60 protein-coding genes and 2 tRNA genes (2 of these 62 running past the window's edge) are annotated in these 54563 nt (G+C 67.1%); 31 read left to right on the forward strand and 31 right to left on the reverse strand.

The genetic code is table 11. The annotated features are described in order from the left end of the window. From EV668_RS01355 to EV668_RS01380, 6 genes are all read left to right on the forward strand, one after another. A protein-coding gene (locus EV668_RS01355) for a metal ABC transporter substrate-binding protein (RefSeq protein WP_133768064.1) crosses the window boundary here: on the forward strand, nucleotides 1–214 show its 3' portion. It extends 704 nt beyond the left edge of the window; the window shows 214 of its 918 coding nt (coding positions 705–918); its start codon lies off the left edge, out of view; its stop codon occupies nucleotides 212–214. Beyond that, nucleotides 210–1046: a metal ABC transporter ATP-binding protein gene (locus EV668_RS01360; RefSeq protein WP_133769924.1), complete on the forward strand. Its 837-nt coding sequence runs from the start codon at nucleotides 210–212 to the stop codon at nucleotides 1044–1046. Before EV668_RS01355 ends, EV668_RS01360 begins: the two co-directional genes overlap by 5 nt. Before the next feature lie 3 nt (nucleotides 1047–1049). Further along, a complete protein-coding gene (locus tag EV668_RS01365; protein WP_133768065.1) occupies nucleotides 1050–1931 on the forward strand; it encodes a metal ABC transporter permease in 882 nt (293 codons plus the stop codon). Between the two features lie 2 nt (nucleotides 1932–1933). Beyond that, nucleotides 1934–2779: a metal ABC transporter permease gene (locus EV668_RS01370; RefSeq protein ID WP_133768066.1), complete on the forward strand. Its 846-nt coding sequence runs from the start codon at nucleotides 1934–1936 to the stop codon at nucleotides 2777–2779. 10 nt (nucleotides 2780–2789) lie between these two features. After that, a complete protein-coding gene (locus EV668_RS01375; protein ID WP_133768067.1) occupies nucleotides 2790–4166 on the forward strand; it encodes a CoA transferase in 1377 nt (458 codons plus the stop codon). An 88-nt stretch (nucleotides 4167–4254) separates the two neighbouring features. Next, nucleotides 4255–5289 (forward strand): esterase-like activity of phytase family protein, encoded by a 1035-nt coding sequence (locus EV668_RS01380; protein ID WP_133768068.1) that lies wholly within the window; start codon nucleotides 4255–4257, stop codon nucleotides 5287–5289. Nucleotides 5290–5300: 11 nt separating this feature from the next. Here the strand turns inward: EV668_RS01380 and lpdA are convergent, their stop codons facing one another. The 8 genes from lpdA to EV668_RS01420 form a co-directional block, all read right to left on the reverse strand. Then, nucleotides 5301–6716, reverse strand: coding sequence for a dihydrolipoyl dehydrogenase (lpdA, locus tag EV668_RS01385; protein ID WP_133768069.1), 1416 nt, complete (start codon nucleotides 6714–6716; stop codon nucleotides 5301–5303). Next, entirely contained in the window at nucleotides 6716–8017 is a 1302-nt protein-coding gene (locus tag EV668_RS01390) for a dihydrolipoamide acetyltransferase family protein (protein WP_133768070.1), read from the reverse strand. Before EV668_RS01390 ends, lpdA begins: the two co-directional genes overlap by 1 nt. A gap of 1 nt (nucleotide 8018) precedes the next feature. After that, on the reverse strand, nucleotides 8019–9032 hold the full coding sequence (locus EV668_RS01395) for an alpha-ketoacid dehydrogenase subunit beta (protein WP_133768071.1): 1014 nt from the start codon (nucleotides 9030–9032) through the stop codon (nucleotides 8019–8021). A 17-nt stretch (nucleotides 9033–9049) separates the two neighbouring features. Beyond that, complete coding sequence (locus tag EV668_RS01400) at nucleotides 9050–10279, reverse strand: thiamine pyrophosphate-dependent enzyme (protein WP_133768072.1); 1230 nt, start codon at nucleotides 10277–10279, stop codon at nucleotides 9050–9052. Nucleotides 10280–10301: 22 nt separating this feature from the next. Further along, entirely contained in the window at nucleotides 10302–10547 is a 246-nt protein-coding gene (locus tag EV668_RS01405; RefSeq protein ID WP_133768073.1) for a hypothetical protein, read from the reverse strand. A 151-nt stretch (nucleotides 10548–10698) separates the two neighbouring features. Beyond that, nucleotides 10699–11184 carry an Lrp/AsnC family transcriptional regulator gene (locus EV668_RS01410; protein WP_133768074.1) on the reverse strand — a complete coding sequence of 162 codons (486 nt, stop codon included), beginning with the start codon at nucleotides 11182–11184 and terminating at the stop codon, nucleotides 10699–10701. A gap of 156 nt (nucleotides 11185–11340) precedes the next feature. Continuing rightward, entirely contained in the window at nucleotides 11341–12342 is a 1002-nt protein-coding gene (locus EV668_RS01415) for a LysR substrate-binding domain-containing protein (RefSeq protein ID WP_133768075.1), read from the reverse strand. 157 nt (nucleotides 12343–12499) lie between these two features. Then, a complete protein-coding gene (locus EV668_RS01420; protein ID WP_166652307.1) occupies nucleotides 12500–13768 on the reverse strand; it encodes a 2-hydroxycarboxylate transporter family protein in 1269 nt (422 codons plus the stop codon). Nucleotides 13769–14076: 308 nt separating this feature from the next. Between EV668_RS01420 and EV668_RS01425 the strand changes: the two genes are divergently transcribed. The 5 genes from EV668_RS01425 (at nucleotide 14077) to EV668_RS01445 (ending at nucleotide 18353) form a co-directional block, all read left to right on the forward strand. After that, the gene (locus EV668_RS01425) at nucleotides 14077–16158 is read left to right on the forward strand and encodes a DUF4387 family protein (RefSeq protein WP_133768077.1); all 2082 of its coding nucleotides are present in this window, start codon (nucleotides 14077–14079) and stop codon (nucleotides 16156–16158) included. A 196-nt stretch (nucleotides 16159–16354) separates the two neighbouring features. After that, nucleotides 16355–16858 carry a hypothetical protein gene (locus EV668_RS01430; protein ID WP_133768078.1) on the forward strand — a complete coding sequence of 168 codons (504 nt, stop codon included), beginning with the start codon at nucleotides 16355–16357 and terminating at the stop codon, nucleotides 16856–16858. 43 nt (nucleotides 16859–16901) lie between these two features. Beyond that, entirely contained in the window at nucleotides 16902–17243 is a 342-nt protein-coding gene (locus EV668_RS01435) for a GCG_CRPN prefix-to-repeats domain-containing protein (protein WP_245512760.1), read from the forward strand. Nucleotides 17244–17422: 179 nt separating this feature from the next. Next, the gene (locus EV668_RS25170; RefSeq protein WP_245512762.1) at nucleotides 17423–17821 is read left to right on the forward strand and encodes a hypothetical protein; all 399 of its coding nucleotides are present in this window, start codon (nucleotides 17423–17425) and stop codon (nucleotides 17819–17821) included. Nucleotides 17822–17882: 61 nt separating this feature from the next. Further along, on the forward strand, nucleotides 17883–18353 hold the full coding sequence (locus EV668_RS01445) for a DUF992 domain-containing protein (protein WP_133768079.1): 471 nt from the start codon (nucleotides 17883–17885) through the stop codon (nucleotides 18351–18353). Between the two features lie 140 nt (nucleotides 18354–18493). Here the strand turns inward: EV668_RS01445 and EV668_RS01450 are convergent, their stop codons facing one another. The 8 genes from EV668_RS01450 to EV668_RS01485 form a co-directional block, all read right to left on the reverse strand. Then, nucleotides 18494–19411, reverse strand: coding sequence for a TIGR01459 family HAD-type hydrolase (locus EV668_RS01450; protein WP_133768080.1), 918 nt, complete (start codon nucleotides 19409–19411; stop codon nucleotides 18494–18496). 34 nt (nucleotides 19412–19445) lie between these two features. Then, nucleotides 19446–20276 (reverse strand): phosphodiesterase, encoded by an 831-nt coding sequence (locus EV668_RS01455; RefSeq protein ID WP_133768081.1) that lies wholly within the window; start codon nucleotides 20274–20276, stop codon nucleotides 19446–19448. Between the two features lies 1 nt (nucleotide 20277). Further along, nucleotides 20278–21345, reverse strand: coding sequence for an ABC transporter ATP-binding protein (locus tag EV668_RS01460; protein ID WP_133768082.1), 1068 nt, complete (start codon nucleotides 21343–21345; stop codon nucleotides 20278–20280). Then, on the reverse strand, nucleotides 21342–22136 hold the full coding sequence (locus tag EV668_RS01465; RefSeq protein ID WP_133768083.1) for an ABC transporter permease: 795 nt from the start codon (nucleotides 22134–22136) through the stop codon (nucleotides 21342–21344). Before EV668_RS01465 ends, EV668_RS01460 begins: the two co-directional genes overlap by 4 nt. A 1-nt stretch (nucleotide 22137) precedes the next feature. Further along, nucleotides 22138–22950 (reverse strand): ABC transporter permease subunit, encoded by an 813-nt coding sequence (locus tag EV668_RS01470; RefSeq protein WP_133768084.1) that lies wholly within the window; start codon nucleotides 22948–22950, stop codon nucleotides 22138–22140. A 64-nt stretch (nucleotides 22951–23014) separates the two neighbouring features. Continuing rightward, nucleotides 23015–24034, reverse strand: a complete 1020-nt coding sequence (locus tag EV668_RS01475) for an extracellular solute-binding protein (protein ID WP_133768085.1) — start codon at nucleotides 24032–24034, stop codon at nucleotides 23015–23017. Then, nucleotides 24031–25068, reverse strand: a complete 1038-nt coding sequence (locus EV668_RS01480; protein WP_133768086.1) for a substrate-binding domain-containing protein — start codon at nucleotides 25066–25068, stop codon at nucleotides 24031–24033. The genes EV668_RS01475 and EV668_RS01480 overlap by 4 nt, the downstream gene beginning before the upstream one ends. 854 nt (nucleotides 25069–25922) lie before the next feature. Then, complete coding sequence (locus EV668_RS01485) at nucleotides 25923–28259, reverse strand: sulfatase-like hydrolase/transferase (protein WP_133769927.1); 2337 nt, start codon at nucleotides 28257–28259, stop codon at nucleotides 25923–25925. A gap of 422 nt (nucleotides 28260–28681) precedes the next feature. Between EV668_RS01485 and EV668_RS01490 the strand changes: the two genes are divergently transcribed. The 12 genes from EV668_RS01490 to EV668_RS01545 all read left to right on the forward strand — a co-directional run bounded on the left by EV668_RS01490 (nucleotide 28682) and on the right by EV668_RS01545 (nucleotide 35815). Then, the gene (locus EV668_RS01490) at nucleotides 28682–29416 is read left to right on the forward strand and encodes a tyrosine-type recombinase/integrase (protein WP_133768087.1); all 735 of its coding nucleotides are present in this window, start codon (nucleotides 28682–28684) and stop codon (nucleotides 29414–29416) included. Then, on the forward strand, nucleotides 29409–30302 hold the full coding sequence (locus EV668_RS01495) for a hypothetical protein (RefSeq protein WP_133768088.1): 894 nt from the start codon (nucleotides 29409–29411) through the stop codon (nucleotides 30300–30302). Before EV668_RS01490 ends, EV668_RS01495 begins: the two co-directional genes overlap by 8 nt. A 52-nt stretch (nucleotides 30303–30354) precedes the next feature. Next, a complete protein-coding gene (locus EV668_RS01500) occupies nucleotides 30355–30600 on the forward strand; it encodes a hypothetical protein (RefSeq protein ID WP_133768089.1) in 246 nt (81 codons plus the stop codon). A 137-nt stretch (nucleotides 30601–30737) separates the two neighbouring features. Next, nucleotides 30738–30920 carry a hypothetical protein gene (locus tag EV668_RS01505; protein ID WP_133768090.1) on the forward strand — a complete coding sequence of 61 codons (183 nt, stop codon included), beginning with the start codon at nucleotides 30738–30740 and terminating at the stop codon, nucleotides 30918–30920. 2 nt (nucleotides 30921–30922) lie between these two features. Further along, on the forward strand, nucleotides 30923–31498 hold the full coding sequence (locus EV668_RS01510; protein ID WP_133768091.1) for a hypothetical protein: 576 nt from the start codon (nucleotides 30923–30925) through the stop codon (nucleotides 31496–31498). Then, the gene (locus EV668_RS01515; RefSeq protein ID WP_133768092.1) at nucleotides 31495–33015 is read left to right on the forward strand and encodes a YfjI family protein; all 1521 of its coding nucleotides are present in this window, start codon (nucleotides 31495–31497) and stop codon (nucleotides 33013–33015) included. The genes EV668_RS01510 and EV668_RS01515 overlap by 4 nt, the downstream gene beginning before the upstream one ends. Before the next feature lie 168 nt (nucleotides 33016–33183). Then, entirely contained in the window at nucleotides 33184–33453 is a 270-nt protein-coding gene (locus tag EV668_RS01520) for a hypothetical protein (protein WP_133768093.1), read from the forward strand. Further along, complete coding sequence (locus EV668_RS01525; protein WP_133768094.1) at nucleotides 33446–33880, forward strand: DUF5681 domain-containing protein; 435 nt, start codon at nucleotides 33446–33448, stop codon at nucleotides 33878–33880. Before EV668_RS01520 ends, EV668_RS01525 begins: the two co-directional genes overlap by 8 nt. Before the next feature lie 8 nt (nucleotides 33881–33888). Then, entirely contained in the window at nucleotides 33889–34098 is a 210-nt protein-coding gene (locus tag EV668_RS01530) for a hypothetical protein (RefSeq protein ID WP_133768095.1), read from the forward strand. Further along, complete coding sequence (locus EV668_RS01535; RefSeq protein WP_133768096.1) at nucleotides 34095–34298, forward strand: hypothetical protein; 204 nt, start codon at nucleotides 34095–34097, stop codon at nucleotides 34296–34298. The genes EV668_RS01530 and EV668_RS01535 overlap by 4 nt, the downstream gene beginning before the upstream one ends. Nucleotides 34299–34473: 175 nt before the next feature. Further along, complete coding sequence (locus EV668_RS01540; RefSeq protein ID WP_133768097.1) at nucleotides 34474–35091, forward strand: cysteine hydrolase family protein; 618 nt, start codon at nucleotides 34474–34476, stop codon at nucleotides 35089–35091. A gap of 229 nt (nucleotides 35092–35320) precedes the next feature. Further along, a complete protein-coding gene (locus EV668_RS01545) occupies nucleotides 35321–35815 on the forward strand; it encodes a YciE/YciF ferroxidase family protein (RefSeq protein WP_133769928.1) in 495 nt (164 codons plus the stop codon). Nucleotides 35816–35859: 44 nt separating this feature from the next. On the opposite strand, the gene EV668_RS01550 is transcribed toward EV668_RS01545, so the two are convergent. Then, nucleotides 35860–37035: a zinc-dependent alcohol dehydrogenase gene (locus EV668_RS01550; RefSeq protein WP_133768098.1), complete on the reverse strand. Its 1176-nt coding sequence runs from the start codon at nucleotides 37033–37035 to the stop codon at nucleotides 35860–35862. An 816-nt stretch (nucleotides 37036–37851) separates the two neighbouring features. Here EV668_RS01550 and nhaA point away from each other — a divergent pair. Next, a complete protein-coding gene (gene nhaA, locus EV668_RS01555; RefSeq protein ID WP_133768099.1) occupies nucleotides 37852–39072 on the forward strand; it encodes a Na+/H+ antiporter NhaA in 1221 nt (406 codons plus the stop codon). A 192-nt stretch (nucleotides 39073–39264) separates the two neighbouring features. On the opposite strand, the gene EV668_RS01560 is transcribed toward nhaA, so the two are convergent. From EV668_RS01560 to EV668_RS01575, 4 genes are read right to left on the reverse strand one after another with little or no spacing between them, the layout of a single operon-like run. After that, nucleotides 39265–40446 (reverse strand): MFS transporter, encoded by a 1182-nt coding sequence (locus EV668_RS01560; RefSeq protein ID WP_133768100.1) that lies wholly within the window; start codon nucleotides 40444–40446, stop codon nucleotides 39265–39267. Then, the gene (gene arsB / locus EV668_RS01565; RefSeq protein ID WP_133768101.1) at nucleotides 40436–41497 is read right to left on the reverse strand and encodes an ACR3 family arsenite efflux transporter; all 1062 of its coding nucleotides are present in this window, start codon (nucleotides 41495–41497) and stop codon (nucleotides 40436–40438) included. Before arsB ends, EV668_RS01560 begins: the two co-directional genes overlap by 11 nt. Before the next feature lie 6 nt (nucleotides 41498–41503). Further along, nucleotides 41504–42328, reverse strand: coding sequence for an arsenate reductase (glutaredoxin) (gene arsC / locus EV668_RS01570; RefSeq protein WP_133768102.1), 825 nt, complete (start codon nucleotides 42326–42328; stop codon nucleotides 41504–41506). Next, a complete protein-coding gene (locus EV668_RS01575; protein WP_133768103.1) occupies nucleotides 42328–42684 on the reverse strand; it encodes an ArsR/SmtB family transcription factor in 357 nt (118 codons plus the stop codon). Before EV668_RS01575 ends, arsC begins: the two co-directional genes overlap by 1 nt. Nucleotides 42685–42724: 40 nt before the next feature. On the opposite strand from EV668_RS01575, the gene EV668_RS01580 reads away from it, so the two are divergent. From EV668_RS01580 to EV668_RS01590, 3 genes are all read left to right on the forward strand, one after another. Then, entirely contained in the window at nucleotides 42725–43258 is a 534-nt protein-coding gene (locus EV668_RS01580) for a DUF6428 family protein (RefSeq protein ID WP_245512766.1), read from the forward strand. A 96-nt stretch (nucleotides 43259–43354) separates the two neighbouring features. Beyond that, complete coding sequence (locus EV668_RS01585; protein WP_133768104.1) at nucleotides 43355–44095, forward strand: DUF3800 domain-containing protein; 741 nt, start codon at nucleotides 43355–43357, stop codon at nucleotides 44093–44095. 206 nt (nucleotides 44096–44301) lie between these two features. Beyond that, entirely contained in the window at nucleotides 44302–45102 is an 801-nt protein-coding gene (locus EV668_RS01590) for a sulfite exporter TauE/SafE family protein (protein WP_133768105.1), read from the forward strand. 4 nt (nucleotides 45103–45106) lie between these two features. Here the strand turns inward: EV668_RS01590 and EV668_RS01595 are convergent, their stop codons facing one another. Then, nucleotides 45107–45289, reverse strand: coding sequence for a site-specific integrase (locus EV668_RS01595; RefSeq protein WP_245512768.1), 183 nt, complete (start codon nucleotides 45287–45289; stop codon nucleotides 45107–45109). Between the two features lie 107 nt (nucleotides 45290–45396). After that, nucleotides 45397–45473: transfer RNA gene (locus EV668_RS01600), tRNA-Arg, on the reverse strand. A gap of 213 nt (nucleotides 45474–45686) precedes the next feature. On the opposite strand from EV668_RS01600, the gene EV668_RS01605 reads away from it, so the two are divergent. After that, complete coding sequence (locus EV668_RS01605; RefSeq protein WP_133768107.1) at nucleotides 45687–46751, forward strand: lysine-2,3-aminomutase-like protein; 1065 nt, start codon at nucleotides 45687–45689, stop codon at nucleotides 46749–46751. After that, the gene (locus EV668_RS01610) at nucleotides 46748–47680 is read left to right on the forward strand and encodes a lipid A biosynthesis lauroyl acyltransferase (protein ID WP_133768108.1); all 933 of its coding nucleotides are present in this window, start codon (nucleotides 46748–46750) and stop codon (nucleotides 47678–47680) included. The genes EV668_RS01605 and EV668_RS01610 overlap by 4 nt, the downstream gene beginning before the upstream one ends. Nucleotides 47681–47698: 18 nt before the next feature. Here the strand turns inward: EV668_RS01610 and EV668_RS01615 are convergent, their stop codons facing one another. The 5 genes from EV668_RS01615 to EV668_RS01635 form a co-directional block, all read right to left on the reverse strand. After that, complete coding sequence (locus tag EV668_RS01615) at nucleotides 47699–48301, reverse strand: TPM domain-containing protein (RefSeq protein ID WP_133768109.1); 603 nt, start codon at nucleotides 48299–48301, stop codon at nucleotides 47699–47701. Beyond that, entirely contained in the window at nucleotides 48301–49128 is an 828-nt protein-coding gene (locus EV668_RS01620; RefSeq protein ID WP_133768110.1) for a TPM domain-containing protein, read from the reverse strand. Before EV668_RS01620 ends, EV668_RS01615 begins: the two co-directional genes overlap by 1 nt. Before the next feature lie 25 nt (nucleotides 49129–49153). Then, nucleotides 49154–49765, reverse strand: coding sequence for a LemA family protein (locus EV668_RS01625; RefSeq protein WP_425359606.1), 612 nt, complete (start codon nucleotides 49763–49765; stop codon nucleotides 49154–49156). A 13-nt stretch (nucleotides 49766–49778) separates the two neighbouring features. After that, nucleotides 49779–51557 (reverse strand): gamma-glutamyltransferase, encoded by a 1779-nt coding sequence (ggt, locus tag EV668_RS01630; RefSeq protein ID WP_133768112.1) that lies wholly within the window; start codon nucleotides 51555–51557, stop codon nucleotides 49779–49781. A gap of 71 nt (nucleotides 51558–51628) precedes the next feature. Then, a complete protein-coding gene (locus EV668_RS01635) occupies nucleotides 51629–51865 on the reverse strand; it encodes a hypothetical protein (protein WP_133768113.1) in 237 nt (78 codons plus the stop codon). A 98-nt stretch (nucleotides 51866–51963) separates the two neighbouring features. On the opposite strand from EV668_RS01635, the gene EV668_RS01640 reads away from it, so the two are divergent. Both EV668_RS01640 and EV668_RS01645 read left to right on the forward strand, forming a co-directional pair. Further along, nucleotides 51964–52605 (forward strand): LysE family translocator, encoded by a 642-nt coding sequence (locus EV668_RS01640; RefSeq protein WP_133768114.1) that lies wholly within the window; start codon nucleotides 51964–51966, stop codon nucleotides 52603–52605. A gap of 97 nt (nucleotides 52606–52702) precedes the next feature. Then, nucleotides 52703–52779 (forward strand) — tRNA-Met (locus EV668_RS01645). Nucleotides 52780–53120: 341 nt separating this feature from the next. On the opposite strand, the gene EV668_RS01650 is transcribed toward EV668_RS01645, so the two are convergent. From EV668_RS01650 to EV668_RS01660, 3 genes are all read right to left on the reverse strand, one after another. After that, entirely contained in the window at nucleotides 53121–53333 is a 213-nt protein-coding gene (locus EV668_RS01650; RefSeq protein WP_133768115.1) for a DUF3126 family protein, read from the reverse strand. Between the two features lie 90 nt (nucleotides 53334–53423). After that, a complete protein-coding gene (gene cysE, locus EV668_RS01655) occupies nucleotides 53424–54245 on the reverse strand; it encodes a serine O-acetyltransferase (protein ID WP_425359607.1) in 822 nt (273 codons plus the stop codon). Between the two features lie 268 nt (nucleotides 54246–54513). Continuing rightward, a protein-coding gene (locus tag EV668_RS01660; RefSeq protein WP_133769930.1) for an alpha/beta fold hydrolase crosses the window boundary here: on the reverse strand, nucleotides 54514–54563 show its end. 736 nt of this gene lie beyond the right edge of the window; 50 of the gene's 786 nt are visible here — the last part of the coding sequence; its start codon lies off the right edge, out of view; its stop codon occupies nucleotides 54514–54516.

The following is a 54563-nucleotide window of genomic DNA, read 5'->3' on the forward strand; positions in this document are numbered from 1 at the left end:
TGCGGTTCGCAAGGCGAAGGTGCCGGCCGTGTTCTGCGAATCGACGGTCAGCGACAAGGCGATGCGTCAGGTGGCGCGCGAGACCAAGGCCAAGTTCGGCGGCGTGCTCTATGTCGACTCGCTCACCGTGGAAAGCGGGCCGGCGCCGACCTATCTGAAGCTGCTCCAGGCCAATGCCGACACCATCGTGAAGGGCTTCCAGCTTGGCAATTGATGCTGCGGCGCGTCTCGGCCCGGCCCCCTCGATCGAGGTCCACGACCTCTCCGTCGCCTATCCGGACGGCCATGTCGCGCTGTCCGAGGTGACGCTGCGGCTGGATGCGGGCCGCATCTGCGGCCTCGTCGGGCCGAACGGCTCGGGCAAGTCGACCCTGTTCAAGGCCATCATGGGCTTCGTGCGGCCGGTTCGCGGCGAGGTCCGGATCGGCGGGCAGGATGTGCGCGCGGCGCAGAAGGCGAACGCCGTCGCCTATGTGCCCCAATCCGAGGAGGTGGACTGGACCTTCCCGGTCTCGGTCCGCGACGTCGTGATGATGGGCCGGCAAGGACGGATGGGCTTTCTGCGCCGTCCCTCGCCGGCGGACCGGGCCGTCGTCGGGCAGAGCCTCGACCGGGTCGGGATGGCGGCCTTCGGCGAGCGCCAGATCGGAGAGCTCTCGGGCGGCCAGAGAAAGCGCGTCTTCCTCGCGCGCGCGCTCGCCCAGGAGGCGGGCATCATCCTCCTCGACGAGCCCTTCACCGGCGTCGACCAGACGACGGAGGAGGAGATCATCGGCCTCCTGCGGGGGCTGCGCGAGGCGGGGCACCTGCTCCTCGTCTCGACCCACGACCTCGCCGCGGTGCCGGATTTCTGTGACGATGTCGTGCTGCTGAGCGGGACGGTGATCGCGGCCGGCCCGACGGCGGACGCCTTCACGCCCGCGAATCTCGCGCGTGCCTTCGGCCGCCCGCCGCCCGGCCTCGCCTCGCTCGCCGCGCCGAAGGACGTCCCCGGCACGCTGCGCGAGGTCCCGCGATCGGCGCGTCTCGCCGAAACGGCCTGCTGACGCATGTTCGAGGCCGCGCTCGATCCGTTCGCCTACGAGTACATGCGCAACGCCATGCTCGGCGCAGGCACCGTCGGTGCGCTCTGTGCGCTCCTGTCCTGCTTCGTCGTCCTGAAGGGCTGGTCGCTGCTCGGCGACGCGCTGTCGCATGCCGTCGTGCCGGGCGTCGCGGTGGCCGCGATCTTCGGCCTTCCGCTCGTCGCCGGAGCGGCCGTCGCCGCCGTGCTCGCGGTCGCGGGCATCGCCTTCGTCGAGAGGGGCACGAGCCTCAAGAACGATGCCGTGCTCGGGGTCGTCTTCACCACCTTCTTCGCCGCCGGCCTGCTTCTCGTGTCGCTGTATCCGACGCATCTGCGGATCACGACCATCATGTTCGGCAACCTGCTCGGCATCGCCGATTCCGATCTCTGGCAGGTCTATGGCGTCGGCCTCCTCTGCCTCGTCGTCATCGGCACGATGTGGCGCGACCTTCTCGCCTACGCCTTCGATCCGCTCCATGCCCGCTCGATCGGGCTGAACACCCGCGTCCTGCACGCGCTGCTGCTGGGGCTCCTCTCGCTCGCCTGCGTGACCGCGCTCCAGACGGTCGGCGCGCTGCTCGTCGTGGCGATGCTGATCGCGCCCGGCGCGACGGCCTATCTGCTGACGGATCGGTTCGGCTGCATGCTGGTGATCGCGCCGCTGATCGGCGGGGTCGGAGCGGTCGCCGGCGCCTATGCCAGCTTCTTCCTGGACGGCGCGGTCGGCGGCTGCATCGTGCTGCTCCAGACGGCCACCTTCCTCCTCGCCTGGCTGTTCGCGCCGAAGCACGGCCTCCTGAACCGTCTCGGCTTCCGCCGGCCGGCGGGGGCAGGGAAAAGGGCAGCGGCGAGGGCCGGAGCCTGACCATGGGGCCTCTCGAACTCCTGATCGAACCCCTTCGCCACGGCTTCATGGTCCAGGCGATGCTGGTCGGCGCCTTCGTCTGTGCGGTCTGCGCGGCGCTCTCCTGTTTCGTGGTGCTGAAGGGCTGGTCGCTCGTCGGCGACGCTCTGGCCCATGCCGTCCTGCCGGGGATCGTCCTCGCCGCGCTGGCGGGGCTGCCGATGGCGCTCGGCGCCATCGCGAGCGGCATCCTCTGCGTCCAGGCGGCCGGATTCGTGTCCGCCACTTCGCGCGTCAAGCCGGATGCCGTGCTCGGCATCCTGTTCACGGGTTTCCTCGCGCTCGGGATCGTCCTCGTGACGGCCTTTCCGGGCGATGTCGACTTCACGCATATCCTGTTCGGCAACCTGCTCGGGATCACGACCGCCGATCTCGTCCAGACCCTGGTCCTCGGCACGCTGGCGCTCGGGGTCGTGCTCGTCATGCGGCGCGACTTCGTGCTGTTCTGCTTCGATCCGGTCCAGGCGCGGGTGAACGGGCTCTCGCCGCGCTGGCTGGAGCAACTCCTGCTCCTTCTCGTCGCCGCGACGGCGGTGGCCTCGCTCCAGGCGGTGGGCCTCGCGCTCGTTCTCGCGATGCTGATCACGCCCGGCTGCGTCGGCCTCCTTCTCGCGCGGCGGTTCGACGCCGTGCTCGCGGTCGCGATGGGCTCGGCCGTGCTCTCGGCGGTGGTCGGGACCCTCGCGAGCTTCCATCTCGATGGCGCCACGGGCCCGTGCATCGTGCTCGCCCAGGCCATCCAGTTCGTCGCGGCCTTCCTCTTCGCGCCGCGCCGGGGGATACTGAGGCGGAAGACGGTCGCGGCATGAACGGAGCGCCATGAGCGAACCACCGGCGGCGAGGCTGGCCCTCGCATCGATCTGGGCGGCGCTCGGCGGCCCGGCCGGGCATGCGGAGCGGGTGTCCTTCCGGGGCGATGGTGCTCTTCCCTCGTGGTTCGCAGTGAGCGACCTCGCTGCCGCATCGACCGCCTCCGCCGGCCTCGCCGCCGCCGAGCTGCTATCCGTCCACGACGGACGGCCGCGTCGTGTGGAGGTGGATCGTCGCCTCTCATCGCTGTGGTTCGGGCGCGCCATCGAGCCGCGCGGCTGGGAGATGGCGGCGCCCTGGGACGCCATCGCCGGCGATTACGAAGCGGCCGACGGCTGGATCAAGCTGCATACCAACGCGCCGCATCATCGGGCGGCCGCGCTCGCGGTTTTGGGCGCACCGGGCGAGAAGGAGGCCGTCGCGGGGGCCGTGCGGCGCTGGTCCGCGGACGATCTCGAAACCGCGATCGTCGCGCGCGGCGGTGCGGCGGGGCGCATGCGCGCCGAGGCCGACTGGGCTCGCCATCCCCAGGGCGCGGCAGTCGCGGCGGAGCCCCTGGTCCATCACGGCGAGGGCGAGCCTGGTTCGGCCTTCGGCTGGCAGCCCGCCGCCGACAGGCCGCTTCGCGGCCTTCGCGTTCTCGACATGACGCGGGTCCTCGCAGGGCCCGTCGCGACGCGCTTCCTCGCGGGCCTCGGCGCGGAGGTGCTGCGGATCGATCCGCCGGATTGGGACGAGCCGGGGGTCGTTCCGGACGTCTGTCTCGGCAAGAGATGCGCGCGTCTCGACCTGCGCGATCCGGAGGCCCGGCGCCTCTGGGAAGGCCTGCTGGCCGGCGCGGACATCCTCGTTCACGGCTACCGCCCCGGCGCGCTCGACGGATTCGGGCTGGGAGAGGAGCGCAGGCGCGCGCTGCGCCCCGGCCTGATCGAGGTCTCGCTCGACGCCTATGGCTGGACCGGCCCGTGGCGTGGGCGTCGCGGTTTCGACAGCCTCGTCCAGATGAGCTGCGGGATCGCCGACACGGGCATGCGCCGGGCGGGGGCGGACCGTCCCGTGCCGCTCCCGGTCCAGGCGCTCGACCACGCGACCGGCTACATCATGGCGGCGGCGGCCATCCGCGGCGTGACCCGGCGCCTCGCGACTGGGGCCGGGTCCTCGACCCGTGCCTCGCTCGCCCGGACGGCCACCCTCCTGGCCTCCCTGACCGCCGCGCCGCAGGAGCCGCTGGCGCCGCCCGGACCGCCCGACTTCAGCGAGGCGATCGAGGACACGTCCTGGGGGCCGGCGCGCCGGCTGCGCCCCGCCTGCCTCGTCGACGGCGCTCCGCTGCGCTGGGATCTGCCGGCGAGCGCGCTCGGAAGCGCCGGGGCGAGCTGGACGTAAGTCGGCGGCCGGCGCCCCTCTGTCCGGGCGTGGACATCGCGGCGCGGCCGGGCCATCAGGGCCCTCCCTCATCGCCCCGCCGGACCGCATGCGCCCGACACGACGCCATCTGCTTCGCCTCGGCCTCGGAGGAGCGGCTCTTGCCGGAGCGGGCTACTGCTGGTGGCAGCATCGCCGCGCCGGCTCGGACGTCGCCGTCCGGCTGGATATCGGCGCGACGCCCATCTCCGCTTTCGATCCGGCAAACCCGTCCGAGCGGAGGTTCGGCGCGCTGACTTTCCGCTCGGGGCTCGATGTTCGCTCGTCGACCAGCGGCTTCGGCGGCCTGTCGGCCCTCTGGCGTGATCCGGGCGGATCGAGGCTCGTCTCCGTCACCGACCGGGGCCAATGGTTCACGGCGGCGATCCGTTACGAGGGCGGCGCGCTGGCGGGGCTCGACGACGCGCGCCTGTCGCCCGTCCTCGGGCAGGATGGCGCTCCGCTTCGTGGCACGGGAGCGCATGATTGCGAGGCGCTCGCGATCGTGGACGGCGTCGCCTTCGTCGGCATCGAGCGGGTGCACCAGGTGCTGCGCTTCGACTGGGCGGGAGCGGGCACCTCGGCGCGTGGACGCCCCATCGCGCTGCCGCCGGAGATCGCGATGCAGCCCGCGAACAAGGGGATCGAGGCGCTCGCCGTCGCGCCGTCCGGCCACCCGCTGGCGGGCGCCCTCCTGGCCTTCGCGGAGGCGGCTGCGTCCGGGGAAGAGGATCCGTCGCCGGGCTGGGTCCTGACCGGGAAGAACCGGTTTTCGTTCCGCGTCGGCCGAAGCGGTGTGTTCAACGTCACCGATGCGGCGTTCCTGCCCTCCGGGGAGCTTCTCCTGCTGGAGCGCAGTTTCTCCCCGCTCGCCGGCGTGGGCTGCCGCATCCGCCGCATTCCCCGCGATGCGATCAGGCCGGACGCCGTCCTCGACGGGGAGGTTCTGCTCGAGGTCGACCGCCGATACGCGATCGACAACATGGAGGGGATCGCCATCACCCGGGACCGGACGACGGGCGAGACCGTCCTGACCCTGATCTCGGACGACAACTTCAACCCGCTCCAGCGAACCCTGCTGCTGGAATTCGCGCTGTCGGCCTGAGCGTCCGGCGCTCAGGCGTGGATGGCGTGGCCGAGCGCGGCAAGGGCAGCTTCGTGGAACGCCTCGCCGAGGGTCGGGTGAGCCTGGATCGTGGCCGCGACGTCGTCGAGCACCGCGCCCATCTCGATGGCGGTGACGAAGGCCGCCGACAGTTCCGAGATATGGGTGCCGACCGCCTGCACGCCGATGACGCGGTGATCGGCCGCGTTCGCGAGGATGCGGACGAAGCCGCCGTCCCGGCCGCCTTCCAATGTCAGCGCCCGTCCATTCGCCGCGAAGGGGAAGCGCCCGACCTTGGTCTTCAGCCCGCGCGCGGCGGCTTCGGCGGGCGATAGCCCGACGCTCACGATCTCGGGCTCCGTGAAACAGATCGCAGGAATCGCGGCGGGCGCGAAGCGGCGGCGACGGCCGGCGATCACCTCGGCCACCATCTCGCCCTGGGCCGAGGCCTTGTGGGCGAGCAGCGGCTCGCCGACGAGGTCGCCGATGGCATAGACGCCGGTCATCGAGGTGCGGCAGGTCTCGTCCACCCTGACGAAGGGGCCATCCCGGTCGATCGGAAGCCCATCGAGCCCCCAGCCGCCGATGCGCGGGCGGCGCCCGGCCGCGACGAGGACGAGATCGGCGGTAAGCTCCTCCACGCTGCCGTCCCCGCGAGCCAGAGCCAGCGTGACCCCCTCTTCCGTCTCCCGAAATCCCGATGCCTTGGTGCCGAGATGCAGCGTCACGCCGGCCGCCTCCAGCCAGCGGGCGACCGGGGCCGCGAGTTCGGCATCGAAGCCCGGCAGGATCGTATCGGCGGCCTCGATCACCGTGACCTGCGTGCCGAGCCTGGCGAAGACGGTGCCGAGTTCGAGCCCGATATAGCCGGCGCCGACGACGGCGAGGCGTCGCGGCCGCTCCCGGAGCGACAGGATCTCCGTCGAGGACAGGATCTTCGGCCCGAACGGCAGGCTCGGCAGGGCGGCGGGTTCCGACCCCGTCGCCAGCACGACCGATCCGGCTCGCACGGTCGTCGTCGAGCCGTCCGCCTCAGCGACCTCGCAGGTCTTGCCGTCCCGCATCGTGCCCCAGCCCCGGATCACGCGCACCTTGGCGCGTTTCAGGAGGGCGGTGACGCCGCCGCTCAGCCGGTCGACGATGCCGTCCTTCCAGAGCATGGTCGCGGCGAGGTCGATCGTCGGCGGCCCCGACAGGCCGATGCCGAGCGCGGGCTCGCGGGCGGCATGCTCCATCCCGGCGAATTTGGCCGCCACATGGATCAGGGCCTTCGAGGGGATGCAGCCCCGCAGGAGGCAGGTCCCGCCGGGACGGTCGGCCTCGACGAGGATCGTGTCGAGCCCGAGCTGCCCGGCGCGGATGGCGGCGACGTAGCCGCCGGGGCCGCCGCCGAGCACCAGGACGTCGGCGCGGATCTCCTCGCTCATCATTCGCCCTCCGCGAAGAGCAGGGCCGGTTGTTCCAGCAGGACCCGGAGGCGCTGGACGAATTCGGCCGCGTCCCATCCGTCCACGACGCGATGGTCGAAGGAGGAGGAGAGGTTCATCATCTTGCGGATGGCGATGGCGCCGCCGCGCACGACGGGCCGCTCGACGATCTTGTTGACGCCGACGATGGCGACCTCCGGCCGGTTGATGACGGGCGTCGTCGCGAGGCCCCCGAGCGCCCCGAGGCTCGTGATGGTGATCGTCGAGCCGCCGAGTTCGGTGGGAGTGGCGCTGCCCTCGCGGGCGGCTCCGGCGAGCCGCGCGATCTCCGCGGCGCTCTCGCGCAGGGTCAGGCTCTCGGCGTGCCGGAGGACCGGAACGACGAGGCCGCCCTTCGTCTGGGTCGCGATGCCGACATGGACGCCGGCGTGGTGGGTGACGATCCCGGCCTCGTCGTCGAAGCGCGCATTGATCTGCGGCCAGCCGGGCAGGGCGACGGCGAGCGCACGGACCAGGAAGGGCAGGAGGGTCAGGCGGGCGGCACCGGGCTGCGCTTCGGCGTTCAGCGCGACGCGCAGGTCTTCCAGCGCCGTGACATCGATCTCCTCGATATAGGAGAAATGCGGGATCTGGCGCTTCGCCGCCTGCATCCGCTCGGCGATCACGCGGCGCAGCCCGACGACCTTGACCTCCTCGACCCCGGTGCGGGGCGCGCGGCGGCTCGTCCCGCGAGCGGATGATGGACCGCCCTGCGCGTCGCGATAGGCCTCGACATCCTCGCGCGTGATGCGGCCGGCCGGCCCGGTTCCAGGAACGAACTGGAGCTCGATGCCGAGTTCCCAGGCGAGGCGGCGCACGGCCGGGGAGGCGATCGGCTTCTCGCCGAAGGATCGCGAAGAGGCGCCCGACGGGGCGGCGGGCCGGGCTGCGACGGGCTGGCGAGGGGCGGAGGCCGGCTCCGCGATCGGGGCCGGTCGGGGAGGCGCCGGCACAGCCGGAACGGCCGCGGGTGCGGCCTCTTCGGGATCGGCCCGCGTCTCGGATTCTTGGACCGCCTCGGCATCGGTCTCGATCACGGCCAGCGCCGATCCGACCGCCCGGCGTTCGCCGACCTCGCCGTGCAGCTCGACGATCCGGCCGCCGACCGGCGCGGGCAGCTCCATCGTGGCCTTGTCCGTCATCACGTCGGCGATGGGCTGGTCTTCCTCGACCACGTCGCCGACCTTGACCATCCAGCCGGTGATCTCGACCTCGGCCGTGCCCTCGCCGACATCCGGAAGCTTGAAGGTGTAGCGTGCCATCTCAAGCCTCCAGCACGCGGCGCAGGGCGGCCCCGACGCGCTTCGGACCGGGGAAGTAATCCCATTCGAGCGCGTGCGGATAAGGCGTGTCCCAGCCGGTCACGCGCTCGATCGGCGCCTCGAGGTGGTAGAAGCAATGCTCCTGCACGAGCGCGATGAGTTCGCCGCCGAAGCCGCCGGTCCGCGTCGCCTCGTGGACCACGACGCAGCGGCCGGTCTTCTTCACGGAGGCGACGATCGTGTCGATGTCGAGCGGCAGGATCGTGCGTAGGTCGATGACCTCGGCGTCGATCCCTTCCTCCTCCGCCGAGGCGAGCGCGACATGGACCATCGTGCCGTAGGCGATGACGGTGACGGCCGAGCCCTCGCGCGCGATGGCGGCCTGGCCGAGGGGAATGGAATAATAGCCCTCCGGCACCTCGCTCGCCGCGTGCTGCGACCACGGCTTGACCGGACGGTCGTGGAAGCCGTCGAAGGGGCCGTTATAGAGGCGCTTCGGCTCGAAGAAGATCACGGGGTCGTCGTCCTCCACGGCCGCGATCAAGAGGCCCTTGGCGTCGTAGGGGTTGGACGGGATCACCGTCTTCAGCCCGCAGACATGGGCGAAGAGGGCCTCGGGGCTCTGGCTGTGCGTCTGGCCACCGAAGATGCCGCCGCCCGTCGGGGCGCGAACGACGATGGGGGCGGTGAATTCGCCGCCGGACCGATAGCGCAGGCGGGCCGCCTCCGAGATCAGCTGGTCGGTCGCCGGATAGATGTAGTCGGCGAACTGGATTTCGGCGATCGGCCGCAGCCCGTAGGCGCCCATCCCGACGGCGGTCGCGAGGATGCCGGCTTCGGCGATCGGGGTGTCGAAGACGCGCGAGACGCCGTGCTTCTTCTGCAGCCCGTCCGTGCAGCGGAAGACGCCGCCGAAATAGCCGACATCCTGGCCGAACACGACGATGTCGGGGTCTTTCGTCAGCAGGACGTCCATGGCCGAGTTGAGGGCCTGGATCATGGTCATCGACGGCATGTCAGTATCCCAACTGGTCAGTATCCGAGTTCTTGGCGCTGCCGGCGGAGGTGCCAGGGCATCTCCTTGAAGACGTCGTCGAACATCGTGGCGGGGCTGACGGACGGGCCGTCCGTCAGGGTGCCGTAGCTCTCGGCCTCGCGAAGCGCGGCGCGGACCTCCTCCGAGGTCTCGGTAATGAAGGCCTCGTGTTGCGCCTCCGACCAGTGCCCGCTGACGGTCAGGTGGCCGCGCAGCCTGTCGACGGGATCGCCGAGCGGCCAGTGCTCGGGCTCGTCCGCCGGGCGGTAGCGGGTCGGATCGTCGCTCGTCGAATGGGCGGCCTGGCGATAGGTGAAATGCTCGATCAGCGTCGGCCCGAGCCCGGCGCGGGCGCGCTCGGCCGCCCAGGCGGTGACGGCATGGACGGCGAGAAGGTCGTTGCCGTCGACCCGGATCGAGGGGATGCCGAAGCCGATGCCGCGCGAGGCGAAGGTCGCCTTCTCGCCGCCGGCGATGCCCTGGAAGGACGAGATCGCCCACTGGTTGTTGACGACGTTCAGGATGACGGGCGCGTTGTAGACCGCTGCGAAGGTTAGGGCGTGGTGGAAGTCGCCTTCGGCCGTCGCGCCCTCGCCGATCCAGGCTGCCGCGATCCGGCTGTCCTTCTTGTAGGCGGCCGCCATGGCCCAGCCGACGGCCTGGCTGAACTGCGTGCCGAGATTGCCGGAGATCGAGAAGAACCCGGCCTCCTTGCTCGAATAGAAGACCGGAAGCTGCCGTCCCTTCATGCGGTCGCGGGAATTCGACAGGACCTGGCACATCATGTCGACGAGCGGCCAGCCCCGCGTGATCAGGAGGCCCTGCTGGCGATAGGTCGGGAACAGCATGTCGTCCGGCCGGAGCGCGAGCGCCGCGCCGACCGCCACCGCCTCCTCGCCGGTGCATTTCATGTAGAACGAGGTCTTGCCCTGGCGCTGGGCCCGCATCATGCGGTCGTCATAGGCGCGCGTCGTCAGCATCGATTTCAGGCCGCCGCGGAGCCTGTCCGGGTCGAGCTTCGGATCCCAGCTGCCCACCGCCTCGCCCTGCTCGTTGAGCACCCGCACGAGGCCCCTCGCGAGGGGCTCGGCCTGGCCGGCCGAGATGTCGATGGCGGGGCGATCGAGCAATCCGGCCGGGGGCGGCCGCATGTCCGAGAAATCGTGGCTCGCCCCGGGGCGATGCTTCGGCTCGGGGATGTGAAGGGAGGGTGAGGTCGAGGGCATGGGCCGGGTCCTCCGTCTCGCGCTATGCCGCAGCCGCGACCGAGTTCAACGCGTCAGATCGCAGAACGGTCACGCCGATGATCCCGCCGAGCCTGTTCCGGACGAGGAGGCTGCGCTCGTCGTCTGCTTCCATGGCCAGGACGGCCCGAAAGCGGGTGCCGGCCGGCGTCACGTCGAGGCCGAGGATGCGGCATTCCGACAGGCGAAGAACCTGCAGGATGCGGGTCAGTCCGTCGAAGGCGTCGACGAGTTCGAGCTCGATATGCATGGCGATCCTCCCACGGCGATCATAGGAGGAGGCTCGCAGCGTTTCTTGCCGAACTTTGCTGGCGATTCCTCCTAAGGCAGGAGATCGTTCCGCGTCAATGCGGATATGCGGGAAATTCTGCGGCCTTAACGATCGGCTGCAGAGGCGCGGCTCACACCGCGACCGACACCTCGCGCTTCAGGCAGCGCAGCGCGAAGAGCGAGCGGCTCTGACGGATGCCGGGGATGCGATAGAGCCTCTCGCGCAGGAAGCGCTCGTAGCCGCTGGTGCCGTCGACGGCGACCTTGATGAGGTAGTCGTAATCGCCGGTCACGAGATAGGCTTCGAGCACCTCCGGCATCCCGGCCAGCGCCTCGCCGAAGCGGCTTAGCAGGTCCTCGTCGTGGTGCATCAGCGAGACCTCGATCAGGATCGTGTCCGGGAGTCCGACCTTGGTCTGGTTCACGAGGGCCGCGTAGCCTTCGATGATGCCGCTCTCCTCGAGGCGCTTCACGCGCGCCCAGCACGGGCTCGACGAAAGGCCGACGCGATGGCCGAGCTCCGCCGCCGTCAGCCGGCCGTCCCGACGCAACTCGTTGAGGATGCGCCGGTCGATCGCGTCCAGAGACCGCTCTCGATGATCCGTGCCACGACTCATGCATCCCATGTCCTGCTGTCGGGGCGACGATAGCGGAGCCGGCCTGCTTTGTCGGCAGGGGAGGGGCATCGCTCATCCCTGCGGCTGGGCCCGAGGCTCATGGCTGGCCGCCAGATCGGCGGCGGGCCGGCCAAGCCCGGCCCCGCATGGACCTCGTCACCCGGCCTTCTGCGTCGTCCCGAGCCAGTTCTTGACCTCGGCAGCCTTGGCCTCGGCAGCCTTGGCCCGATCCGGGGACAGGCCGATCGGTTCCAGTCCCGGCTCCATGTGCTCGCTCATGCGGGTCTGGATATGAGCTGCGAGGGCCGATTTCACCGCCTCCGCGGCCTCGCCCAAGGCAGCGTCGCCGGACCACAGCACCGAGGCGGTCAGGAAGAGAGGAGGCTCGATCAGGAGTGGCGGCGCGAGGCCGACGCTGTTCTCGAAAGCCGTACCGCGCGGCAACACGGTGCCCCCGAGCCCCTGCTGGACGAGCGACAGGATGGAACTCAACTGGTCCCCTTCGCTGACGATGTTCGGCGTCCCGTGCATTGCCGCGAACCGACGTTCGAGGAGGGAACGCAGGATGTTCGGAGCGGTGGGCATCACCAGGGGAAGCTCCGTCAGGCGCTGGATCGAAAGCGGCCCTGCGGCCTGCGCTCCGGCGGTCCCGGTGATGAAGTACAGTCGCTGGCGGAACAGCGGCGTCCGGGCATAGCCCGCGACCAGTTCATCCTCGAAGAGCAGCGCCAGATCGAGGGCGTGGTCGGCGATGCTTCGCTTGAGCGTTTCGCTGTCGGATATGTGGAACCTGATCATGACCTTCGGGAGCCGGTCCCGGCATGACTGGATGAACGGCCCTCCGATCGTCGCCGCGAGCGTGGAGGACATGCCGAGCTTCACGACCCCCTGGGGATCTCCCTCCGTCGAGCGCACGATGCCGGGCAGCTGCTCGACCTGCTTGAGGATTGCGACCGCTTCCCGATAGAGCCTGTCGCCCGCCGCGGTGGGGGCGATGCCCCGCGCGTGACGCAGCAGCAGAGCGACGCCGAGCTCGTCTTCGAGTTCCGAGATCTGCTGGCTGAGCGCGGGCTGAGCCACATGGACGATCGCCGCAGCACGCGAAAAGCTGCCTGCATCGACAATGCTCACGAAGTACCGCAGATGGCGCAACTGCACGTCGCTCCCCCTCTTTCAGTCCGGTTCTGTTGTTCTGCTGTCGATGCCGGCCGTCGTTCGATGCCGGACATCGTTCCCGTATCAGGGCGGCTTTCGTGACTCCACTCCCGCGTCGGCCTCCCCGCAGCACCCGGCAAGAGGTGCGCTCCATGCGGGATCAGAGGCCGATGACACTGGCGGCGGCCAATGCGGAGGCGAGCGTCAGGGAGCCTCCAAGGCGCGTGAGGATCTGAGCTTGGGGCATCAGGTCGAGCCGGCCGGCGGCACTGAGGATCGCGATCGCTCCCGTCCCGCCCATGGCCGCACGGGTGAGTGCGAGAATGGCCCCTTCTGAATGCGTCAGGCCCAGCCGACGCGATATTGCCATCCCCCCGGCTGCCGATCCCCCGACCGCTCCGATGATCGGCAGGAGGAGGCCCGGCGTCGTGAAGCCTTGGACGAGTTCGTGCCAGGGCGTCAGCAACAGGCCCACCGCGAAGAGGAGAGGATAGACCAGAACGCGCAGGCCGAGCCGATAGAGATCGACGATCGCCTCCCGCAGCCGCTTCCCCCAGCCGAGACAACACCAGGCTCCGGCCAGAACCAGCACGAGCAGGCTGGCCGGCCAGCCACTGGCCGATGCGATGGCCGAGACCGCTTCGCTCAACGCCCAGACGACGAACCCGGTCACGACGAGCCACGGCCCGGACCAGCGATCCGGGCCGGAGGCGGCTTTCGGGCCGGCTGGCGCGGGATCCGCCGAAACTGTGCCGCGCTTGCGGCCAAAGAAGGCGATGGCGCCGGCGATCGACAGGGCAAAGAGGTTCCCCGCCAGAACCGAGGGCAGCATCCGCGCCAGCAATTCGCCGACAGGCTGCGCGGATAGTTCGGCATAGCCATCGGCAAGCGGGAGGACCCCGGCGCTGATGCCGCCGGACATCACGGGAGCCAGCACGAGGAACGCCACCTCGCGCGCCGGGAACCCGAAGACGGAGGCCAGGATGACCGCAAGGATGCCGGCCGCCGCGCTCGCGACGATGCAGATCGCGAGCACGCGCCATACCGACTTCGACAACATCTCCCGCGAGATGCCGAGGACGCTCCCCGCCACGAGCAGGGTGACGACGAGGCCGAGCGCATTGGTGTCCTTCAGGACGGCCCGCAAGGTCGAGAGACTGCCGTCGGGGATCACGCCGGCGGCGACGAGCCACGAGGGCACGAGCAGCGCGAGGAGCGGCACGATGCCGAGGTCCCGCAGAAACCGGGCCCGGTGCCCGAGTGCCACGAGGCAGACGCCCCCGATCGGGAGCAGCAGGAGCCCGGCATGGGGTCTTGCCTCCGGTACGCGGAGGAGGGCCGCGAACAGGGCGGCCAGCGCGAGGCAGATCGACAGCTGCACAGAGCCGGTCCGCGCCCCGACGGACAGCCGATGCCATTTCGCGCTCATGACGATCGTCCGTCCCGTTCTGCCGGCTGTGGCAGAGGGCACGCGGCGCGCCACGCTATCCGATCGGCGTCTGCATTCTCCAGCGATATTCGCAGGTGCCGGGATCAAATCTGCCGCCGCTGCTGATCCTGACGAGGAGCGCTGCGTCGGCACGATCCGGTTTGCGCGCGCGTCCCGGCGCTCGAGGCGAGGAGCTATCGGCAGCGGATATAGGTCCATACCGAGACGGTATTTGTCATGCCCCGCAAGTTAAGGCTTGTCTTCCGCCAGCGAACAGCAGCCGATATATTCGGCCTAGGATCAAGACCATGGCAAATTTGATCTACCGCGTAGTTTCCGCATGCGGAGCATTGGGCTACGGATATCCTAAGGAGTCGCTCGACGAAGCGCTGAAAGGCCGCGTCGATGCGATCGTATCCGATGCCGGATCGATGGATGCCGGTCCCTTTTATCTCGGAACGGGCACCGAGTACTTCGAACGCGAGGCCGTCAAGCTGGACTACCGGCACATGGTCGAGGCCGGCGCACGGCTCGGCGTGCCTGTCATCCTCGGCAGTTGCGGCATGGCGGGCGGCGACCGCAACCTCGACTACATGCTCGCCGTCGCGAAGGAGGTCTTCGCCGATCTCGGGATCGCCGATGCCAAGGTCGCGGTGATCAGCGCGGAACTCGATCCCGAGATCGTCGTCTCAGAACTCAAGGCCGGCGCGCTGCGTGCGACCGGCACCGGCCCGGAACTCGACGAAACGGCCCTGCGCGAAAGCACCATCGTCGGCCAGATGGGCATCCATCCGCTGATCACGGCGCTCGAGAGCGGCGCACAGTACATCTTCGCCGGCCGCTCCTGCGACGTGGCGCTGTTCGCCTCGGATATGGTCCGCCGCGGCATCGATGCCGGCCTTGCCTATCACGTCGGGCATGTCCTCGAATGCGGGGCGCTCGCCTGCGATCCCGGCTCCCCTTCGGATTGCCTCGTCGCCGAGATCTACGACGACGGTTCGGCGCTGTTCGTGGCGCCCAATCCGGCCCGCCGCTGCACCTCCTATTCGATCGCGGCGCATTCGCTCTATGAGGAGAGCCACCCCCAGCTCCAGTTCTATCCCGAGGGCATCCTCGCGATGGAGAAAACGACCTTCTTCGCGCCGGATTCGCGCTCGGCGGGCATTCGCGGCAGCCGCTTCGTGCGCTCGGCCAAGCCCTGGCCCTGGAGCATCAAGCTCGAGGGCTCGCGCCGGCTCGGCGCCCGCAAGGTCTCGCTGCTCCACATCGACCCGGCCGATCTCGCGAAGGTGCCCGCCGACGTTCTGGTCTATGGCCGCAATGGCGTGCAGACGAGGCCCGTCGGCCCCGGTCAGCGCGAGCTGGGCATCATCATCGAGACCACGGCGAAGACCGAGGAGGCCGCGGTGATGCTGGGCAGCCTGCTCACGCATTACCTCATTCACTACGGCTATGCTGGCCGCAAGGCGACGGCCGGCAACATCGCCTACCCGCTTTCGCCCAATCTCGTCAGCTTCCGCCGCGAGGACGGCAGCTTTGGCGCCATCGTGCCGAGCGGCACGCGCGATCCCGTCTTCTTCGCCAATTATGCCGGGATCAAGCAGGCCGTGATCGGCCTGATCGAGGCCGAGTTTCCCGCCGCGCTCAAGGATGCGGGCTACCGGATCATCGACGCAGACGAGATGGCTCCGGCGATCCTGGTGCGCACGACAGGCCGCGACCCGGCGGAACTCGCCGCGCGCCACGCCGCCGAGGTGGCGCGGATCACGGCGCTCGTCACGCCGAAATCCGGCTCGCTGATCGGGCTGGATGCTCCGGACGCCTATGAGTGGACACTCTACCACCTCCTCCAGAACGAGGATGTCATCAAGACGGTGATGTTCCCGATCGCCTATTTCGACGCGACCGGTGCGGATTGGGTCAAGACCGGGGATGCCCGTCCACGCTACTTCGATATCGGCGAGACCGGCTATACCGGCAATCTCGACGATCGTACGCTCTCGCTGATCCAGGAGGTGCCCGCCCCCGGCGTCCGGGCCGGCGAGCATCGGCTGCTCGACATGGCGGTCGTCATCCGCTCGAAGGACGCCGGCATCAACCGGCTCACCTTCGACATCATCTTCACCTCCGGCGAGAACTACGAGATCGCGCTGAACTCGAACGTGTTCACGCCGAAGAACATGGCTCTCGTCCTCGGCCTCCCGCTCGAGCGCATCGTCGGAACCTTCTTCGTCGACAGCTGCAATGCCATCAAGGTCTCGGTCGACCGGCCCAACATCTCGGCCTCGCTCGATGAGCGCGACGTCTTCGGGGCGCAGCAGCAATCGGTCATCGAGAACCTCTCGGTGCCGGTCCATCGGCGGGCGCTGGCGGTCGCCTCCTCCTTCTGACGCTCGACGCAGGGAGGGCGGGCCTCAGCCCCCTCCCGACCCTGCCGAACCTCTCCCGTCCACGACGCCACGCCGGCCATCGATCCTGGCTGTGCATCCGAAAGCTGTGAGCCCGCCGCGGCTCGCTCTCCCTGGGCGCGCGACACGACGCGCGCGCAGCGGGGTCACGTCCACCCATGAAACCCGAGGACCGACCATGACGCTCTTCAGATCCATCGTCACCGCCGCTGCGGCCGGCTGCCTGTTCGTCGCCGCGCCAGCCGCCTACGCCCAGAGCGGCGGACCCGCAGCCGGCGGAGGCACCACCATCGAGATCTACAGCGATGCCGATGCCGCGGCCGTCTTGAACGCCCGGATCGGTGCGCTGAAGACGGTGCTCGAGCTGTCGCCCGACCAGCAGAAGCTCTGGCCGCCGCTCGAGGCGTCGATCCGCAAGATCGCGGCCGATTCCATGGCCCGCGGCAAGCAGCGCTCGGAGGCGGCGCCAACGGATTTCCTCGATCTCCTCGAGCGGGTCGGCGACGCGGAGGCAACCCGGGCCGCCGACCTGAAGTCCTTCGTCGCGGCCGCCCGTCCGCTCGTCGCAACCCTGACGGATGTCCAGAAGAACCGGATGCCGGCCTTCCTCGGCATGGCCGCACGCGCCGGCGTTCCGTTCTCCGCGCGCACGCTCTGGCTGTTCGAGGAAGAGGAGCGCTGAGCCCGCTCAGGATGGCCCGCATTCAGAGATTGAGGAGATGATCATGCACGGAAGACTAGTCTCGTTGCTCGCGGCCGTCGGGCTCGCCAGCCTTTCATCCGCGGCCCTCGCGATGCCGATCCCGCCATCCCCGATCGGGGCGTCGGCATCGGACATCTCGCCGCTCGTCGTCAGGGTCGCTAATGGCTGTGGCCCCGATGGCTACCGGGGACCTTACGGAGCCTGTCACTCCTACGGGACGGGCCCCTATCCGGGCGGATATTTCGGACCGTTCCACAACGCCTGGAACTGGAATGGGTGCCCTCCCGGATATTGGCGCGGGCCCTGGGGCCATTGCCGGGACACGCCCTTCCACGGCCGGCTGCCGGGCGGCGGCTGGAAGTGATGCCGCGAGCGCCGGTCGAGCCGGCGCTCATCGCCGGAGGCCTGGCAGATGCCGCCTCCCTGCCATGGAGCCCCTGCCGGAAGCCTCTCGATCGGCGGGTTCGCACGGGATCGCGAACCCTCGTCGAGACGGCCTCTCCGCATGGTCTCGTCGTGACCATCTCAAGAAGGACGTTCAGTATGATGCGCTATGTGACGATTGCGCTTGCCGCCTCGGCCGGATTCGCGCTGACAGCCTGCCAGTCGGTCCCGCAAGCCGTCCAGGCCAAGGAGGACCTTCTGGCCGCCGCCGGATTCGTGCCGCAGCCTGCGAACACGCCCCAGCGACAGGCATCGATGCGAAAGCTGCCTCCCAACAAGTTCGTACAGCAGGTGCGGAACAATCAGGTCGTCTATCTCTACGCCGATCCCATCGTCTGCCAATGCGTCTATCTCGGCGACCAGACCGCCTATGGTCAGTATCGGCAGATGGTGTTTCAGAAGAGCCTTGCCGACGAGCGGCGGATGACCGCCACCATGGCTCAGGATTCGTTCGATTTCGGTCCGTGGGGTCCTTGGGGTCCGGTCTTCGTCTACTGAGGGAAGCGTCGGATTCCGGCGCGTTCTCCTGAATTCTCACACTATTGAAAGGAAACTCACCATGCGTGAGCTGGGTTTGATGATCGCGCTCGCCGGATTGGGACTCGTCGCCGCTGGCGCGGCCTCCGCGCAGAGCGTCAAGACCGGTGACCTGCGCTGCGACGTCTCCGGTGGCATCGGTGCCATCATCGGCTCGCAGCAGGCGGTGAACTGCGCCTTCACGCCATCCCGGCCGGGACCGGTTCAGAACTATACCGGCACGATCACCAAGTTCGGCCTCAGCATCGGCGAGATCAGCGGCGGCGTGATGAATTGGCTCGTCTATGCGCCGTCTCTGACGACGGGGGGCGATCTGCGGGGCGCTTATGTCGGCGTCTCGGCCACGGTCGCCGTCGGGCGCGGATTGGGTGCGAACGTGCTCGTCGGCGGAGACCGGAACACGGTTTCGCTCCAGCCGGTCTCGGTGGAAACGAATACGGGGTTCAACATCGCCGCGGGCGTCGCCGAACTCACGCTCGACAAGGCCCCGTGATCGAGGCGAGCACGACCGGGCACAGCGAGGAACGCTCGTTCCGGCCCGGACAGGAGGGCCGTCGCGGCGTCCCTCCTGTCCGTTCACGTCAAGCGATGCTGGAAGAAGCAGATCGGGAGATTTCTGAGCAATGCGGGCAATCAGCCCAATTTCTCTATCACGAAGCTCGGCCGGATCGCACCGGGGAACAGTCGCGCGAGCGCGCTCAACTGCGGCTGAGCGCCATTGACCGCGCCGAGTTCCTTGGCATGGATCCCACCGGCGATGAATAGGCTGTCGAAGCCTGCGGCGCAGGCGCCGGTAATGTCGGTATGGAGCGCGTCACCAATGCACAGCACGCGTTTCTTGGTTGCGGCGCGTCCGGAAATGGCTTCTGCACGCCTGATGGCTTCGGCGTAGATCAGCGCGTGAGGCTTGCCGAAATAAATGACCTCGCCCCCCATCTCCTCGTAAAGCCGAGCCACGGATCCGGCGCACCAGACCAGTCGATCGCCGTGCTCGACAACGATGTCGGGGTTGGCGCAGACGAGTGGCAATCGTCGTGAGGCGATGGATGCCAGTACCTCGCGATAGTCTTCGGGCGTTTCCGTCAGCTCGTCGACGAGGTCCGTACATATGACGATATCCGCATGCTCGACATCGCACATGACGATGTCGAGCCCGTCGAACAGCACCCGGTCGTGGGCTGGGCCGATGTGAACGACTTTCGTCCCCGGCCGTTCGTCCAGGAAGGCACGCGTGAGGTCACCCGATGTGACGATGCCATCATGGGCGCTTGTGGGAACTCCCATGCCATCGAGCATTGCAATGACCGACGAGCCGGGTCGCGGGGCGTTGGAGACGAGGATCACGTGCCGCCCACTTTCCCGCGCGGACGACAGGGCCTTGCCCGCCCCGGCGTGCGCGGCGACACCGTCATGCAGCACGCCCCAGATATCGCAGAGCAAGACGTCATAGCGGTCAACAATCGAGGCAAGCCCGCTGATGAGTTCCGGACAGCTTGGCGGGCCGCCCGGCGTGAATTCGCCCGCGGAGCGAGATGTAGTGTGCTCTGTCATTGATTGGCTCGGCTGACGCTTGCGAGCCGCCAGATCAGGCGGCCGATCGATGGCCCGGATAGTCGTCCGGCAAGATGAAGGGAAACGGTCCCGGCGCTCGTTCGACCGCCGAAAGATGGGTGACGAACTCACCATGTGCGAAGCGGTGCAGCAGAAAGCCGGCGGGCTCCAGGACGAAGCAGGAAGGGCCGTCGTCGCGCAGGTCGAGCATGACCTGATGGCCGACCGATGGCGCGATCTGACACAGCGTCCCGCCGAACATCTGCTGGATCGAGCGATGAACATGGCCGCACAGGATGCGATGCACCTGGGGATTGGCCGACACGATCCGTTTCAGTTCATCGGCGCCAGTCAGAAGCCTCGTTCGGTCCATATGAGCGATGCCGGTGTCGAAGGGCGGATGGTGCAGCATGACGAGCGCGGGCGCATTTGGCTCCGCTGCTAGCGATCTCTCCAAGAAGGAAATCGTATCCGGTTCCAGCGCGCCGTGACTTTGCCCGGCGACGAGACTGTCGAGACCTATGATCCGCACGTCACCGCATGACACAGCGAAGTTGAGCGGGCCGGCTTCCGGCAGATAGGCTTGCTGCGCGAAGGCGCGGCGGAACGGTTCGCGCCGGTCGTGATTGCCCGGCACCGCGTAAACCGGGCAAGGCAGACGCGCGAGCAGGCCTGCGACGACGTCGTACTCTTCATCAAGCCCGCAATCCGTGAGGTCGCCCGTGATCAGGACGCAGTCGGGTGCGGGGTCGAGCCGCAACAGCGAATGGACCGCATGCTCGGCGTAGAGGTTCGTCTCGGACACACCGTAGGCTAGTGCGCCCTTCGGCCGGGCATGCAGATCGGAAATATGGGCGATCAACATGTCACGCCTCCTGGAACTCGATAATGGCTTCGCGCTCGATCTCGAAGCCGACGATCTGGCCCGGGTCGAAGGCGAGGCTGGAGGGCAGGTCAAGCTGCAGGCGTCGGCCGGGCGTGACTTCGGCGACCACACGCTGCGTGGGCCCGAAGAAGGTCGAGGCGACGACGCGGGCCCGGACAGCGGCGGAGCCATTGGCCAGCCGCGCGGATTCAGGCCGGAAGCACAGGACGGTCTCGCGATCGGGGCCACCGACCGCGAGTGCTGCGCCGGTGTCGTCGCTCTCGAGGGAGAGCACGCCGCCTGAGACGCGCCCGTCGATGCGGTTCATCGTTCCGACGAAATCCGCCACGAAATCGTTGGCCGGACGGTGATAGATCACCCTCGGCACGTCGATCTGGGCGATGCGGCCGCGATCCATCACCGCTATGCGGTCGCCGATCGCCATAGCCTCGGCCTGATCGTGCGTGACGTAGACGGCGGTGATGCCGAACTCCCGCAGGAGCAGGCCGATCTCCACGCGCAGCCGTTCGCGCAGCACGGCGTCGAGCGCCGCAAGCGGTTCGTCCAGCAGAAGCACGCGCGGCTTGATGGCCAGCGCGCGCGCCAACGCCGTGCGCTGGCGCTGGCCGCCCGAGACGGCGGTGATCCGGCGGTCTGCGTAGTCCTCGAGGCCGACGAGGGCGAGCAGGCGGCGGGTTTCGGCGTCCCGCTTCGACCGTTCCATGCCGCGGATCTTCATGCCGTATGCGACGTTCTCCGACACCGTCATGTTCGGGAACAGCGCGTAGGACTGGAACACCATGCCGACATTGCGCTTCTCGATCGGCACGCCGCTGACGTCGTCGCCATCGAAGCGGATCATGTCGGGCCCGTCCGGCGTCTCGAGCCCCGCGATCAGACGCAGCAGCGTGGTCTTTCCGCATCCCGAAGGACCCAGCAGGACGAGGATCTGTCCGGCCTCGATCTCGAGATTGGTGGGTTGCAGGACCCTGTTCCCATTGAACGTCTTGGTCAGGGCGCGCGTGGAGATCGATGAGCCGCGCTGCGGCGCTGTGGCTGCGTGAGTCATGACGCTGTCCGTTTCTCGGTAAGGCCTGCGACGAGTTGGACGCCGATCAGCAGGGGGATCACCATGACGAGGAAGACGAGTGTGTAGGCGGAGGCGATCTCGAGGCGCATGGAGGCATAGGCGTCCGCGAGGCCGACCGGCAGCGTCTTGGTCATCGGCGTGTGCATCATCCAGGTGAGGTTGAACTCGCCGATGGAAAGCGTCAGCACGGTCAGCGACCCGGCGACGATGCCCGGCCTCACGTTGGGGAGGATCACGTCGAGGAAGCGTCGCCATGCCGGCGATCCGAGGCTGGCCGCGCCTTCGTCAAGCGTGCGCCAGTCGATGGTGTCCAGCACTGCGATGACCGAGCGCATCATGAAGGGCAGCGTGAACAGCACGTGCCCGACGACCACGAACAGGGTGGACTGCCGAAAGGACCCGGCGCCGCCATAAGTCAGGATCATCGCCAGAGCGAGCGCCAGACCGGGCACCGCGACGGGAAGAGTGACGATCTCCTCCACAGCGCGCGCGAAACGGCCGCCTCGCCGAACAAGCGCATAAGCGCCCGGGACGCCGATCAGCAACGTCAGGGCCAGCGTCATCAACGCAACGACGAGGCTGCGCCAGACCGTGTCGGAGTAGAGCGCCCAGACCTGCTTGACCCAATCGAGGGTGAAGCCGGCAGAGATGCCGCGTGCATAGTTGACGGTCAGTCCGGCATAGACGGAGAGCAGGACGGGGACGAGAAGGAAAAGGGTAAGCAGGGCGGTGATGACAATGCCCGCCGTCGTGGTCCATTGGCGGCGCATGTCAGGCTCCCGAGACGTCGCGCATGGCGCGGCTGCGGGCTATCGCGAGTGCTGCCCATGTGATGAAGCCGAGCGCGATCGAGATCGCGGCGGCCATGCTGGCGTTCGTGGCGAGCGTGAATTCGGTGTAGATCAGCATCGGGATGACATCGACGGTCGTGGCCAGCGTGAAGGCCGTGCCGAAGGCGCCCATCGCAGTGGCGAAGCAGAGCGCGCCGCCGGTGTACATGGCCGGAAAGAGAGCGGGCAGCACGACGTCGCGCTGGATAGCGAGCGGGCTGGCCCCAAGCGAGCGGGCAGCCTCGACCAGCGAGGGATCGAGCTTTTCCGCCGCCGCCAGGATTGTCAGCAAAACGCGCGGCACGGAGAAATAGAGATAGCCCAGGAACAGGCCGAACAGCGAATAGGCGAAGACCACGTTTGTGCCGGTCAGGCTTTTGGTGACGCTGCCGACGAGGCCGAGGCGGCCGCCGAACAGGATGATCAGGAAGCCGACGACCACGCCCGGGAAGGCAAGCGGGAAGGTCAGCATCGACAGAAGTAGGCCGCGGCCGAAAAACCTGCGGTTGGCCAGCGTCTGAGCGGCGACGGTGGCGACCGCCAGCGTCGCGACCGTGGTGATGATCGACAGAATCAGCGTGACGATGAGGCTGTTGCGGAAGCGAGCCTCGGTCACGATGACGAAGAAGCCGGCAATACCCTGCGGGCCGCTGCCTGCTTCCAGGGTGAGCCGCGCCAGTGGCAGGACCAGGAAGGCGAGCGTGAAGATCGCCAGTGGCAGTATCAGCAATAAGTCAAAGCGCCTGCTGTCCAAGGCTGCCTCCGCTCACTCGGGATAGAGGGACCGGGATGAGGGAACCTCCTCCCGGCGCCGCGGATTAGCGGACTTCCTTCAGGTAGCGCTGCGAGAAGGCGGTCTGCGCAGCCTGTGCGGCGGCCCAGTCGATCGCCACGGCACGCGCATACTCGCTCTGCGGCAGGAAGCGCTTGGCCACCTCCGCCGGCAACTCGACCGGAAGGGCAGGGCGCAGATAGGCGCTGCTCCAGAACAGCTGACCCTTGTCGGAGAGCAGGTAGTTCAAGACCTTCTTGGCCGTCTCGCGATGCGGCGCGCCTTTGACCAGCGTCATCACATAGGGGAAGCTGACCGAGCCTTCGCATGGCAGGACGAACTCGAACTTGCCGTCCTCGCTGTATTTTGCGCGGTAGGCGTTGAAGTCGTAATCCATCAGGATCGGGATCTCGCCCGAGACCGTGCGCGCATAGGAGGTCTGCTTGGTGACGATGGCGCCGTTGCCGGCAAGTGCCTTGAGGTAGGCGATCGCCGGATCGAAGTTGTCGAGAGAGCCACCCAGCGCCGTATTGATGGCGACCGCCGAACCGAAGCCGACGGCTGCCGAGGTCGGATCGAGATAGCCGACGAGACCCTTGTATTCCGGCTTTTTCAGATCCGCCCAGCATGCCGGCACCGGCTTGCCATCGAGCGCGTCGACATTGACGAAGAGTCCGAGCGTGCCCTGATGCACGGCCCACCAGCGGCCGTCCTTGTCTTTGAGACCGTCTGGGATCTCGGCGAACCGCTCCGGCTTCCATGCTTCGACCAGATCCTGTCCGGCGGCGGAGATGCCGGCATTGACGCCGAGATAGGCGATGTCGGCGACCGGGCTGGCGCGCTCGGCGATGATCTGTGCAATCGCCTGACCGGAATTCTTGTTGTCGCCGGGAATGCTGATGTTGAGATCGGCTTTGATCTGCTTGAGCATCGCGCCCCAGTTCGCCCATTCCGGCGGGCAGTTGTAGCAGATCGCGCTCTGGGCCTGCGCCTGTGCCTGCACCGGTACGAGCGTGAAGAGGGAAACGGCGGCGGCGAGGCCGAACGAAAGAAGACGTCGTTTCATGAGCGTTGTTTCCTGTTGGCTGGCGGAGGGATGGAAAGGTCGCGCGGCGGTGCGATGGATTCCCCAGGCTGGGGGGTGCAGTCCGGACGCAATTGCTGCGGCGCCTTGTGGCCCGCTGCGATGTCCAGAAGGAGCGATGCGGCGAGGCCGCCCATGACCTGCGATGGCTGGCGAACCGTATGCAGCCGGGGATGGATGTGGCCCGCGAAATCGATCCCGTCGAAACCGGTGACCGAGATGTCGTCGGGAACGGACAGGCCCGCGCGCCGCAGCGAGGCCATCACGGTTACCGCCAGGAGGTCGTTCGACGCCATTATGGCGGTCGGTTGCCACTGGGCGAGAACTTCGGTGAGGTCGATGTCGCGGGTCGCATCAATGAAGTCGACCTCGATAGCGGGTGCGGGCTCGAGGCCCGCAGCCTGCATCGCGTCCCGGAATCCTGCGTAGCGACGGGCCGCGCGGTCGGATGAATTGAACCGTCCGGCCAGGAACAGGATACGACGGTGTCCCAGGTTCAGGAGTTCGTCGGTCATCGCGCGCATGGCGCCATGGTTGTCGACCTGTACTGCCGCGACTCCCTCGGGAGTGCCTTCATTGTAGATGGTGACGACGGGAAGACCGGCGGTGCGCAGGCGCGACAGGGCCACGCTCGTCGCGGGATCGCAGACAGTCATGATCATGCCGACTGGCCGTTCGGCGATCAGCGTGGCCGCGATCTCTTCCTCTTGCCGTGGATCGTAATTGGTTTGCCCCAGGATCGTGAACATTCCGGCGCTGCGGGCACGCTGCTCTATTCCCGCCACGGCGGCGGCAAAGACCGGATTGGTCAGGCTGGGAATGAGGATGCTGATGACAGTCCGTGTCTCGGGAAAAGCACGCACCAGGGGAAAGCCCAGTTCGAGCGCCGCCTCGATGACGCGCCGGCGCATTTCCTCGCTGACCGGACCGTTGCCGGTGACCACACGGCTGACCGTGGCGATCGAGCACTTCGCCCGCGCCGCGACATCCCGTATCGTGATCTCCGATGAAGCCACCCCTTGCCCCTGCTGATCGGCCGGCCCTCTGCTGCCGGCACCTGAGCGAGGGGTAGCAAGCGAGTTTATGGGCTGAGTGACAGCGTTTTCAGTCGTTTTCAGCGACTGCCCTGCAGACCTCGGAGCGCGGATTCTGCAGCCGGGTTCGACCTTGCCCCCTGATTATCCCCGGTCTGAAGGTAGGCGCAGGATTCATGGGTCTGCTCCCTAACGCTGGAGCATTCGAGATTAGAGTTTTGGGGCCTTGTCACGGTGGCGGGGGCGCGAGCACGATCCTCGGCCGTGTTGATGCCGCCGAGGGCTACAAGGGAGGCATTGGCGATGCCGACGCCCTCGCGCTGCTAGGAAATGTCCCTAATCTCGCCGATCCGCGTGAGGCACGGCAGATGACGGCGCGACTGATGGCGCTGGACGCCAAGTTCGCGCCGACCACGGGGTGCGGCTCGGTTGTGTCATCGTGAATACTGCTAGCACGGCGCTTGCTCTTGAAGATGAAAACAGTAATTCCGAAGTCGTCAAGGCGCCTCGAACGCTTGCCGAGATCGGCCGATCTGTGCATTCACTTATCGTGATAGTTCATCATTTCGAAAAATCAAGCGACCAGGGACTGCGCGGAGCCAGTGCATGGAGAGCCAGTGCCGGTACTGTTGTTGCGATACTTGCCGAGCGCGACGAAACGACAGGATCGTGCACTACCCGCCGGCTCATGGTCGTGAAGAACCGAGTTGGGCCGGAGGGGCTGACCATTCCGTTTGAGCTCACGTTCGTACCCCTGGGTCGGGACAGTGCGCGAGCGAGTAAGAGGCCTGGCCGTCCCCAACGGCCAAGCAATTGCGTAGACGAGCGCTTGCCATTTACTTGTGCTTCGGGGACGGCAGATACTTGATGTGGACCCGTCCGATATCACCATTGAATTGGAAGGGCGCACGATCAAAATAGTCGTCCGCGACGGGAGAGAAGCTGTCGCGGCCGATGTCGAAGGTGTCGTTGGTCGTGAAGTACAGGCTCGGTGTGCGCGGCACATGCCCCTTGGCGACATCCTTTCCATCGATGCGGATGACGACGTCCATGGGTGTAGCCGGTCCTTCCCTGCGGATCGATTCGACCTCGATCGTCACCCGGCCCTGCGGCAGGGGCTCAGATGTCTCGATGCGGGTCCTCTCCACCTGGAAGATGTTCGCCTCATAGGACAGCTTGCCCTTGTCTATCCAAAGGGAAATCCCTCCGGAATAGGCACCCAGCGCGTAGAGAACGCCCTGCGACTTCGGCGTGAGCTCCACCTCCATGCGCACCAGCGTGCTCGCCGAGCCCAGCTTGGGCGCGTTGAACTCCGGCAGCTCGATCACGTCCTGTGTATAGAAGAACTCCTTCGCCGGGTTGCGCGGGCTGTATTCCGGGTGGAACAGGCTGGCCCACAAGCCGCCACCGATGGGGAAGGCCTTGTTGTCACGAGCTGTCGCCGTGAACGACGCCGTCATCTCCCTGAGCTTGTCTGGGTTGTCCTTTGCCAGATCCCGGGACTGGGAGAAGTCCTCGTTCAGATTATACAGCTCCCATTTGTCCTGATCGGGCGTCCAGTTGAAGATAGCGGGGTCGAACCCCGGCTTCCATGGCGTGCGGGGTCCGAAGGCCGAGGCCATCCAGCCATCCTTGTACAGGGAACGGCTTCCCATGACCTCGAAATACTGCATCGTCTTGCTGTCCGGTGCCTTCGCGTCATTCAGCGATTTGGCCATGGACACGCCGTCGATCTGATCCTGAGTGATACCGTCCACCAGCTTGGGCGGTTTAATCTGCAGGAGCTCGTAAATGGTGGGAACGATATCGTTCACATGATGGAACTGCGAGCGCGGGACGGGATCGGCCTTGATCCTCGCAGGCCATGACACCGCAAGAGGAGTGCGGGTGCCGCCGAGATGGCTCGCAAGGAGCTTCACCCCCTGGAAGGGCGTGGACCCCGCCCAGGCCCAGCCGGCATGATACATGTTGTCGGTCTTGGGGCCGCCGAGCTGATCGAGCCCTCCGATCTCCTTCAGCACGCGCAGATGATCGCTGACCTTTGTCGCGATGCCGTTCTGGGCCATCAACTCCGAAATGGTGCCGTTCTGCCCCTCGGACGATGAGCCGTTGTCGCCCCAGACGTAGAAGATCAGGGTATTGTCGCGAATTCCGAGCTCCGAAAGCGTATCGACGATGCGTCCGGCCTGCGTGTCGGCATGCTCGACGAAACCGGCGAAGACCTCCATTAGCCGTGTCTGGAAGGCGCGCTCGGCTTCAGGAATGTCTTTCCAGGCCGCCATGCTGGATGCCCGTTCGGTCAGGGCCGCATCCTCCGGAATCCAGCCGATCTTCTTCTGCCTGGCGAAGATTTCCTTGCGAAGCTCATCCCAGCCCTGGTCAAAGCGACCTTTGTACTTGTCTGCCCATTCCTTGAAGATGTGATGGGGCCCATGTGCTGCCCCCGGTGCCCAGTAGAGCATGAACGGCCGATCGGGATCGAGCGCCTTCTGGTTCTTGATCCACTTCACCGCCTTGTCCGTGACGTCCTCGGTGAGATGATAGCCCTTGCGATGATGCTGAGGCGGCAGCCTCGTCGTGTTCTCGACGAGAGCCGGCTCCCACTGCGAGGTTTCGCCGGCCATGAACCCGTAGAAATAGTCGAACCCGACGAGTTGTCCGGTGGGCCAACGGTTGAACGGCCCGGCGCTGGAAACTTCGGTTGCCGGCGTGTTGTGCCACTTTCCGAAGGCCGAGGTGGCGTAGCCGTAATGGCCGAGAACCTTCGGCAGGGCGGCTGCCGTGGCCGGCCAGGCGCCCGTGTAGCCGTCCCAATCGTTGGCGAATTCTGCGATCTGACCGAATCCGACCCGGTGATGGTTCCGCCCGGTCAAGAGCGACGCGCGCGTCGGCGAGCACATGGCGGTCGTGTGGAAGCGATTATAGGCGACGCCGTACTTGACCACGTTCTCCATGGTGGGCGTCTTGATCGGCCCGCCGAAAGCCGAGGACAGGGCCGGTCCGGTATCGTCGAGCATGATCACGACGATATTGGGCGCGTCCGCCGGCAAGCGGCGCGGGCGGCTGACCTGACGATAGTCGGGGGCGGAGGCCTGCATCGTCTCCCTCGCGACAGGTCGTTCCGGTTCTGGAAAAGGCAGGACATCCTGAGCAACAGATGGTTGTCCGCACATGAGAGCAAACACGGAACACCCCACAACGAGGCTGCAGGATGACTGAATGATCGTTCTCAGGGCCGATCCACAGCGCGAAGTATTCACTTTATCTCCCTGCGGTTAGCAGTACTGCCTTCTGACACGTTCCGTTGTTGCTATCAGCGTGGGCGAACACCTAAAGATCGGTGGCCGCCTCTTCAATGGTTTCGATCGCGTTGACGCGGTTCGTTATTGTCGATTCGGTGACCCGCCTTAGCGCGAGGTGCGGTCACCGAGAGCAAATGTGCATAGCCCGTGCATAGCAGCATATTTGTCCGAAACGACACAAACCAACGAGAAAGCTTGCCTCGGTGGTTTGCAGAAGTTCGGATCAGCCACGAGCGAGAGCCCTGGAAGGAGTCCAGCCGAACCAGTTTCGGGAGCTGCAAGTGGCCGGGGAGTTGGAATCAGCTCTGAAGGAGGAGGCCAAGCGGACGCATCGCGAGATGGACGCGCTGGAAGCCCAGGGCTATCGCACTGACAATCCGGTAGTCGGCGTCCGGAAAGCCGCATACGAAAAGCGCGAGCGTCGCTTGGACGAGGTGGCCTATCGTCGCTTCGGTCGCCGCGTCCGAGCAGCCGAGCGCCACGGCGAGCGATGGCAAGTGCTATCCATGATCCGTCTGCTGGCGCTGACCGGATGTCGTCGAGGAGAGATCGAAGGCTTGAAGCGCAGCGAGGTGGATCTGAAGGCGCAGGCGCTTCGCCTTGGGGACACGAAGACTGGGAAGAGCGTGCGGCCAATCGGGCGTGCGGCCGCAGCGGAACTGGAGGCCGCATTGCAACGCGGAACTGGCACCTACGTCTTCCCCGCCGCTCGCGGCAATGGCTTCTACAAGGGGCTTCCGAAATCCTGGCAGTCGATCGTTGGTCGGCGATTCCCCGACGTCACGCCTCATACGCTCCGTCACTCCTACGCGAGCATGGGCGAGGATTTGGGCTTCACGCTGCCGACGATCGGCGCTCTCTTGGGCCATGCCGGACACGGCGTCACGGCCGGTTATATCCACAAGGTCGATGCCGCGCTGGTCGCCGCCGCGAATCGGATCGCGGATGAGATCGCAGGCATGATATCCGGGAAGAAGGCCTTCAATGGGGCTGCGGTCGTAGATTTGATGAGCCGGAAGCATGGATGAGGCGCAAGATCAACTCGACCGCCCATCGATCCCCGGCCATGAGCAGGAGAGGCGAAGGCATGCGCGGAAAGGCGCAGCCCGTATTTGGGAGCAAGTTAGGCTCGCACCCGGTGACGTCCGGTCACGGCGGGCGGACCTGAGGAATTGCCTCGCGCAGAAAGCGAGGGAGGCTAATGTCGATCTTATCATCGAAGCAACAAAAGCGGGATCAAACAGTTTCGTTGTTCCTAAATATTTGAACAGGCGCCGTTTTCGTGAGGATATCGATGGCCTGAGGTTCCGGATTAATGTGCTCTATGAGTTCCACGGCGATCGAAAATGGCGAGAGCGCGCTAATATACTTCGTGAAGTTGAAGTGCGAGCGAAGCAACTGGTGCGGCTGCTCTCCTCTCAGACAGAATCTGAATGGATAAAGAGCCGCCTCGCCAGCGAGCGAAGTGGTCTTATTGGAGAGGATATTAAGAAGGGCGAGTGGCATAGCAAGGATGTCGAAGAATTCACCAATATTGAGACGCTATTGGTTGATCTGCGTCGCCTTGAGCAGTCCGCCACGCGGGCACTTGGACGGGATGACATGAAGGGCGTGGCGCCTTATCCGCAGGCGAGAAGTTTGTTCCAAAGCATGATATCGACAGGCCTTCCCGCAATTTTCATTAGGCGGTTTCGGCAGCCGATCACGTTCGGAAGTCGTCAGCATGCTCAGTCCGCTGCGGATCGAGAGGATGGGCCGTTCCTTCGATTTGCAGAGGCGGTTCTGGCAGATTTGGGGATAGAGAGCGAGCGCGGAGCACCCTATTCCCGGGCAACGATCGCCCGCGAATACCGGCGGCTCACCAGCGCGGGAAATCCGAAAAAGAAAGTTGGAACTTCCCGCGTATCGGAATAGGCGCAGCGCCCTCACGTTGCCTCGCGTTTCTTTCGGTTATCGCGAGGATTTCATGTCTCCCGTTCGCCAGCCGCGCCTTCGCCGCGAAGAGGCTTCCGCCTATCTGCTCAGCCACCACGACCTGAAATATTCGGCCCGTACCCTGGCCAAGCTCGCCGTCATCGGCGGCGGCCCGCCGATGGAATATGCGGGCCGGTTTCCGCTCTATCCCCAGGACGGGCTCGACGCCTGGGCGGCAGCCAAGATCAGCCCTCGCGTCTCGTCCACCTCCGAACTCCGCGCCCTGAGGGCGGCCTGAAACGAAACACCCCCGCCGCCGGAATCGGGAGCGAGGGTGCCGTGAAATTATGTGAGCGACTGGACATCGATCACATAGCGCACGGCGTTCGTTTTCGCCACCCCTTTTCCGGCGGTCCATAGAGAAGGACCGTCACCATGAAGAAGAGAACCACCAAGACCAAGCTGCCGGCGCCGATGGTCCGCCCGGCTGAACTCGATCCGGATCTCGTGCAGGCGATCGTGCATCGTCGCACCGCCATGCGGTGGGGCTTGTCGCTCCCCGTCGCGGCGGCGGTCGCCTCCCTTACGGGTCTCGGCCCCGACGCGGGGAGGGTCTGACGATGACTGCCTTGCTCCCCTCCCGCATCGCCGGCACGTTTGACGCCAACTTCGGCCTAAGCCCCCGCGAACGCGGGGAACTCCATCGGCTTGGCATCTCCGACGCTGCGCTCGATACAAGCCCTCCGATCCGCGCCGGCTACGTCTCCTTCCAGGGTCACGATCGGTTCGAGCTGGAGCAGCACCTCCGCCTTTCGCTGTCCGTCCGTACGGTTCGTGCCTTCCTCATCCTCGCCGAGGACACGGCGGGGGAGCCGGAAGACATCGTTGCTTGGCTCCCCGCGCTTGGGCGCACCGCAACTTGGCTCGGTCGAGCCTGGGGGATCGGTTCGGGAGGCGCCTACCATCCCCGGCTGGCCGAGCACGAAGGATTGCCAGTCTGGCGCGAGCCGATTGCGTGGCTGCGCGCCGAGCGCCGAGGCGTCGTGCTCCTGAAGCCCCGCGTCGCGGCGGGCTGGCTCGACGATGCCGGGCCGCTTCTCGCCGAGGATCACGAGCACGGCCGTGAGCTTCGCGCCGCGCTCACCCGGCCCGCCCCGCGGATCCTCGTCCCCGCCGAAGCCCGGAGGGCCGCGTGACCTATATCGACATCGACGACGTCGCGCCCGCCGGGAGCGGCATCTCTGGCTCCAGCTACCGGGCAAACGGTCCACGGACGGGAGAGAGGCTTCCTCTCTTCCCTGCCATGCCCTCGGCCTGCGCCTATCCGGTCGACTGTCTCGGCCCAGTGTTGAGCCGTGCCGCCAAAGCCATCGCCGCCAAGGTGCAGGTGCCGGCGGCGATCGCATCGCAATCTGTCCTCGCGGCGGCGTCCCTCGCCGCTCAGGCCCATGCCGACGTGGTGCTTCCCTATGGGCAGAAGCGTCCCCTCTCTCTGAACTTCGCCTCGGTGCAGGAATCGGGAGGGAGAAAGACGACCGCCGACCGGGAAGCCCTCTGGCCGATCCGTAAGCGCGAGGAGGTGCTTCACGAAATCTACGTCGCAGAGCGGCAGGCGTGGGCCATCGCGTTTGCGTCGTGGGGTGCCGAGAAGCGTGCCATCGAGGCGAGCAAGAAGCTCGATTACGACGGCCGCAGGGATGCGCTGCGCGATCTGGGGCCGGAGCCCGAACCGCCTCTTCATCCCTTTCTCGTCGCCGCCGATCCAACGATCGAGGGCCTCATCAAGGCCTGGGCCAATGCGCCGGCTTCGCTCGGCCTCTTCTCCGCCGAAGGAGGGCAGTTCGTCGGCGGGCACGGCATGACCGCGGAGAACCGCCTTCGCACCGCCGCCGGTTTTTCGGAGTGTTGGGATGGCGCCACGATCAAGCGGGTCCGTGCCGCCGACGGCGTCAGCATCCTGCGCGGGCGCCGGCTCGCCGCTCACATCATGCTCCAGCCCGAAGCCGCGGCGACCTTCCTGACGGATCCGGTCTTGAAAGATCAGGGCCTGCTGTCCCGGTTCCTGGTCGCTTCGCCCGACACTTTGGCGGGCAGCCGTCGATACGCCGAGCCCCGAGCAGAGGACGATGCTGCGATCCGGGCATACGGGGCGCGCATCCTCGCGCTCCTCGAGACGCCGTGGCCGATCTCGACCGACCGGTCACAGGGCCTCGACCCGCGGGCGCTGCCGCTGTCGGCGGACGCGACCAATCTCTGGCGGGACTTCTACGACGGCGTCGAGGTGAAGTGCGGCGCTGGCCGGGACTACGCCGGCATCCGCGATCTCGCCGCGAAGGCAGCCGAGCATGTTGCTCGGATCGCGGGGGTGCTGACTATCGTCGAGAACATCAACGCGCCCGAGGTCCGGGCGGTGGAGATGGAGGACGCGATCGTCCTCGTCGCCTGGTATCTCGGCGAGGCCGTCCGCCTTCAGGAGGGAAGCCGGACCGATCCGGTGCTCCTGCGGGCGCAGGCCCTGTTGAACTGGCTTCAACTCCAGCCGGGTGGTGAAATCTCATTCCGCGAAATCCTTCGTCTCGGTCCCAATGCCACCCGCATCAAGAAGGATGCGGATCAGGCAATTGAGATGCTGAGCGCCCATGGCTGGGTCGAGGAGACGAGCAAGCGTCCGCGCACGATCCGGCTGCTGGGGGCGGAGGTCGGTCATGCTTGAGACCTCCCCGGATTTTCAGGTTTTCATGCCCTGCGACGTTGCGACAGCCGCGACAGTTGCGACGTTTACCCGTCGAAACCTGCCAACTGTCGCAAACGTCGCGGCTGTCGCAATGTCGCAAGGGGTCTGCACCCGATTTCGCGCGGGCGCCGATTCCGGTGACAGCCAATGACCTGGGGTCCATTCCTTCCCGGTCTCGATCCGGCCGAGCGCAAAGCCCGGCTCCGAAGCCTCCGCGCGCTCGTGAAGGTGATGACCGGATCGCGTGGTGCGGATGTCGAGTTCGCCATCCTACGCGCCGAGATCAGCGGCGACGATTCCGCGATGCTGGCCGAGGCGGAAGCGACGTTCGGACGGCTCGGCACCGTCGACCAGCGACGTGTCCTCGCGAGCTTTGCCAGCCTCCATTCCCCGAACCTCAAGGTGATCCATGGCTGAAAATGCAGGACGAAAGCAGGCCGGCGGCCGGTTCCAGCGCGGCCAGTCCGGAAATCCCGCAGGGAAGAAGCCGGGCACGCGTCACGCGACCACGATCCTCGCCGAGAAGATCATGAGCGAAGACGTCGAGGGTGTCGTGAAGGCGGTCGTCGAGGCCGCGAAGGACGGCGATATGACAGCAGCTCGCATCATCATGGATCGGATCGCCCCCGTTCGCCGCGGAGCCATCACCGCCGTTACCCTTCCGACGATCGAGAGCCCGGCGGACCTGACCAAGGCCACGAGTGCCATCCTCGCGGCTGTCAGTGAAGGCGAACTCACACCCGTCGAGGCCGCGGAACTCGGAAAGCTCGTTGAGGCCCACGGCAAGGCGATCGAGATCACCGACCTGCATGAGCGTCTGTCACGACTGGAGGCATGCCGATGAGAACAACCATGATCAGCCGGATCGAAGCCCTGGAGGGCGAGCTTGCACGCCGCGCTTCGGTCGTGAGGCGGCAGGGCAAAGAAGAACGTGATCGGCTCGTCGGCGCGTCCCTGTCCGATCCGAATGGCTTGCCGGCTGCCTTGGCAGCAGTTCCGGCCGCCGACATGCACGATCAGCGTATCGCGGCGATCCATGCCGCATGGAGGGCAGACACATGAGCCGTTCGATCATCAAGAGCCGTCTCGATCGCCTGGAGAAGGAGCACCATGGCGATCGGAACCGCGTCCACGTCATCTCGGACCATAGCGGCGATCCCGCCGAGGTTGATCGGCAGAAGGCGGCGCTGATCGCATCGGGAGAGGCCTACGAGAGCGACCTCTTCGTCGTTCTCAGAAAGCTCAGTGCGATGGGAGAATGAGGAGCTCCTTCAGACCTCGCCTTGAGCGTACTGAAGCTCGAAACCGGGACAGCCATCGCCGCGACGGGCGCCGGGCCATCTCCGGAAGACCAGCCAAGCGGACAAGTCCGCTCTCCGTGATCGAGGCAGGGAACTCAAGTAATCGTATTGAGCTGCTCGCTTGAGGACTCGGATCATGACAGACTTACCTCAACTCGATCCGTTCTCCCGGCGCTGCATCCATCTCTGCATCGACATGCAGCGCATGTTCAACGAGGACACCGACTGGCACACGCCCTGGCTCCGCCGAGTCCTGCCGAACGTCGAGCGCCTCGTCTCGACGGGCCCCGCCGCGACCGTGTTCACACGCTTCGTCCCCGTCGTCCGCGCCGACGACGCCCACGGCGAATGGGCCCGCTATTACCAGCGCTGGCCGTCCATGACGCTGGAGAAGCTCGATCCGGGCCTGGTCGATCTCGTCCCGGAACTACGCCGCTTCGTGCCGCCAGCCCGTGTCGTCGACAAGTCGGTCTATTCGCCCTGGCACCGCTCGCGCCTCGACGAGAGCCTCCGCCGACGCGGCGTCGAGGTCGTGATCGTCTCCGGCGGGGAGACGGATGTCTGCGTCCTCGCGACCGTGCTCGGCGCGATCGATCACGGCTACCACGTCGTCCTTGCCGCGGATTGTCTCTGCAGTTCCTCGGACGAAGCCTACGACGCCACAGTGACGCTCTATCTCGAACGCTACGGCAGCCAAGTAAGCGTCAGCTCCGCCGAGGAAATCGCCGAGCGCTGGACGCCTACAGCATTGTAGCGCACCGCACTGGCAATCGAGGCTTTAAGGTTCCCTGTCTGGACGACGACAGATCGCGATGCGTTTCCGATTCCGGCAGCAGCTACCGCCGAAGCACTCCGTCTATCGTGCCCCGTCTCCGCTCGTGGTGATGGGCCTCACGTCGGCTCGGCAACACGTAGGACGGTGTGTGCTCGAGGGAACCGTGCCTGCCCTCAAGGCTTCAGAGTCGACGACCATGGAGATAGTGATGGCAGAGAAGCAGCTCGATAGCCTTTTTTACGACACGCTGAAGGACATCTATTACGCGGAGCGTAAGATCCTGAAGGCGCTACCCAAAATGGCCCGGGGGGCGCAGTCGAAGGAGGTCAAGGCCGCCTTCGAAAAACATCGCGGCGAGACAGAGACGCATGTCGAGCGCCTGCAGCAGGTCTTCGAGATCCTAGGCAAGCGCGCCCAGGGCAAGACCTGCCCCGCCATCGACGGCATCGTCGAGGAGGGCGAGGAGATCCTCGACGAGTACAAAGGCTCGCCCGCTCTCGATGCGGGTCTAATCTCGGCCGCCCAAGCCGTGGAGCACTACGAGATCACGCGCTACGGTACCCTACGCCGGTGGGCCCAGGAGCTCGGCCTGAAAGAGGCCGTCCAGCTCTTCGATCAGACCCTAGCCGAGGAGAAGAAAACGGATGAGGCGCTGACTGGACTCGCCGATATCTCCGCCAATCAAAAGGCGAAGGCGGCCTGAACGCGATTGGGGGCGGCGGCTCAATTCCGCCGCCCCGCCACCCATCAACTTCCAGGCGACATGACGACCTTGATGCAGCCGTCCTTCTTGTCCCGGAAGGTTTTATAGAGATCCGGCCCCTCTTCGAGCGTGGCCCGATGGGTGATGACGAAGGAGGGATCGATCTCTCCCCGCTCGATGCGCTCTAGTAGCTTCGGGAGGTAGGCCTGGACCGGCGTCTGCGCCATCCGGAAAGTCAGGCCGCGATTGACGGCCGAGCCCATCGGGATTTTGTCGAGAAAGCCGCCATAGACGCCGACAATCGAGACGGTGCCGAAGTTGCGGCAGCAATGGATGGCCTGGCGGAGGACGTGGGGCCGGTCGGTCCCCATGAAGGCGGCCGTTTTGATCCGGTCGAGGACGCTGTCGAGGCTGGCGGTGGCGTCGGCCTCGGTGCCGACGGCGTCAATGCAGGCATCTGCCCCACGTCCAGACGTCAGCTCCTGGATTTTCTCGTAGATGTCGACGTCGTGGAAATCGAGGACGATGGCTCCGGACGCTTCCGCCATTGCCATCCTTTCAGGCACGGTGTCGATCGCGATCACGCGACCCGCGCCAAGTAGGAAGGCAGATTTGATGGCGAACTGCCCGACGGGACCGCAGCCCCAGACAGCGATCGTGTCGCCCTCCTGGATGTTGCAGTTTTCCGCAGCCATGTAGCCGGTCGGGAAGATGTCGGAGAGGAAGAGCACCTGCTCGTCCGTCAGCCCCTCCGGCACCTTGATGGGACCCACGTCGGCGAAGGGGACGCGCATGAACTCCGCCTGACCGCCGGCGTAGCCGCCGAGCAGGTGGGAATAGCCGAACAATCCGGCCGGTGAGTGCCCCCACATCTCCGCAGCCGCCTTGGCGCTCGGGTTCGAGCGCTCACAGCCCGAATAGAAGCCGCGCTTGCAGAAGAAGCACTCGCCGCAGGAAATGGTGAAGGGAACGACGACCCGATCGCCTTTCTTCAGGTTCGTAACCTCGGATCCGACCTCGACCACCTCTCCCATGCTTTCGTGGCCGACGATGTCACCCCGTTCCATCGACGGGATCATGCCCCCGTAGAGGTGCAGATCAGAGCCGCAGATGGCACAGGAGGTGACGCGGATGATCGCATCGCGGGGATGCTGAATGATTGGGTCGGGGACGGTCTCGCAGCGGATATCGCCCTTACCGTGCCAGCAGAGTGCCTTCATTCCCGCCTCCCTCTCAATTACGCGGCAAAGCGGCGAGGCGTTAGGATGTTCCGGTGGTGTGCGCGCGGCGACAGTGGGATGGCCCGAACAGATGCACTCGGCTGTCCGGCACGCAGGCCGGGTGGTCAGGATTGAATTGGCTTCGGGCCCTCCGGGAACCCGGTTCGCCGCCCCCTGTTCATTCCTGATCGGAGAGCATGTAATGGGCACTTACAGCGACGACGATGTCGGCAAGCCGATCCTGAAGGATGACGGGCGCCAGTCGGAGGCTCAACGTCAGGTTCTCGGTGAGGCTGGGCACGAGACCGGCCAGCCGGAGCCGAAGACGCCAGAGGATTGGGAGAACCGCGGTGCCACGGCCCCGACCGAAGCCCGCCAATCTGTTCCGGGCGGAAGCAGTCAAGGCACCGGTGACCGGCGCCAATCCGTAGCGGGCGATCGCGCCGCCCCCGGCCGGCCCACCGGCCAGCACCCCCAGCCGAAGCCCGGTGAAGGTTGATCCCGCTATCACCGCGGCGCCAGCTCGATCGGCGGCCCTCCCTAGCCGGCGGGGCCAGCCACCAACCTCACGACGGCCTCGCCCGCATCATCCGGACGATCTCCCGCATCTCCGCTCGCTTCTCGGCCTCCTGGTCCATCTCGCGGTGATGGGCCTCCGCCTCGAGCAGCGTCGCGCATCGGGTCAGGGCACTTTTCTGGCCAGTAAGTCAGGTTGCGAAGGCTTCAGCCCGATGCAATAGAGGCAGCGGGTGTTCGCCGATGGAGGCGGGCAGGTTTCAGCTCCGGTCGGGCCGCCGGTGCTGGAGACCTATGCCCATGCGTCGGCCCGATCTGGCTCGCCTCGTTCCCACCGATCATCCTCTGCGCCGCCATTTGAGGCGCCCGGCCTCTGCGCTTCGCGCCTTTCTCGATACGGGTTCGGCCGGTGGCGTCATCCTCATGGGGGCGGCGCTACTCGCGATCGTCATCGCGAACTCGCCCCTCGCTCCCGCATATTTCGGAGCGTTGAGGACCTATGTCGGGCCGCTGTCGCTGCTCCACTGGATCAACGACGCCCTGATGTCTCTGTTCTTCCTGCTGGTCGGGTTGGAGATCAAGCGCGAGTTCCTCGACGGCCAGCTTCGGACATGGCCCGATCGCGCTCTTCCCGGCATCGCGGCCCTCGGGGGTATGGCGGTTCCGGCGATCATCTACGTCATGATCAACAGCGGCTCCGCCTCGACGCTCCGTGGCTGGGCCATTCCGTCCGCAACCGATATCGCCTTCGCGCTCGGCGTGATCAGGCTGCTCGGGGCGCGCGTGCCGATCTCGCTGGCGGTCTTCCTGACGGCCCTCGCGATCCTCGACGATCTCGGCGCGGTCGTCATCATCGCCCTGTTCTACACCGAGACGCTGAACGTCTACGCGCTCCTCGCCGCGGTGTTCGTCGTGTCGCTCCTCCGGTCGCTCAACACCAGCGACTGCCGGACGCTTGTCCCGTATCTGGGCCTCGGCGCGGTGCTCTGGGTGCTCGTTCTCCTCTCGGGCGTTCACGCGACGGTCGCAGGCGTCGTCCTCGCGCTGACGATCCCGTTGCGCCAGAGCCCGGGCCGGCCGGATGATGCGACCTCTCCGCTGCATCGGCTCGAACATGCCCTGCAGCCATGGTGCGCCTTCGTCGTCCTCCCCATCTTCGGCTTCGCCAATGCCGGCGTGTCGCTCGCCGGCCTGTCGTGGGCCACTATGGTTCATCCGGTCACGCTCGGGATCGCGCTCGGCCTCTTCGTCGGCAAGCAGATCGGCGTCTTCGGTGCCGTGTACCTCGCGGTGCGGACCGGCATCGCAAAGCTGCCGCCGCATGCGACCTGGCTACAGACCTACGGCGTCGCGACCCTCTGCGGCATCGGCTTCACGATGAGCCTCTTCATCGGTCTGTTGGCCTTCGAGAACCAGCCGCAGCTCGAAGCCAACGTGAAGGTTGGCGTGCTCGTGGGCTCGATAATGTCTGTCTTCGTGGGCGCGATCGTGCTGCTCTGCCAACCACGAAGAATGCTCTAGACGACACCGCATCAAGGAAAACGCCCGCTCGGCATCGCAGCCGGCGGGCGCCTCATCGTCTCGATCGCGCGCCGGACTATGCGCCGGGACGGGCGGTGAGACTGCCGCCGGTGCTCTAGCCCCACAGGGCGAACGCCAGCGATGCAGGGAATATGGATGGCCTCGGTGACGGCAGCAAGGCGCCTGTGGCGCTTATCGGAAGCGCCAGAGGCCACCGATCACGACCAAGTTGACCAGCGCCAGACCTAGGAGCGCCCACAGGAGCGCGTCCGCCCCCGCATTGGTCAGGACCAGTGCCCCGATGGAGGGGGCCAGCGCTTGGGCGATGAGCCCTGGTCTGGCGAGACGCCCGACAAGGACAGGGTAGCGGGCCGGCCCGAACAGGGCGAGCGGAACGGTTCCGCGGGAAATTGAGTAGATGCCGTTCCCGGCCCCGTAGAGGACGAGCCAGAGGCTGACCCAGGGCAATCCCAAGGCCAGGAGCAGCAGACCCATCGCGATCAGGCCAAAGGCCGCGGTTAGCGTCCAGAGCGGATGATGGCGGCCTTTCAAGGACATCTCGACGACCCGAGCACCGACCTGGGCTGGGCCGATGAGGGCGCCGAAGGAGACGGCTGCCGCAAGGGGAACGTCTCGAGCCTGCAGAAGGACGATAAGGTGGACCGAGACCATCGTCATTATCACACCGCCTATCACCAGGACGCCACCGAACAGGAGGAATAGGAGGCGATCCCGTCCGGTCAGCGGGGCGGTGATGTCCGGCCCCTTCGTCGCTTCGACGGCCGGCGCCGGCGGCTTCGGGATGAAGAGCAGGACCAGCGGCAGGGTGATGACGAGGTGAAGCCCTGCGTAGGCAAGGCAGGCACCCCGCCATCCAAAATGCTGGACGAGGAAGGCCGAGAGCGGCCAACAGACCGTGCTGGCGAACCCGCCCCACAAGGTCAGCGTCGTGATCGCCGGTCGGGCCTCGCTGCCGTAGAGGCGGCCTAGCGTCGCGAACGCTGGGTCGTACAGGCCGCACCCCATGCCGAGCCCCAGAAGGAACCAGCCGGCTAAGTAGACCGGCAGCGCCGGCGCGACGGCAAGCGTCGCGAGGCCGGCGGACAGTAACAAGGCCGCCAGCGCCAGCACCGGGCGGCCACCTCGGTGATGGATCGTAGCACCGACGTAAGGGGATGCGACCGCGGCCGCCAGCAGGCCAATCGAGAGACCGCCGACCACCCACGATAGGGGCCATCCCGTCTCTTCGGCAATCGGCCCGGCGAATACGGCGGGGAGATAGAACGACGTGCCCCACGTGAAGATCTGGACGATACCGAGGGCCGAGATCACCCAGAGGCGATGCGGCGGTCGAGCGGTCGCCTCAGGCGCCATGTGCGGTCTCGGCACCACCCGAGCGGACGGCACCTCGTTCGTACCAGCCCTTCGACCGGTTCACGATCCAGACGACCGACAGCATGACCGGCACCTCGACCAGGACGCCGACGACGGTAGCCAGCGCCGCGCCGGAACTGAAGCCGAACAGGCTGATGGCGGCCGCGACCGCAAGCTCGAAGAAGTTAGAGGCCCCGATCAGCGCGGACGGCCCAGCGACACAGTGCTGCTCACCGGCGATGCGGTTCAGGACGTAGGCGAGTCCGGAGTTGAAGTAGACCTGGATCAGGATGGGCACCGCGAGAAGCGCGATCACGGACGGCTGCGCGATGATCTGCTCTCCTTGGAAGCCGAAGAGGAGGACCAGGGTGGCAAGCAGGGCGACGAGCGACGCCGGCCCCAGCTTCGTCAGGAGCGCGTCGAGCGAAGCCTGCCCTCCGGAGGTGAGGAGCGTGCGCCGGACGAGCTGCGCGACGATCACCGGGATGACGATGTAAAGCGCGACCGACAGGACCAGCGTCGCCCACGGCACGGTGATCGCCGACAGGCCGAGCAGCAGGCCGACGATGGGTGCGAAGGCGACGACCATGATCGTGTCGTTGAGCGCGACCTGCGAGAGCGTGAAGTTCGGCTCGCCCTTCGTCAGATTCGACCAGACGAAGACCATGGCCGTGCAGGGCGCCGCCGCGAGGATGATGAGACCGGCGATGTAGCTGTCGATCTGGTCCGCAGGCAGGTAGGGCCGGAACAGGTAGCCGACGAAGAGCCAGCCGAGGGCCGCCATCGAGAAGGGCTTCACGGCCCAATTGATGAATACCGTGACGCCGATACCCCGCCAGTGGCGACCGACCTGGGCGAGCGAGCCGAAATCCACTTTCAGGAGCATCGGCACGACCATCAGCCAGATAAGCACGGCGACCGGCAGGTTCACGCGCGCGATCTCGGCGGCGCCGATAGCTTGGAAGAAACCCGGGAACACGTGGCCGAGCGCGACGCCGGCGACGATGCACAGCCCAACCCAGACGGTCAGGTATCGTTCGAACGAGGACATGGGATCTCAGAGGGTGATGGCGCGGGAGAGAAGGGCGGCGGAGGCCGGGCACAATTCGAGCGCCTGGCGTGTCGAGCGGATCGCTTCCGGAGCGGTCGCGCGGTCGACGTCATTGAACCCAATCTTGCGAAAGAACGGCGCCGCGCCCTCCGTCAGCACGAAGGCTCGTCGCGCCCCGTCGTCAAAGGCCCGCGACAGGAGCAGTTGCACCAAGCTCGGACCGATGCCCTTCGCCGACCATTCCGTCCGGCAAACGGAGCGTAGCAGGGCGTCCCGGCCATGGATTTCGTATCCGCCGTATCCGACGACGAGGCCGTCCAGGAGTTGAAATCGAAAGAACGTCCGACTGCTCTCTTCGATGTCGTCGACCGGCAAGTTGGCGTTGACGAGCGCGTCGTGGAGGTCGTCGTCGCTACCGGGAATAGGGACGACCTCTAGGAAGGGGGTGCCGTCGTCCTTGTTGAAGTTCTGGCGTGGCCAGTCCCTCAGGAGATCGAGCACCGTTTCGCTTGGTCGGCACAGCTTGGCCTGGGTCGGCGTCACGACAAAAGGGCGGTTGATGAGGATAGGGTTCGCCACCATCGCGTCGAGAAGGGCTTCCTCGTCGACGGACGGTTGGTCCAGACCGAGTTCCTTGAAAGGCGTGCCCTTCTCGCGGATCATCTCGCGCACCGTCAGCCCGGAGAGATGGGATAGCTCCCGGAGGCGCTCTTTGGTCGGCGGCTTGGTGAGATAGGGGACGACGGTCAGGTCGACATCCGCCCTTTCCAGCATGGCGAGAGCGTTGCGTGACGTACCGCAGGCGGGGTTGTGGTAGATCGTGACGTTCATCACGCGGGCTCCATGGCGGCCGTGCAGCCGCATTCGGACAGCGCCGTGATCGCGGGCGTGCAGACCTCGGGGTGCCCTTGGCAGCAGTCGCGCATCAGGAAGGCGATTAGGCCCGAGAGGGCGGCGTAGTCGGCCACGTAGATGATCGACCGCGCTTCGCGACGGGTTGTCGCCAACCCCGCCTGCGCAAGTTCTTTAAGGTGGAAGGAGACGTTGGAGGCTGAGACACCGGCGGCGTCGGCGATGGCACCCGATGCCATGCCTTCCGGACCCGCCGTGACTAGGAGGCGGATAATTTTCAGGCGCGTGTCCTGGGATAAGGCCGCGAAGGCGGCGAGGGCTTGACGCTCATCCATGTTTCGATGATCCTTTGAATATCAAAACGGGGTATCATTGATGCTGGAAGTTGCCAAGATGGAAGTCGCCGTGCCGCCCCCGGCGGTCGCCGAGGACATCACTCTGGGGGCGCTACTCGCCGCCTGCGACCTCCACCCGAAATTGCCGTTGATTTTCACGTATGAGGGGCGGCCCGTTCGACCGGGCTACCACGTGACCGAGGTGAAGGCCGGCCAATTTGCGGCGCTCGACTGCGGCGGCAATCCAGAGGCCTGGCCCGAGATCTTCGTGCAGCTCTGGGACGTCGACGACGGCGACCGCACCCACATGCTCGCCGGCAAGTTCGCCGCGATCATCCGCAAGGTCTCCGAGCACGTTGGGCTCGACCAGTCCGCGAAGCTCACATTCGAGGTCAGTGACGGCGTGATGCCCATGCAATTGCATTGCGCTGCCAGCCCGATCCCGGCGACCGATCGGCTGGAGGTCGCGCTCGCACCACGCGCGGCCAGTTGCAAGCCACGCGACCGCTGGTTGGAGGAGCAGAAGCAGGCGGCGGCCTGCTGCGATCCGAGGAGCGATAAGCCACGCTGTTGAAAGTCACGACCTACGAGAGAAAGGTGTAGCGCCGTGTGCGGTGCGTCGGCATCGAGGCCGTAGTCTGTCGGCGGATCGAACGATAGGAGTCGATCCATGCCGCCTTTCAGCGATTACATCGTCTACGTCGACGAGAGCGGGGACCATAGCCTCGTCTCGATCAACCAGCAGAACCCCGTGTTCGTGCTGTCGTTCTGCATCTTCGAGAAGGCCGCCTATTACGAGGTGGTCGTGCCGGCGGTGCAGAAGCTCAAGTTCGAGTTCTGGGGGCACGACTGCGCCGTGCTGCACAGTCACGAGATCCGGAAGGCCCGCGGCGACTTCAACATCCTCCTGAACGCGAACACCCGAGCCAGCTTCATCGACCGCCTCAATGGCGTCATCGGCGCCCTGCCCATGACGATCATCGCCGCGGCGATCGACAAGCAGCGGCACGTCAAGCGCTACTCGGACCCGATGAACCCTTACGAGATCGCGTTGAAGTTCTGCATGGAGCGGCTGCAGCGGTGGCTGCAGGACCAGAGCCAGGCCGACCATCTCACGCATGTCATCGTCGAGCGCCGTGGCGACGCCGAGGACCAGAAGCTCGAACTAGAATTCCGGCGCGTTGCGGACGGGCGGAACCAGGTCGGTCGCATGCCCAACCTCGACATCCGGTTCATGACGAAGAAGCACAACTCGACGGGGTTGCAGATCGCGGACCTTACCGCGCACCCCATCGCGCGGCACGTTATCAAGTCGAACCAGCCGAACCGCGCCTATGACCTGATCGAGCCGAAATTCCGGAGGGGTCCAGCCGGGCAGGTCGCGGGCTACGGTCTGAAAGTGTTCCCCTGACAAGCGAAAGGCCCCGAGCTTCCCCGGGGCCAGACGCCGAACGAGCATTCCCGTTCCACTTGATCGGAATATGGGGGGGCGGGGATTCAAGGTCAACGTGGATCTTTGGCCCGTAGGGGTGCGCGTCGGTTAAGGGCGCCGAGCGAGACGCCCTGTGTCATGGTCGACTCTTTCCACGGCTGCTATATCCATGCGTATACAGAGCAATGGCCGTTGATCCCGCCCCCTCCGCCCGCAGCATGCCCGCCGCATTTGGTGGCGGTGCCGTCATTGGAACGCTCGGCGGACTGATAGGGCTCGGCGGGGCGGAGTTCCGGCTACCTCTCCTGATCAGTGTCTTCCGATTCGTGGCCCTCGAAGCGGTCATCTTGAACAAGGCGATGAGCCTGGTCGTGGTGGCGACGGCCCTGCCCTTCCGGGCTCGCACGGTGCCGTTCACTGAGGTGACGGCGCACTGGCCCATCATCTTGAACCTGCTCGCCGGTAGCCTTCTCGGTGCATGGCTCGGCGCGGGATGGGCGACGCGGCTGCGTTCCGAAACGCTCTACAAGGTCATTGCGGTCCTGCTCGTCGCCATCGCCGTCGTGCTGATCTTCGGGCACGATGCGCGAGGCGGCGGGGCATTGGTGACGGGCACACTGCAACTCGTCGCCGGTGTCGCCGCCGGGTTCATTATTGGCGTCGTCGCATCGCTCCTCGGGGTGGCGGGTCGCGAGATTCTGATCCCGACGCTCGTGCTGCTGTTCGGGGCGGACATCAAGCTCGCCGGCAGCCTGTCCCTTGCGGTGAGCCTGCCTACCATGATCGTCGGCTTCACGCGCTACAGCCAGGACCAGGCTTTCAGCGTCCTCGGCCGCAATAGGCAGTTCCTGTTCGTGATGGCGGCAGGATCGATCCTCGGCACGTTCATCGGCGGTCAGCTTCTCGGCATCGTTCCGAGCGGGGTTCTGCTCCCTCTCCTCGCTGTGATCCTGCTGATCTCGGCGGTGAAGGTCTGGCGGCACTGACCAACTACAGGAATGACGAGCCGGCATGCCCCTTGAAGAGGTTCGCTCGACGAATATAGCCGTCAACCGTACGCGCGTCGCGGTGTCGGGTCCGGTCCATGATGCGACTTTCGGAGACGTCTCGGTCGGCCGCCGTCGTCACGAATCCGGCGCGCAGGCTGTGGCCGGCGAAATCCTCGACCTTCACGCCCGCCTTGGCGTCAGCAGGAGCCCCGACTTCCGTCAGCCTGCTGACCTATAGCTTACCCGACCGGACTTACGGCGGGGTCAATCTCGCTAAGCTATTGAAAAACTTGGCGCACCCGACACGATTCGAACGTGTGACCTCTGCCTTCGGAGGGCAGCGCTCTATCCAGCTGAGCTACGGGTGCTTGCCGAAGCGGGCGGACCATAGGGGAGTCCGGCTGCGTTGGGAAGGGGCTGTCTGCGTCAATCCGGAGCCGGATCGGGACGTCTCGCGTCGTATCGGGTCCCGTTCGGCTTTGGCCCGGGCCGCGGCGGATCGGCGCTCCTGCCTGGAAGTCCCAGCTTGCAACGGCCCGCGGTTGCACCCACAAGGCCTCCTCACGCTCACCGGAACCCCGATGCTCCGCCACGATCGCACGCTGCGCCGCGCTGCCGACTTCGCCGAGGCCGGCCTCGTCGCGCCCGAGCGCCTCGCCGCGCTGGAGCGGGTGGCGGCGCGCTATTCCGTGGCGGTCACGCCCGCGATCGCGGCCCTGTCCCGGGACGATCCCGATGGGCCGATCGCGCGCCAGTTCGTTCCCGACGAGGCGGAGCTCGACACGCGCGCCGAGGAACTCGTCGACCCGATCGGCGACGAGGCCCATGCTCCGGTCCCCGGCATCGTCCACCGCTATCCTGATCGGGTTCTCCTGAAGGCCGTCGGCGTCTGCGCGGTCTATTGCCGGTTCTGCTTCCGGCGCGAGAGCGTCGGGCCGGGCAAGGCGCCGGCCCTGTCGCCGGAGGAACTCGACGAGGCGCTCGCCTATATCCGCTCGGATCCCGCGATCTGGGAGGTGGTGCTCACCGGCGGCGATCCGCTGGTCCTGTCGCCCCGCCGCCTCGCAGACCTGATGCGGCGGCTCGGCGAGATCGACCATCTCGGCGTCGTCCGCCTTCACACGCGCGTGCCGGTGGTCGATGCCGGCCGGATCGACGCCGCGCTCGTCGAGGCGCTGGACGTCCCCGGCAAGGCCGTCTGGGTCGCGATCCACGCCAACCACGCGGACGAATTGACGCCGCCTGTCCGCGCCGCCCTGGCGCGGCTGTCGCGGGCGGGGATCCCGCTGGTCAGCCAAACCGTTCTCCTGCGGGGGATCAACGACGATCCGGAGGCGCTCGCCGCCCTGTTCCGGGCGCTCGTCGAGAGCCGGGTCAAGCCGTATTACCTCCATCACGGCGACCTCGCGCCCGGCACGAGCCATTTCCGCACTTCGATCGCGGAGGGGCAGGAGCTGATGCGGCGCCTGCGCGGCCGCGTCTCGGGCCTCTGCCAGCCAAGCTATGTGCTCGATATCCCAGGGGGGCACGGCAAGGCACCGATCGGCCCCGATTACCTCTCGGAGGACGCGGACGGCATGCTCGTCGAGGATTGGCGCGGGCGGCGCCATGCCTACCCGCCGCGCGGGGAGGGAGACCCGGCATGAGGGCCTCCCATCCGGTGGCGCGGGCCTGGGCCTGGATCGCGGGCGTGCCGATGGTGCTGCTGGTCCGCGGGCTCTTCGCCGTCGCGCGGGCGCTCGGACCGGAGCGGTCGAGCGATCTCGGTGCCGCCGTCACGCAGACGCTCGGACGCTTCTTCAAGCAGAACCGGATCGCGCTGAAGAACGTCCGGGCGGCCTTCCCCGAGAAGAGCGACGAGGAGGTGCGGGCCATCGTGCGCACCGCCTGGAGCAATCTCGGCAGGACGGCGGCCGAATATCCGCATCTCGGCACCATCTTCGATTTCGATCCGGAGGATCAGAGCCGGGGCCGCATCGAGGTGTCCGAGGCGGATATCGAGCATTTCCTCGCGCTCCGGGACGACGGCCGGGCCGGGATCATCTTCTCGGCCCATCTCGGGAACTGGGAGCTGCCCGCGGTCTGCGCGGCGCGGTTCGGGCTCGAGACGACGGCGATCTTCCGTCCGCCGAACGATCCGGCGGCGGCTCGGCTCGTTGCGGAGATCCGCTCCGGGACGATGGGGGGGCTCGCGGCCTCGACCGGTGCCGGGGCCGCCTATGCCATTTCGGGCGTGCTCGACCGGGGCGGCCATGTCGGCCAGCTCATCGACCAGCATTTCACGCGCGGCGTGGTGGTGGATTTCATGGGGCGGCCCGCGCTGACGAACCCGCTCCTCGCCAAGCTCGCGCGCCATTACGACGTGCCCGTCCACGGCGCGCGCGTCATCCGCCTCCAGGGGCACCGCTTCCGTCTCGAGATCACGCCGCCGCTCGACCTGCCGCGCGATGCCGAGGGGCTGATCGACGTTCCGGGCGCCGTGCAGGCGATGACCCGCGTCGTCGAGGGGTGGGTCCGAGAGCATCCCGAGCAATGGCTCTGGATGCATCGCCGCTGGCGCGTGCCGGGGGCGTGACCGCCCGGCCGGACGCGGTCAGACAATCACGACCCGGTTCGGCAATTCGTCGCGGTCGTCCGCCTCGGGCGGGACGTGACGGGACAGGATGGCGCCGATCCGCTCGACCGCGACGGCGATCGCATCGACCGTGTTGTCGGATGCCATCTCTTCGACCAGCGCCTCGATGACGCCCTTCCATTCGGCTTCGTCGACCCGCTCGGCGATGGTGAGATCGCCGACGACCTCCGCATAATGCTCGGCGAGGGCCACGTAGAGCAGGATACCCGTGCGCCCACGGGTATCGGCCATGCCGCGGCTCGCGAATTCCCGCGCCGCGGCGGTGCGGGCGCGCAGGCGTCGCAAGGCCGGCGGCACGGCAAGCGGGCCGAGCAGCGAGGCGAGCGCCAGGACGAGGGCGGCGATCGTCGCCTGCAGGGTGAAGATGCGCGCGGCTGAAAGCTGCGTCAGGAACAGCAGGGGCCAGGGCGCGATCAGGGCGCACAGAAGCGCGTAGACGAGGGGCTCCGTCTTGTAGCGCCCGGCCTGCCGGGCGAGCACGACCACGATCTCGCCCGCGGTTCCGCTCTCCGCGTCCCGCACGGCCTGCTCGATCCTATCGCGTTCCGAAGGCTTCAGCATCACCAGCTCCCCGAGGCGCCGCCGCCGCCGGACGATCCGCCGCCGCCCGAAAAGCCTCCTCCGCCGGAGAAGCCTCCTCCGGACGATCCGCCGCCGAAGCCGCCGCCCCAGCCGCCGGAGGGGGGCAGCGTCACCCAGCCGCCGTTGCTGCGTCGGTGCGCGCGCGAGACGCTTCGCGATTCCTGCCAGAACGCCCGGACGATCAGGAAGATCACGAACCCGATCCAGAGCAGCGACATCCAGTCGAGCGCGTCCATGTCGTCGGCGCGGGGAGGCTCGGCCTTGCGGTGCCATTCCTCCGCGTCGCCGGTGAGGATCGACAGCATCGCGTCGATTCCGGCATCGATCCCGCCCGGAAAGTCGCCGGCCTTGAAGCGCGGCGCGATGGCGGTGCGGATGATGACCCCGGTCAGGGCATCGGTGAGCGCCCCTTCCAATCCGTAGCCGACCTCGATCCGGACCTTGCGGTCGTTCGGGGCGACGAGCAGCAGGGCGCCGTTGTTCTTGTCCGCCGTGCCGAGCTTCCAGGCGCGGAAGAGGCGGTTCGCGTAATCCTCGATCGGACGGCCCTCGAGCGAGGCGACGGTCGCGACGACGACCTGGTCCGAGGTCTTGTCCTCGTAGGCCTTCAGCTTCTGCTCGAGCGCCGAGCGCTCCTCGGGCTTGAGGATGTTCGCCGCATCGACCACGCGCCCGGTGAGGGTCGGGAAGGTCTGGGCCAGCGCGGGGAACGCGCAGAGGAACAGGGCGAGCGCAAGGGCCGCGACGATCGCGGGCCCGCCTCCAGCAATCCGGGAGACGCCCGCTCCTCGATCCACCGCTGTCATCGCCCCAAGAGCCGCCGGGCGCGGATCAGAACTTCACCGAAGGCGGACGGTCGGCGCCCTCCGTCGCGGAGAAGGTCTCCATGGGCTTGGCGGAGGGGTAGAAGATCGCCGCGATCCAGCGGCCGGGGATCGTCGTGACCTCGGTGTTGAAGGCCTGGACGGTGCCGATATAGTCGCGCCGCGCGACGGCGATGCGGTTCTCGGTGCCCTCGAGCTGCGATTGCAGGGCGAGGAAGTTCTGGTTCGACTTGAGGTCCGGATAGGCCTCGACGGTCGCGATCAGCCGCCCGAGCGCGCCGGACAGCTGGGACTGCGCCGCCTGGAATTCCTTGAACTTCGCCGGATCGGTGATGGTCGAGGCGTCGACCTTGATCGAGGTGGCCTTGGCGCGCGCTTCCGTCACCTGGGTGAGGACGTCGCTCTCCTGCTTGGCGTAGCCTTTGACCGTCTCGACGAGGTTCGGGATGAGGTCCGCCCGGCGCTGGTACTGGTTCTGCACCTCCGCCCAGGCCGCCTTGGCGCGTTCCTGGAGGGTCGGCACGTTGTTGATCCCGCAGCCCGCCGTGGTCAGCGCGACGAGCACCGCCGCCGCAAGGGAGCGCCACCGGACGACACGTCCCGACATCGCACCAGCCATCGCACTTGCCATGTTATCGTCCTTCCGCTGCGGTGCCTCGCTGGCGCGGATCTGCCGCGCCGGCGAGCCCCTCTTCCGTGACCGCCACCGAATTGGCGGAGCCTGAGGTCCGGCCGACGACGACCTTGTGACCCCAGGCTCTCAGGAGCGACAACGTATCAGGAGACAGGCCGGTTTCCACCAGCAGCGCATCCGGCCTCCACTGGTGATGGATGCGCGGTGCCGTGACCGCCTCGGCGAGGTTCTGGCCGAAATCGACCACGCCCAGGATCACCTGGAGCACCGTGGTGATGATGCGGCTGCCGCCGGGGCTGCCGGTCACGAGCACGAGCTTGCCGTCCCGGAACAGGAAGGTCGGCGTCATGCTCGAGAGCGGCCGTGCGCCCGGCGCCACCGTGTTGGGCTCCCCGCCGACGAGGCCATAGGCGTTCACCGCGCCGGCCTTGGCGGCGAAATCATCCATTTCGTTGTTGAGCAGCACGCCCGTGCCGGCGGCGACGAGGCCGAGCCCGTAGGAGAAGTTGAGCGTCGTCGTGGTCGAGGTCGCGTTGCCGTCGCGGTCGACGATGGAGAAATGCGTCGTCTCGGCGGATTCGTAGGGGAGGGGATCGCCCGCCGCGACCTCGCCGGCAGGGCGCGCCCGATCGGGATCGATCGCCGCGCGGAGCTTGGCCGCATAGGCCTTCGAGGTCAGCCCGGAGACCGGCACCTTCACCCGGTCCGGATCGCCGAGCCAGGCGGCGCGGTCGGCATAGGCGGGCTTCATCGCCTCGGCCATCAGGTGATAGGCCGCCGCACTGCCGGCCCCGAGCCCGGCGAGGTCGTATCCTTCGAGGATGTTCAGGATCTGGATGAGGTGGACGCCGCCCGAGCTCGGCGGCGGCATGGTGACGATCTCGTGGCCGCGATAGCGCCCGCGCACGGGCTGCCGCAGCAAGGGGCGGTAGGCGGCGAGATCGGACGGCGCCATGATCCCGCCCGCGGCCTTCACGGCGGCGGCGATCTTCTCGGCGACCGGGCCCTCGTAGAAGGCACGCGGGCCCTCCTTCATGATCGCCGCGAGGGTCCCTGCGAGATCGCGCTGCACCAGGGTCTCGCCGGCCGCGACGGGCTCGCCGTTCGGGTAGAAGACCGCGCGGCTCGCCTCGTGACGCCCGAGGCGCCCCGAGGCCCGGATCGAGCGGGCGAGATCGTCCTCGACGACGAAACCCTCGCGGGCCAGCCTCTCGGCCGGCTCGATCAGCTGCGCGAGGGTGAAGCGGCCCGAGCCGTAGCGCTCGAGCGCGAAGGCCATGCCGGCGACCGAGCCCGGCACGCCGACGGACAGGCCCGTATCCCGCGACTTCGCCGGGTCGGGCTCGCCGCTCGGCAGGAGGAACATGTCGCGCGTGGCCTTGGCCGGCGCGGTCTCGCGGTAATCGACGGCGATGGTCTCGGAGCGCTCGCGATCCGTCCCGGCGCGGTGGATCAGCATGAAGCCGCCGCCGCCGAGATTGCCCGCCTGAGGCAGCGTGACGGCGAGCGCGAAATGCACCGCGACGGCGGCATCGACCGCGTTGCCGCCGCGCTGGAGGATGTCGAGCCCGACCCGTGTCGCCCGCCCCTCCTGGCTCGACACCATGCCATCCCGGCCGAGCACCGGCAGCAGCCGCGCCATCTGCGAGGGGATCGGCGCGGGCCGTGCCGAGGGCATGCCCGGCGGCCCGTCCTGGGCGCGGGAGGCGACGGGAGCGACAGCGAGGATCAGGAGCCACGCGGCCGCGAGGGCGGCGTAGCGGAACGGCGTCGGCATGGCCCGACATGCCACGAAAGGCGTGGCGGGCTGAAGGCGGCCGCGTGTCACGCCGCCCCGCGGATGGTCGATCAGCCGAAGAACGCGCCCAGGACGAGCACCGCGAGCGCCACGAGGCCGAGCGCGACGATGATCCCCGCATAGACGGTCGCGACGAGGGCGAACAGGAAGGTCGACAGGCCGCCGATGATCGCGCCGATCGCGAGATGGCCCGGCCCCCGCCGCCAATGCGCGATTGCGGCTCCGAGCCCCGCGCCGGCGGCGGTGATGATGCCCACGAGGGCCATGGCGCTGCCCGTGAAGTCCATGAAACCCCTCATCCTCGCGGCGGCGTGTGGCCTCGCTTTGGGGCCATGCTATGGCTCGTCGGCGCGCCGCGACAGAATCGGCGCCGAAGGTCGCTCGCATGGCTATCCTGCCCGATTCCGGCACGCTGCTGGCCTACAGCATCGCCTGCCTCGTGCTCTTCGCGACACCCGGCCCCGATATGAGCCTGTTCCTGTCGCGGACGATGACGGGCGGCAGGGCAGCCGGCCTCGCGGCCATGGCCGGTGCGATGGTGGGGTGCTGCGTGCACACCGTCGTCGCGGCCTTGGGCCTCTCCGCCCTGATCGCAGCCTCGACCACGGCCTTCACGATCCTCAAGGTCGTCGGGGCGCTCTACCTCCTCTGGCTCGCCATCGATGCGATCCGGCGCGGATCGGCGCTCTCGCTCGACGCGGGAGCGCGCGCCGCGCCCTCGCTCTGGCGGACCTTCCTCGTCGGGATCGGCATCAACCTCACCAATCCCAAGGTCGTCCTGTTCTTCGTGACCTTCCTGCCGCAATTCGTCGATCCGCACGACCCGCATGCCCCGGCCAAGCTCTTCGTGCTCGGCCTCTACTTCGTCGTGCTGTCGACCCCGCTCGCCGCACTGATGGTGCTGCTGGCCGATCGCTTCATCGCCGTGCTCACCCGCCGCCGCTGGGTCTCGCGCACCCTCGACTACGCCTTCGCGGGAATCTTCGCCGTCTTCGCCATCCGCATCGCGCTGATCCCCTCGCGTTGAGAACGGAAATGCCCGATCCGCACCGAAATCGCGCCGGGATTGCTTGACAGGGAAGGGGCCTCGTCCCTATAGCGCCGGTCTTCGGTACGCCGAGAGCGGCGGAGTAGCTCAGTTGGTTAGAGCAGGGGAATCATAATCCCCGTGTCGGGGGTTCGAGTCCCTCCTCCGCTACCATCAAAATCCGCGAGTCAGGTCAGCGGTTAGGCAGTCTTCCGCTGCCACGTGCGGGCGCCGCGCGTCTTCCTTCGGAAACGGCATTCTACGATCTCGGCAGGTCTTCGGATCGGTGGTTGCCGGGCGGCACGGGGTTTTGCCGCCGAACGCGGTCGCGGCGAGGCTGCGGCGCGCACCGGACACGGCGCAGCCTCGGATCAGGGCCGCGTTGCCGCGTCGGGCTGGTCGCCGGCGGAACTCGGCATCGAGCGAGTCCGCGCGGTGGGGCATCCTTTATCGTCGTTCGACGCGCAGGCGGGACACGCGCGTCACCGAAGACGGGCGTGACCGGCCCGGCCGCCTCAGCCTTCGAGGTCCTCGGCCAGGATCGCCATGTCGAAATTGAAGGAGCGGTCGCCGTCCTCGTCGTCGACGGAGATCACGCCCACGAATTCCTCGCCGATATAGACCTCGGCCGAATCCTTCTTCCGAGGGCGGGCCGCCACGCGGATGGAGTGGTTTCCGAAGGTGCGCCGCAGGAAGCGCTCGAGCTTTGCGAGTTCTGTCTTGTCCAACGTCAGATCCCGGTTCGGCCGATCCCCGATCGGCGGTCGCGGGGGCTTGCCACGGGGACGATGCCGCCGCAACCCCGGGGCGCATCGGCCTCAGGCCTGCGCCATGGCCGAGAGGATCTGGTCCATGGTGCGGGCGGGTTCGGCGCAGCCCGCGGTGCCGACGACCCGCGCCGGCACGCCCGCGACGGTCGTCTTCGGCGGCACCTCCTGCAGCACGACGGATCCGGCGGCGATGCGCGAGCATTGCCCCACCTGGATGTTGCCGAGGATCTTCGCCCCGGCTCCGATCAGGACGCCATTGCCGATCTTCGGGTGCCGGTCGGCCTTCTCCTTGCCGGTGCCGCCGAGCGTGACGCCGTGCAGCATGGAGACGTCATCCCCGATCGTCGCGGTCTGACCGACGACGAGCCCGGTCGCGTGGTCGAGGAAGATGCCGCGCCCGATCCGCGCCGCCGGATGGATGTCGCACTGGAAGACCTCGGAGGCCCGGCTCTGGAAATAGAGCGCGACGTCGCGGCGGCCGGAGATCCAGAGGGCGTGGGCCAGCCGATAGGTCTGGATGGCGTGGAAGCCCTTGAAATAGAGCACCGGCTCGATCAGCCGCGAGCAGGCGGGATCGCGATCGGCGACGGCCAGGATGTCGGCGCGGAACGCCTCGCCGATGGCCCGGTCATGCTCGGCGAAATCGCGGTAGGTCTGCGCGATGAGGTCTGAAGGCATCGCCGGATGGCCGAGCCGGCTCGCGACCCGGTGGATCACTGCCCCGTCCAGGCTGTCGTGATTGAGGATCGTCGTGACGATGAAGGTGGCGAGCGCCGGCTCGGCGCGCACGACCGCCTCCGCCTCCGAGCGGATCCGCGTCCAGACCGGATCGACGACGCCCGCGACGTCGGCGCGGCGGCGGGAGAGCATCTGCGACATGGCGCCTTCCTTCATGGCCGATGCGGGACGCCTCGCCGGGGGCGGACGGGAGTGCATCGTTTCCCGGCCAGCCCAACGAAGAGACGAACGCCCTTCGTCCACCCTAGCACGGAGAGGATGATCGTTCGAAGCCCGCGGCGCCTCTTCGGCGCACGGGAAGTGGCGGCGCGGCCGGCCGGCGGCCCCGCCATGTGCGATTTGTCACCCGAGCGCAGCTCTTGCAACCGGACCGCTCGCGGCGACGCCGCGTGTCGTCGCGTCAGGGCCGCTCGGCAAGGAAGGCCAGCACCCCGGCCTTGTGGGTCCTGT

This window comes from Enterovirga rhinocerotis, assembly GCF_004363955.1.
GTDB classification, from domain to species: Bacteria; Pseudomonadota; Alphaproteobacteria; order Rhizobiales; family Beijerinckiaceae; genus Enterovirga; species Enterovirga rhinocerotis.

Excerpts from the sequence above, each read along its gene's own strand:
- EV668_RS01365 (WP_133768065.1), top strand. The coding sequence starts at position 1,050 with ATGTTCGAGGCCGCGCTCGATCCGTTCGCCTACGAGTACATGCGCAAC.
- EV668_RS01370 (WP_133768066.1), top strand. The coding sequence starts at position 1,934 with ATGGGGCCTCTCGAACTCCTGATCGAACCCCTTCGCCACGGCTTCATG.
- EV668_RS01375 (WP_133768067.1), top strand. The coding sequence starts at position 2,790 with ATGAGCGAACCACCGGCGGCGAGGCTGGCCCTCGCATCGATCTGGGCG.
- EV668_RS01380 (WP_133768068.1), top strand. The coding sequence starts at position 4,255 with ATGCGCCCGACACGACGCCATCTGCTTCGCCTCGGCCTCGGAGGAGCG.
- lpdA (WP_133768069.1), bottom strand. The coding sequence starts at position 6,716 with ATGAGCGAGGAGATCCGCGCCGACGTCCTGGTGCTCGGCGGCGGCCCC.
- EV668_RS01390 (WP_133768070.1), bottom strand. The coding sequence starts at position 8,017 with ATGGCACGCTACACCTTCAAGCTTCCGGATGTCGGCGAGGGCACGGCC.
- EV668_RS01395 (WP_133768071.1), bottom strand. The coding sequence starts at position 9,032 with ATGCCGTCGATGACCATGATCCAGGCCCTCAACTCGGCCATGGACGTC.
- EV668_RS01400 (WP_133768072.1), bottom strand. The coding sequence starts at position 10,279 with ATGCCCTCGACCTCACCCTCCCTTCACATCCCCGAGCCGAAGCATCGC.
- EV668_RS01405 (WP_133768073.1), bottom strand. The coding sequence starts at position 10,547 with ATGCATATCGAGCTCGAACTCGTCGACGCCTTCGACGGACTGACCCGC.
- EV668_RS01410 (WP_133768074.1), bottom strand. The coding sequence starts at position 11,184 with ATGAGTCGTGGCACGGATCATCGAGAGCGGTCTCTGGACGCGATCGAC.
- EV668_RS01420 (WP_166652307.1), bottom strand. The coding sequence starts at position 13,768 with ATGAGCGCGAAATGGCATCGGCTGTCCGTCGGGGCGCGGACCGGCTCT.
- EV668_RS01425 (WP_133768077.1), top strand. The coding sequence starts at position 14,077 with ATGGCAAATTTGATCTACCGCGTAGTTTCCGCATGCGGAGCATTGGGC.
- EV668_RS01430 (WP_133768078.1), top strand. The coding sequence starts at position 16,355 with ATGACGCTCTTCAGATCCATCGTCACCGCCGCTGCGGCCGGCTGCCTG.
- EV668_RS01435 (WP_245512760.1), top strand. The coding sequence starts at position 16,902 with ATGCACGGAAGACTAGTCTCGTTGCTCGCGGCCGTCGGGCTCGCCAGC.
- EV668_RS25170 (WP_245512762.1), top strand. The coding sequence starts at position 17,423 with ATGATGCGCTATGTGACGATTGCGCTTGCCGCCTCGGCCGGATTCGCG.
- EV668_RS01445 (WP_133768079.1), top strand. The coding sequence starts at position 17,883 with ATGCGTGAGCTGGGTTTGATGATCGCGCTCGCCGGATTGGGACTCGTC.
- EV668_RS01450 (WP_133768080.1), bottom strand. The coding sequence starts at position 19,411 with ATGACAGAGCACACTACATCTCGCTCCGCGGGCGAATTCACGCCGGGC.
- EV668_RS01455 (WP_133768081.1), bottom strand. The coding sequence starts at position 20,276 with ATGTTGATCGCCCATATTTCCGATCTGCATGCCCGGCCGAAGGGCGCA.
- EV668_RS01460 (WP_133768082.1), bottom strand. The coding sequence starts at position 21,345 with ATGACTCACGCAGCCACAGCGCCGCAGCGCGGCTCATCGATCTCCACG.
- EV668_RS01465 (WP_133768083.1), bottom strand. The coding sequence starts at position 22,136 with ATGCGCCGCCAATGGACCACGACGGCGGGCATTGTCATCACCGCCCTG.
- EV668_RS01475 (WP_133768085.1), bottom strand. The coding sequence starts at position 24,034 with ATGAAACGACGTCTTCTTTCGTTCGGCCTCGCCGCCGCCGTTTCCCTC.
- EV668_RS01485 (WP_133769927.1), bottom strand. The coding sequence starts at position 28,259 with ATGTGCGGACAACCATCTGTTGCTCAGGATGTCCTGCCTTTTCCAGAA.
- EV668_RS01495 (WP_133768088.1), top strand. The coding sequence starts at position 29,409 with ATGGATGAGGCGCAAGATCAACTCGACCGCCCATCGATCCCCGGCCAT.
- EV668_RS01500 (WP_133768089.1), top strand. The coding sequence starts at position 30,355 with ATGTCTCCCGTTCGCCAGCCGCGCCTTCGCCGCGAAGAGGCTTCCGCC.
- EV668_RS01505 (WP_133768090.1), top strand. The coding sequence starts at position 30,738 with ATGAAGAAGAGAACCACCAAGACCAAGCTGCCGGCGCCGATGGTCCGC.
- EV668_RS01510 (WP_133768091.1), top strand. The coding sequence starts at position 30,923 with ATGACTGCCTTGCTCCCCTCCCGCATCGCCGGCACGTTTGACGCCAAC.
- EV668_RS01520 (WP_133768093.1), top strand. The coding sequence starts at position 33,184 with ATGACCTGGGGTCCATTCCTTCCCGGTCTCGATCCGGCCGAGCGCAAA.
- EV668_RS01525 (WP_133768094.1), top strand. The coding sequence starts at position 33,446 with ATGGCTGAAAATGCAGGACGAAAGCAGGCCGGCGGCCGGTTCCAGCGC.
- EV668_RS01530 (WP_133768095.1), top strand. The coding sequence starts at position 33,889 with ATGATCAGCCGGATCGAAGCCCTGGAGGGCGAGCTTGCACGCCGCGCT.
- EV668_RS01535 (WP_133768096.1), top strand. The coding sequence starts at position 34,095 with ATGAGCCGTTCGATCATCAAGAGCCGTCTCGATCGCCTGGAGAAGGAG.
- EV668_RS01540 (WP_133768097.1), top strand. The coding sequence starts at position 34,474 with ATGACAGACTTACCTCAACTCGATCCGTTCTCCCGGCGCTGCATCCAT.
- EV668_RS01545 (WP_133769928.1), top strand. The coding sequence starts at position 35,321 with ATGGCAGAGAAGCAGCTCGATAGCCTTTTTTACGACACGCTGAAGGAC.
- EV668_RS01550 (WP_133768098.1), bottom strand. The coding sequence starts at position 37,035 with ATGAAGGCACTCTGCTGGCACGGTAAGGGCGATATCCGCTGCGAGACC.
- nhaA (WP_133768099.1), top strand. The coding sequence starts at position 37,852 with ATGCGTCGGCCCGATCTGGCTCGCCTCGTTCCCACCGATCATCCTCTG.
- EV668_RS01560 (WP_133768100.1), bottom strand. The coding sequence starts at position 40,446 with ATGGCGCCTGAGGCGACCGCTCGACCGCCGCATCGCCTCTGGGTGATC.
- arsB (WP_133768101.1), bottom strand. The coding sequence starts at position 41,497 with ATGTCCTCGTTCGAACGATACCTGACCGTCTGGGTTGGGCTGTGCATC.
- arsC (WP_133768102.1), bottom strand. The coding sequence starts at position 42,328 with ATGAACGTCACGATCTACCACAACCCCGCCTGCGGTACGTCACGCAAC.
- EV668_RS01575 (WP_133768103.1), bottom strand. The coding sequence starts at position 42,684 with ATGGATGAGCGTCAAGCCCTCGCCGCCTTCGCGGCCTTATCCCAGGAC.
- EV668_RS01580 (WP_245512766.1), top strand. The coding sequence starts at position 42,725 with ATGCTGGAAGTTGCCAAGATGGAAGTCGCCGTGCCGCCCCCGGCGGTC.
- EV668_RS01585 (WP_133768104.1), top strand. The coding sequence starts at position 43,355 with ATGCCGCCTTTCAGCGATTACATCGTCTACGTCGACGAGAGCGGGGAC.
- EV668_RS01590 (WP_133768105.1), top strand. The coding sequence starts at position 44,302 with ATGGCCGTTGATCCCGCCCCCTCCGCCCGCAGCATGCCCGCCGCATTT.
- EV668_RS01605 (WP_133768107.1), top strand. The coding sequence starts at position 45,687 with ATGCTCCGCCACGATCGCACGCTGCGCCGCGCTGCCGACTTCGCCGAG.
- EV668_RS01610 (WP_133768108.1), top strand. The coding sequence starts at position 46,748 with ATGAGGGCCTCCCATCCGGTGGCGCGGGCCTGGGCCTGGATCGCGGGC.
- EV668_RS01615 (WP_133768109.1), bottom strand. The coding sequence starts at position 48,301 with ATGCTGAAGCCTTCGGAACGCGATAGGATCGAGCAGGCCGTGCGGGAC.
- EV668_RS01620 (WP_133768110.1), bottom strand. The coding sequence starts at position 49,128 with ATGACAGCGGTGGATCGAGGAGCGGGCGTCTCCCGGATTGCTGGAGGC.
- EV668_RS01625 (WP_425359606.1), bottom strand. The coding sequence starts at position 49,765 with ATGGCTGGTGCGATGTCGGGACGTGTCGTCCGGTGGCGCTCCCTTGCG.
- ggt (WP_133768112.1), bottom strand. The coding sequence starts at position 51,557 with ATGCCGACGCCGTTCCGCTACGCCGCCCTCGCGGCCGCGTGGCTCCTG.
- EV668_RS01635 (WP_133768113.1), bottom strand. The coding sequence starts at position 51,865 with ATGGACTTCACGGGCAGCGCCATGGCCCTCGTGGGCATCATCACCGCC.
- EV668_RS01640 (WP_133768114.1), top strand. The coding sequence starts at position 51,964 with ATGGCTATCCTGCCCGATTCCGGCACGCTGCTGGCCTACAGCATCGCC.
- cysE (WP_425359607.1), bottom strand. The coding sequence starts at position 54,245 with ATGCTCTCCCGCCGCCGCGCCGACGTCGCGGGCGTCGTCGATCCGGTC.